The organism is Pseudomonas halotolerans (assembly GCF_039581215.1).
Classification (GTDB): domain Bacteria; phylum Pseudomonadota; class Gammaproteobacteria; order Pseudomonadales; family Pseudomonadaceae; genus Aquipseudomonas; species Aquipseudomonas tehranensis.
This window is the reverse complement of record NZ_JBCNTJ010000011.1, coordinates 114454-172124: the sequence shown is the minus strand read 5'-3', so window position 1 is coordinate 172124 and position 57671 is coordinate 114454. Positions and strand designations below refer to the sequence as shown.

The 57671-nt window shown below is 61.4% G+C and carries 46 protein-coding genes (2 of these 46 only partly in view); 22 read left to right on the top strand and 24 right to left on the bottom strand.

Annotation, left to right across the window (positions count from 1 at the left end):
• The 11 genes from AAIS01_RS16560 to AAIS01_RS16510 form a co-directional block, all read right to left on the bottom strand.
• Positions 1-102: the beginning of a BaiN/RdsA family NAD(P)/FAD-dependent oxidoreductase gene (locus AAIS01_RS16560; RefSeq protein ID WP_343469803.1), read on the bottom strand. Its footprint begins 1077 nt before the window's first position; the window shows 102 of its 1179 coding nt (coding positions 1-102); it begins with the start codon at positions 100-102; the stop codon falls past the left edge of the window.
• Positions 103-260: 158 nt separating this feature from the next.
• Entirely contained in the window at positions 261-1598 is a 1338-nt protein-coding gene (gene dbpA, locus AAIS01_RS16555) for an ATP-dependent RNA helicase DbpA (protein ID WP_256244261.1), read from the bottom strand.
• A gap of 300 nt (positions 1599-1898) precedes the next feature.
• Positions 1899-3326, bottom strand: coding sequence for a multidrug transporter subunit MdtD (mdtD, locus tag AAIS01_RS16550; RefSeq protein WP_343469802.1), 1428 nt, complete (start codon positions 3324-3326; stop codon positions 1899-1901).
• Between the two features lie 211 nt (positions 3327-3537).
• On the bottom strand, positions 3538-4875 hold the full coding sequence (locus AAIS01_RS16545; RefSeq protein WP_343469801.1) for a TldD/PmbA family protein: 1338 nt from the start codon (positions 4873-4875) through the stop codon (positions 3538-3540).
• Positions 4875-6317, bottom strand: coding sequence for a TldD/PmbA family protein (locus AAIS01_RS16540; RefSeq protein ID WP_343469800.1), 1443 nt, complete (start codon positions 6315-6317; stop codon positions 4875-4877). The genes AAIS01_RS16545 and AAIS01_RS16540 overlap by 1 nt, the downstream gene beginning before the upstream one ends.
• Before the next feature lie 369 nt (positions 6318-6686).
• Entirely contained in the window at positions 6687-8390 is a 1704-nt protein-coding gene (betA, locus tag AAIS01_RS16535; RefSeq protein ID WP_343469799.1) for a choline dehydrogenase, read from the bottom strand.
• A 218-nt stretch (positions 8391-8608) separates the two neighbouring features.
• Positions 8609-10081 (bottom strand): betaine-aldehyde dehydrogenase, encoded by a 1473-nt coding sequence (gene betB / locus AAIS01_RS16530; RefSeq protein WP_343469798.1) that lies wholly within the window; start codon positions 10079-10081, stop codon positions 8609-8611.
• An 81-nt stretch (positions 10082-10162) separates the two neighbouring features.
• A complete protein-coding gene (gene betI, locus AAIS01_RS16525; RefSeq protein ID WP_343469797.1) occupies positions 10163-10783 on the bottom strand; it encodes a transcriptional regulator BetI in 621 nt (206 codons plus the stop codon).
• Positions 10784-11251: 468 nt separating this feature from the next.
• Positions 11252-12430 carry a choline ABC transporter ATP-binding protein gene (gene choV, locus AAIS01_RS16520; RefSeq protein ID WP_214912543.1) on the bottom strand — a complete coding sequence of 393 codons (1179 nt, stop codon included), beginning with the start codon at positions 12428-12430 and terminating at the stop codon, positions 11252-11254.
• Positions 12427-13272, bottom strand: a complete 846-nt coding sequence (choW, locus tag AAIS01_RS16515; RefSeq protein ID WP_343469796.1) for a choline ABC transporter permease subunit — start codon at positions 13270-13272, stop codon at positions 12427-12429. Before choW ends, choV begins: the two co-directional genes overlap by 4 nt.
• A 66-nt stretch (positions 13273-13338) precedes the next feature.
• Positions 13339-14286 (bottom strand): choline ABC transporter substrate-binding protein, encoded by a 948-nt coding sequence (locus AAIS01_RS16510; protein WP_343469795.1) that lies wholly within the window; start codon positions 14284-14286, stop codon positions 13339-13341.
• 426 nt (positions 14287-14712) lie between these two features.
• Between AAIS01_RS16510 and AAIS01_RS16505 the strand changes: the two genes are divergently transcribed.
• On the top strand, positions 14713-16089 hold the full coding sequence (locus AAIS01_RS16505) for an L-serine ammonia-lyase (RefSeq protein WP_343469794.1): 1377 nt from the start codon (positions 14713-14715) through the stop codon (positions 16087-16089).
• A 447-nt stretch (positions 16090-16536) separates the two neighbouring features.
• The gene (gbdR, locus tag AAIS01_RS16500; RefSeq protein WP_256230985.1) at positions 16537-17640 is read left to right on the top strand and encodes a choline metabolism transcriptional regulator GbdR; all 1104 of its coding nucleotides are present in this window, start codon (positions 16537-16539) and stop codon (positions 17638-17640) included.
• A gap of 175 nt (positions 17641-17815) precedes the next feature.
• On the opposite strand, the gene AAIS01_RS16495 is transcribed toward gbdR, so the two are convergent.
• The 6 genes from AAIS01_RS16495 to AAIS01_RS16470 all read right to left on the bottom strand — a co-directional run bounded on the left by AAIS01_RS16495 (position 17816) and on the right by AAIS01_RS16470 (position 23288).
• Entirely contained in the window at positions 17816-18079 is a 264-nt protein-coding gene (locus AAIS01_RS16495; RefSeq protein WP_186658138.1) for a hypothetical protein, read from the bottom strand.
• A 371-nt stretch (positions 18080-18450) separates the two neighbouring features.
• Positions 18451-19614 (bottom strand): gamma-butyrobetaine dioxygenase, encoded by a 1164-nt coding sequence (locus AAIS01_RS16490; protein WP_343469793.1) that lies wholly within the window; start codon positions 19612-19614, stop codon positions 18451-18453.
• 20 nt (positions 19615-19634) lie between these two features.
• Positions 19635-20111 (bottom strand): thioesterase family protein, encoded by a 477-nt coding sequence (locus tag AAIS01_RS16485; RefSeq protein ID WP_343469792.1) that lies wholly within the window; start codon positions 20109-20111, stop codon positions 19635-19637.
• A 127-nt stretch (positions 20112-20238) separates the two neighbouring features.
• On the bottom strand, positions 20239-21204 hold the full coding sequence (locus AAIS01_RS16480) for an L-carnitine dehydrogenase (protein WP_343469791.1): 966 nt from the start codon (positions 21202-21204) through the stop codon (positions 20239-20241).
• Between the two features lie 179 nt (positions 21205-21383).
• The gene (cdhC, locus tag AAIS01_RS16475; protein WP_047230374.1) at positions 21384-22271 is read right to left on the bottom strand and encodes a 3-dehydrocarnitine:acetyl-CoA trimethylamine transferase CdhC; all 888 of its coding nucleotides are present in this window, start codon (positions 22269-22271) and stop codon (positions 21384-21386) included.
• A 72-nt stretch (positions 22272-22343) separates the two neighbouring features.
• A complete protein-coding gene (locus AAIS01_RS16470) occupies positions 22344-23288 on the bottom strand; it encodes a choline ABC transporter substrate-binding protein (protein ID WP_343469790.1) in 945 nt (314 codons plus the stop codon).
• Positions 23289-23456: 168 nt separating this feature from the next.
• Here AAIS01_RS16470 and AAIS01_RS16465 point away from each other — a divergent pair, with 168 nt between their 5' ends.
• Positions 23457-24416 carry a GlxA family transcriptional regulator gene (locus AAIS01_RS16465; RefSeq protein ID WP_092400716.1) on the top strand — a complete coding sequence of 320 codons (960 nt, stop codon included), beginning with the start codon at positions 23457-23459 and terminating at the stop codon, positions 24414-24416.
• Between the two features lie 68 nt (positions 24417-24484).
• Positions 24485-25660 (top strand): AAA family ATPase, encoded by a 1176-nt coding sequence (locus tag AAIS01_RS16460; protein WP_343469789.1) that lies wholly within the window; start codon positions 24485-24487, stop codon positions 25658-25660.
• A 153-nt stretch (positions 25661-25813) separates the two neighbouring features.
• On the opposite strand, the gene AAIS01_RS16455 is transcribed toward AAIS01_RS16460, so the two are convergent.
• Both AAIS01_RS16455 and AAIS01_RS16450 read right to left on the bottom strand, forming a co-directional pair.
• Positions 25814-26230: a DUF3010 family protein gene (locus AAIS01_RS16455; RefSeq protein WP_343469788.1), complete on the bottom strand. Its 417-nt coding sequence runs from the start codon at positions 26228-26230 to the stop codon at positions 25814-25816.
• 45 nt (positions 26231-26275) lie between these two features.
• Positions 26276-26677 (bottom strand): lysozyme inhibitor LprI family protein, encoded by a 402-nt coding sequence (locus AAIS01_RS16450; protein ID WP_343469787.1) that lies wholly within the window; start codon positions 26675-26677, stop codon positions 26276-26278.
• Positions 26678-26912: 235 nt separating this feature from the next.
• Between AAIS01_RS16450 and AAIS01_RS16445 the strand changes: the two genes are divergently transcribed.
• The 6 genes from AAIS01_RS16445 to etfB all read left to right on the top strand — a co-directional run bounded on the left by AAIS01_RS16445 (position 26913) and on the right by etfB (position 34701).
• Positions 26913-27890, top strand: a complete 978-nt coding sequence (locus tag AAIS01_RS16445) for a dipeptidase (protein WP_047230381.1) — start codon at positions 26913-26915, stop codon at positions 27888-27890.
• A gap of 78 nt (positions 27891-27968) precedes the next feature.
• Positions 27969-28499, top strand: a complete 531-nt coding sequence (locus AAIS01_RS16440) for a DUF5943 domain-containing protein (RefSeq protein ID WP_110972473.1) — start codon at positions 27969-27971, stop codon at positions 28497-28499.
• Between the two features lie 15 nt (positions 28500-28514).
• Positions 28515-30575 (top strand): dimethylglycine demethylation protein DgcA, encoded by a 2061-nt coding sequence (gene dgcA, locus AAIS01_RS16435; protein ID WP_092400727.1) that lies wholly within the window; start codon positions 28515-28517, stop codon positions 30573-30575.
• Positions 30576-30745: 170 nt separating this feature from the next.
• On the top strand, positions 30746-32695 hold the full coding sequence (dgcB, locus tag AAIS01_RS16430; protein WP_343469786.1) for a dimethylglycine demethylation protein DgcB: 1950 nt from the start codon (positions 30746-30748) through the stop codon (positions 32693-32695).
• Entirely contained in the window at positions 32695-33915 is a 1221-nt protein-coding gene (etfA, locus tag AAIS01_RS16425) for an electron transfer flavoprotein subunit alpha (protein ID WP_343469785.1), read from the top strand. The genes dgcB and etfA overlap by 1 nt, the downstream gene beginning before the upstream one ends.
• Positions 33916-33930: 15 nt before the next feature.
• Positions 33931-34701 carry an electron transfer flavoprotein subunit beta gene (gene etfB, locus AAIS01_RS16420; protein ID WP_343469784.1) on the top strand — a complete coding sequence of 257 codons (771 nt, stop codon included), beginning with the start codon at positions 33931-33933 and terminating at the stop codon, positions 34699-34701.
• Between the two features lie 339 nt (positions 34702-35040).
• Here the strand turns inward: etfB and AAIS01_RS16415 are convergent, their stop codons facing one another.
• Positions 35041-35220, bottom strand: coding sequence for a hypothetical protein (locus AAIS01_RS16415; RefSeq protein ID WP_343469783.1), 180 nt, complete (start codon positions 35218-35220; stop codon positions 35041-35043).
• 508 nt (positions 35221-35728) lie between these two features.
• On the opposite strand from AAIS01_RS16415, the gene AAIS01_RS16410 reads away from it, so the two are divergent.
• The 3 genes from AAIS01_RS16410 (at position 35729) to AAIS01_RS16400 (ending at position 42476) form a co-directional block, all read left to right on the top strand.
• On the top strand, positions 35729-39181 hold the full coding sequence (locus AAIS01_RS16410) for a GMC oxidoreductase (RefSeq protein WP_343469782.1): 3453 nt from the start codon (positions 35729-35731) through the stop codon (positions 39179-39181).
• Between the two features lie 154 nt (positions 39182-39335).
• Positions 39336-41204, top strand: coding sequence for a c-type cytochrome (locus AAIS01_RS16405; RefSeq protein WP_343469781.1), 1869 nt, complete (start codon positions 39336-39338; stop codon positions 41202-41204).
• A 27-nt stretch (positions 41205-41231) separates the two neighbouring features.
• Positions 41232-42476, top strand: a complete 1245-nt coding sequence (locus AAIS01_RS16400; RefSeq protein WP_343469780.1) for a metallophosphoesterase — start codon at positions 41232-41234, stop codon at positions 42474-42476.
• A 102-nt stretch (positions 42477-42578) separates the two neighbouring features.
• Here AAIS01_RS16400 and gbcA read toward each other — a convergent pair whose 3' ends face one another.
• Complete coding sequence (gene gbcA / locus AAIS01_RS16395) at positions 42579-43874, bottom strand: glycine-betaine demethylase subunit GbcA (RefSeq protein WP_092400748.1); 1296 nt, start codon at positions 43872-43874, stop codon at positions 42579-42581.
• A 285-nt stretch (positions 43875-44159) separates the two neighbouring features.
• Between gbcA and gbcB the strand changes: the two genes are divergently transcribed.
• Positions 44160-45260 (top strand): glycine-betaine demethylase subunit GbcB, encoded by a 1101-nt coding sequence (gene gbcB, locus AAIS01_RS16390; protein ID WP_047228148.1) that lies wholly within the window; start codon positions 44160-44162, stop codon positions 45258-45260.
• A gap of 199 nt (positions 45261-45459) precedes the next feature.
• Here the strand turns inward: gbcB and AAIS01_RS16385 are convergent, their stop codons facing one another.
• Positions 45460-46500, bottom strand: a complete 1041-nt coding sequence (locus AAIS01_RS16385) for a threonine aldolase family protein (RefSeq protein WP_343469779.1) — start codon at positions 46498-46500, stop codon at positions 45460-45462.
• A gap of 195 nt (positions 46501-46695) precedes the next feature.
• Between AAIS01_RS16385 and AAIS01_RS16380 the strand changes: the two genes are divergently transcribed.
• The 8 genes from AAIS01_RS16380 (at position 46696) to fdhA (ending at position 56917) form a co-directional block, all read left to right on the top strand.
• Positions 46696-47400, top strand: a complete 705-nt coding sequence (locus AAIS01_RS16380; protein WP_343469778.1) for a TraX family protein — start codon at positions 46696-46698, stop codon at positions 47398-47400.
• A gap of 347 nt (positions 47401-47747) precedes the next feature.
• Positions 47748-49001 carry a serine hydroxymethyltransferase gene (gene glyA / locus AAIS01_RS16375; RefSeq protein ID WP_092455706.1) on the top strand — a complete coding sequence of 418 codons (1254 nt, stop codon included), beginning with the start codon at positions 47748-47750 and terminating at the stop codon, positions 48999-49001.
• Between the two features lie 21 nt (positions 49002-49022).
• Complete coding sequence (locus tag AAIS01_RS16370; RefSeq protein ID WP_003177603.1) at positions 49023-50273, top strand: sarcosine oxidase subunit beta; 1251 nt, start codon at positions 49023-49025, stop codon at positions 50271-50273.
• Between the two features lie 14 nt (positions 50274-50287).
• A complete protein-coding gene (locus AAIS01_RS16365) occupies positions 50288-50617 on the top strand; it encodes a sarcosine oxidase subunit delta (RefSeq protein WP_092400761.1) in 330 nt (109 codons plus the stop codon).
• On the top strand, positions 50614-53631 hold the full coding sequence (locus tag AAIS01_RS16360) for a sarcosine oxidase subunit alpha (RefSeq protein WP_343469777.1): 3018 nt from the start codon (positions 50614-50616) through the stop codon (positions 53629-53631). The genes AAIS01_RS16365 and AAIS01_RS16360 overlap by 4 nt, the downstream gene beginning before the upstream one ends.
• Positions 53632-53795: 164 nt before the next feature.
• On the top strand, positions 53796-54428 hold the full coding sequence (locus AAIS01_RS16355) for a sarcosine oxidase subunit gamma (protein WP_186656863.1): 633 nt from the start codon (positions 53796-53798) through the stop codon (positions 54426-54428).
• A gap of 207 nt (positions 54429-54635) precedes the next feature.
• The gene (gene purU / locus AAIS01_RS16350; RefSeq protein WP_014340578.1) at positions 54636-55493 is read left to right on the top strand and encodes a formyltetrahydrofolate deformylase; all 858 of its coding nucleotides are present in this window, start codon (positions 54636-54638) and stop codon (positions 55491-55493) included.
• A gap of 224 nt (positions 55494-55717) precedes the next feature.
• Entirely contained in the window at positions 55718-56917 is a 1200-nt protein-coding gene (gene fdhA / locus AAIS01_RS16345; RefSeq protein WP_343469776.1) for a formaldehyde dehydrogenase, glutathione-independent, read from the top strand.
• Positions 56918-57020: 103 nt separating this feature from the next.
• Here fdhA and AAIS01_RS16340 read toward each other — a convergent pair whose 3' ends face one another.
• Both AAIS01_RS16340 and AAIS01_RS16335 read right to left on the bottom strand, forming a co-directional pair.
• Entirely contained in the window at positions 57021-57233 is a 213-nt protein-coding gene (locus AAIS01_RS16340; RefSeq protein WP_343469775.1) for a cold-shock protein, read from the bottom strand.
• 188 nt (positions 57234-57421) lie between these two features.
• On the bottom strand, positions 57422-57671 hold the 3' portion of the coding sequence (locus AAIS01_RS16335) for a DUF3757 domain-containing protein (protein ID WP_343469774.1). The gene runs 173 nt beyond the window's last position; only the last 250 of its 423 coding nucleotides appear in the window; the start codon falls outside the window, past its right edge; the stop codon is at positions 57422-57424.

Genomic DNA, 57671 nt, shown 5'->3' with positions numbered 1-57671 from the left:
GTGGTCCAGCAACATCACCTGCCGTCCGCGCCCGGCGGCGGTCAGCGCGCACATCAACCCCGCGGCGCCAGCGCCAATGATCACGACTTCGGTAGAGCGCAAAACGGTGTCCTCTCACAAATTCTAATTTCACCGAAAACCACTGTGGGAGCGGGCTTGCTCGCGAAGGTGGTGTGCCAGTCGAATCAATGTTGACTGACACACCGCCTTCGCGAGCAAGCCCGCTCCCACAAGGGATCTTCTTTGGATTGAAGATCGTTTTACAGGATCCGCACCCGCAACGAGCGGCCCTTGATCTTGCCATCGTTCAGGCGTTGCAGCGCCTGTTTGGCGATTCCGCGCTCCACGGCGACATAGGCCTGGAAGTCGAAAATCGCGATCTTGCCGACCTGGGCGCCGGGGATACCGGCGTCGCCAGTGAGGGCGCCGAGGATGTCGCCGGGGCGGACTTTGTCTTTGCGCCCGGCACCAATGCACAGGGTACTCATGGCCGGCAGCAGCGGCCCGCCGCCCTGGGGCTTGAGGTTGTCCAGCTGGTCCCAGCTCAGTGGCGACTTCTGCAACTGCTCGATCGCTTGGGCGCGGTGGGCTTCGGACGGCGCCACCAGGCTGATGGCGATGCCTTTTTCACCCGCACGCCCGGTGCGGCCGACACGGTGAATGTGAATTTCCGAGTCACGGGCCAGTTCGACGTTGATCACCATGTCCAGTGCGTCGATGTCCAGGCCACGGGCCGCCACATCGGTGGCCACCAGCACCGAGGTGCTGCGGTTGGCGAACATCGCCAGCACCTGATCGCGGTCACGCTGTTCCAGATCGCCATGCAGGCCGACCGCGGAGATACCTTTGGAAGTCAGATGATCGACGGTTTCCTGGACCTGCTGCTTGGTGAAGCAGAACGCCACGCAGGAAGCCGGACGAAAATGCGCCAGCACCTTGACCACGGCGTCCATGCGCTCCTCGGGGGAGATTTCGTAGAAACGTTGCTCGATCTGCGCGTCGGAGTGAAACGCTTCGGCTTTGACCTGTTGCGGGTTGCGCATGAACTTGGACGACAGTTGCTTGATGCCCACCGGGTAGGTGGCGGAGAACAGCAAGGTCTGACGGCGCTCCGGGGTCTGCTGGATGATGTCTTCAATGGCGTCGTAAAAGCCCATGTCGAGCATGCGGTCGGCTTCGTCGAGGATCAGCGTGTTGAGGCCGTCCAGCACCAGCGAGCCCTTGCGCAGGTGCTGCTGGATGCGCCCCGGCGTGCCGACGATGATGTGGGCGCCGTGCTCCAGGGAAGCGATCTGCGGGCCAAACGACACGCCGCCACACAGGGTCAGGACCTTGATGTTGTCTTCGGCGCGGGCCAGGCGCCGAATTTCCTTGGCGACCTGATCGGCCAGCTCGCGAGTCGGGCAGATCACCAGTGCCTGGCAGCCGAAGAAGCGCGGGTTGATCGGGTTCAGCAGGCCGATGCCGAAGGCCGCGGTCTTGCCGCTGCCGGTCTTGGCCTGGGCGATCAGATCCATGCCCTTGAGGATCACCGGCAAGCTCTGCGCCTGGATCGGCGTCATCTGGGCATAACCGAGGGATTCGAGGTTAGCCAGCATGGCGGCGGACAGCGGCAGAGTATTAAAAGCGGTGGCAATGGTGGTCACGGGACTGGCCTGCAAAACAAAATGTCGCGCAGTGTAGCAGCCTCGTGCCACTTTTCTCGAAAGTTCTGGACGAGCTGTGGCGCAGTTCTGAAGCGGACGAATTCCCTGTGGCGAGGGAGCTTGCTCCCGCTGGGGTGCGAAGCGCCCCCAAACCGGCCAACACGGTGTACCTGAAAGTTCGTGTCGTCTGGATTGCGACTGCTGCGCAGCCGAGCGGGAGCAAGCTCCCTCGCCACGGGGATCCAAGGGGCTCTAGTGCTCGATATGCTCATCCGGCCGCTTGGTCCGCCGCCCATCCTCTTTCGACAACTGCGAAAAAATCGTCGCCGCCAGCATCGCCATGATGCCCACCGTCAGGAACGTCAACTGGAACGCGCCGAGCACGGTGTCCACCCCGTCGTTACCGACCTGGGCAGTAAAACCGCCGAGCAAGGCGCCAGCGCAGGCCACGCCCAGGCTCAGGGACAGTTGCGCCACCACCGACAGCAGGCTGTTGCCGCTGCTGGCGCTGGCGTCGTCCAGGTCAATCAGGGTTACGGTGTTCATCGCGGTGAACTGCAACGAGTTGATCGCCCCCAGCACCGCCAGTTGCGCCAGCAGCAACCAGTACGGCGTCTGTTCGCTGACCAGGCCCATACTCGCCAGCATCAGCCCCAAGGCCAGGGTGTTGCCGGTCAACACGCTGCGGTAGCCGAAGCGCTCGATCAAAGGCCGGGCCACGGATTTGGCGACCATCGCGGCGGCCGCCAGGGGCAACATGCTCATCCCGGCCTGGGACGGTGAATAGCCCAGGGCCACTTGCAGCAGTAACGGCACCAGGAACGGCAGGGCGCCGCTGCCCAGGCGGGCGAACAGGTTGCCGAGAATCCCCACGGCGAACGTCCGGGTCTTGAACAGCGACGGTGCGAACAGCGGGTTTTCGATGTGCCCGGCCCGTAGCCAATAAGCGGCCAGGCAGGCCATGCCGCCGAACAGCAGCAACATCACGCGCAAGTGCGGCAGGTGCAGTTCACCCAGGCCTTCCATGGCGATGGTGATCAGTACCATCGCCGCGCCGAACAGCAAAAAGCCCAGGCCATCGAACGGCGTACGCTCACTGCCGCGCAGGTCCGGGATGAACTTCCACACCGCATAGCAACCCAGCATGCCCACCGGCAGGTTGATGATGAAGATCCAGTGCCAGGTCAGGTACTCCACCATCCAGCCGCCCATGGTCGGGCCGATCAGTGGGCCGAGCAGGCCGGGAATCGTGATGAAACCCATGATCCGCACGAGTTCCGAGCGTGGGTAGGCCCGCAGCACGACCAACCTGCCCACCGGCAGCATCAGTGCGCCGCCCAGGCCCTGGATCACTCGGGCACCGATCAGCATGGACAACGAGTTGGACAAGGCGCAGAGCAACGAGCCGAAGCTGAACAACAGGATCGCGCCGAAGAAAATCTTCTTGGTACCGAAGCGGTCGGCGATCCAGCCCGAGGCCGGGATCAGCAGCGCCACGGTGAGCATGTAGGCAATGATCACGCCCTGCATGCGCAGCGGGTTCTCCGCCAGGTCGCTGGCCATGGCGGGCAGGGCGGTGTTGAGGATGGTCCCGTCCAGGGACTGCATGAAGAAGGCAATCGCCACGACCCAAGGAAGCCAGCGGGCGGTGACAGCGTCGAGCGGTGCGCGGTTGGGCATGGGGCCTCTTGTATGGCGTGTTGATCAGGAACGGGTGCCGCTGTTGTGGCGAGGGGATTTATCCCCGCTGGGGCGCGGAGCGCCCCCAAAGCAATTGAATGCAGTTAACCAGATACACCAGATGATAGTTTTTAGGGCTGCTTCGCAACCCAGCGGGGATAAATCCCCTCGCCACAAGTAATTGCCTTCGCAGGTTTACTTAGGGTTGGCTTTACAACGTCAAAGTCAAACGCTTGACCAGCGCCCCCGGCAACAGCATCGAAGCCGTAGCCCGCTGGCTGTAGGTGCTGGCCGAGAGCAGAAGTTCCCGCTCCCGGCTCAGGCCTTCGAGTTGTGAGCCGAGCAGACTGTAGACACTGTCGTCGAAACGCATGGTGCTGACCGGCGCGACGATCTGGCCGTTCTCGACCCAGAACGTGGCGAAGCGGGTCATGCCGGTCAGGCGCGCGGCCGGTTGGTCCGAGTAATTCAAGTACCAGAGGTTGCTGATGTACAGCCCGGTGCCGAGGTGTTCGAGGATGTCTTGCTGCTCGAGCTGGCCTTGGTTCATCACCAGCGCCGTGGGGTATTCGTAACTGCTGGCGCCGTTGGCGTTCAGGCCGTGCTCGGCAGCGCTGCGGGAATTGACCAACTGTGCGCTGGCCAGGCCTTTGACGATCAGGCCCAAGTCATCGCGCGGATAACCTTCGTCGGAAAACGCTGGGCTCAAAGAACCGCTGACCTGCTCACTCAGCCACACATCGGGGCTCAAGCTTGCTTCGTTCGCGTAGAACTTCTGCAACGGACTTTGCTTGCTGGCAATCGCCCGGGCCGAAAACCCGCCCCAGCTGAGCATGCCCATGATCTCTTCCAACGCGGCCGGCGCCAGGTAGGCGCGGTATTCGCCGGGCGGCAGTGTGCGCAAGGGGCGGCCCAAAAACGCCAACTGCTCGCGGGCCTGTTCAAAGCGCCTGGCAAAGCCTTCGCTGCTCCATTCGTGCCCGGCGTAGCTGGCTTTTACCGCCTGGCCGTTTTCATGGAACAGGCTGAAATCGAAGTTGAAGCTGTTGGCCTGATGCCAGCCGAACGCCCCCGAAGAACTGGCGAAACCACGGCTGATGGGGCCGGCGGCGTAGAACCCCACCAGGTCCAGGCCTTCGGCGGCGCGGGTGATTTCGGTAACGGCCTGTTCCATCTCGGGCAATGGATGATCCTGCACATTGTTGCTCTGCCAGTGGTCGGCGTTGAGCAGCAGGTAGGGATCGGCGGGCAGCAGCGGCAAGGTTTCGCGCAGTTGTTGCAGGCCTTCGGCCAAGCGTTGCAGGTCGGTCTCGGGGTCGCCGGACAAGGTGATCTGCAGATCCGCATGGCGGCCGTCGGCGATCAGTTTGAAACTGACATTGGCCTGTTGCACCTGCCCGGCCTGGCGGACCTTGCCGTGGTTGAAGCGCACGAAGGCCGAGGATTCGGCGGCGTAGCCGAGGGTGAACTGTTCCGGCTCATGCAGGGCTTCGCGCAGCCAGTCGACCAATGCCTTGAAGGCCTCGGCCTGATTATTGATGGTGCTCATCAGGCATCTCCCCCAAACACATCAATGTTGCTGAACACGCAGGCCGGTGAGGCATGGCCGACGCGGATGACCTGGTTCGGTTCGCCCTTGCCACAGTTTGGCGTGCCCAGGACCTGGGCGGTACTGGCGTCGCCCACCGCCCGCATGCTTTTCCAGAATTGCGCGGAAATGCCCCGGTAGTTGGGGTTTTTCACCACGCCCTTAAGCTCGCCGTTTTCGATCAATTGGCCCCACTCGCAACCGAACTGGAATTTGTTGCGGGCATCGTCGATGGACCAGGAGCGGTTGGTGCGCATCAGCACGCCGTGTTCGATGCCCTGGATCAGTTGCTCCAACGATTGGTCGCCGGGCTCGATGTTCAGGTTCGCCATGCGGTCGATGGGCGGGCGATTCCAGCCACAGGCGCGGCTGTTGGCGACGCCGCTCAGGCCTGCGCGAAATTGCGACAGCGCACCACCCAGCGGGCGCAGCAACAGCCCTTCACGAATCAGATACTCTTTGCTGGCGGCGGTGCCGTCGTCGTCATGGCTGTAGCTGGCCAGTTCTTCGGGAACGTTCGGGTCGAAGGTCACGTTCAATAACTTGGAGCCGTATTGCAGGTGCCCGAAGTCGCCGGTCGTGACGAAACTGGTGCCGGCGTAATTACGCTCGTCCCCCAGAATGCGGTCCAGTTCCAGCGGGTGACCGATGGACTCGTGGATCTGCAGCATCATCTGGTCGGGCATCAACAGCAGGTCACGCGGGCCTTGCGGGGTGTTCGGCGCCAGGAGCAATTGCAGGGCCTGGTCAGCGATCTTCGGTGCAGCACCGATCAGGCCGCAGCGGTGGATGACATCGAAACCGCCTTGCTGGCCGAAGTTCTCACGGCCCAGGGTGCGGGTCTGGCTGTCGTTGCCGTCGAAGGCGGTGACGTCCAGGGCCGGATAAACAAAACGTTGGGCCTGGCGCAGTTCGGCGCCAGCGCTGTTGAGGTAGATCTGCTCGACCTGGGTCAGGCCGATGCTGACCTGCCAGTTCACCAGACGCTCATCCTTGGGCACCGCGGCGGATTCGTCACCCAGTAACTGATAGCAATCGTTGAGGGACGGGAACACCTGGTCGAAGTGAGGCGAGAAGTAGTCGGCGCGGTCGCTGGAGACCGCCTGCTCGCGCAAGTCGAGCAGGGCGTGTGGCTTGAGCCGGCGGGCTTGTTGTTCGGCCCGCTCAAGGGCTATTTGCAGGCCGGCCTGGGACAGGTCGTTGGTGGCGGCATAGGCCTCGACACCGTCGACCCGCACGGTGAGCATCGCCCCTTCGTCACGGCCCAGACTGGGCGGCTCGGCAATGTTCTTGCGCACCGACAAATGCTGGCCGGATTCGCGCACGTAACGCAGGGAAAAGAATTCAGCACCCGTGCGCAAGGCAGCAAAACGCTGCTTGAGGCGGGGGTGGAAGTCGAACATGAAACCTCCTTGTCTGGAGTGGCGATGCAGCGAGGTGTGGCGCATTGGCGCGGCGGCTCTAGATTAGGCCTGGGGTGGGGGTGGGATCAAGGTGGAAGGGAATACTGGAGTGTCAGGGGGGACGCTATCGCGAGCAAGCTCGCTCCCACATTGGATCTTCGGTAAGCACGGAATCCGTGCCGGCCGCCGTACCCATTGCGGGGGCGGGCTTGCTCGCGAAGACGGCGGTACATCCAACATTGTTGCAAGCTGACCCACCGCTTTCGCGAGCAAGCCCGCTCCCACAGTTGACGGATGTCGGGCACAAGATCTGTGTCCGCCGCAGATCCACTGTGGGAGCGAGCTTGCTCGCGATGGCGGTGCGATGTCTTACTGCGCCAGCGGCCCCACTTCCCGCATCGGCTTGCCGCGCACCGGCGCGTCGCCGGCTACGTAGTACGGCGCGGTGCTGCGTGGCAGTGGCTGGCGGCCACGGATCTTGTCGGCGATTTTCTCGGCGATCATGATCGTCGGCGCATTCAGGTTGCCGGTGGTGATGATCGGCATGATCGAGGCATCGACCACGCGCAGCCCTTGCATGCCATGCACGCGACCTTCGCCGTCCACCACCGCCATGTCGTCGGTGCCCATCTTGCACGAGCAGGACGGATGGAAAGCGGTTTCAGCGTGGTCACGGATGAACTGGTCCAATTGCTCGTCCGTCTGTACGTCGATGCCTGGACTGATTTCGCGGCCACGGAACGGGTCAAGCGCCGGCTGCTGCATGATCTCGCGGGTCAGGCGGATGCCGTCGCGAAACTCCTGCCAGTCCTGCTCGGTGGCCATGTAGTTGAACAGGATGCTCGGGTGCTGGCGCGGGTCCTTGGACTTGGCCTGGATCCGGCCACGGCTGGGCGAGCGCATGGAGCCCATGTGTGCCTGGAAACCGTGTTCCTTCACGCCGTTGCTGCCGTTGTAGTTAATCGCCACCGGCAGGAAGTGATACTGGATGTTCGGCCAATCGAAGTCCGGGCGGGTGCGGATGAAACCGCCGGCTTCGAACTGGTTGCTGGCGCCGATGCCGGTGCCGTTGAACAGCCATTCGGCACCGATGGCCGGCTGGTTGTACCAGAGCAGCGATGGGTACAGCGAGACCGGCTGGGTGCAGGCGTATTGCAGGTACAGCTCCAGATGGTCCTGGAGGTTTTCACCAACGCCCGGCAAGTCATGGACCACCGGGATGTCGAGGCTTTCCAGCAGTTTGGCCGGGCCGACGCCGGAGCGTTGCAGGATCTGCGGCGAAGCGATGGCGCCGGAACACAGCAGCACTTCCTTGCGCGCCCGGGCCTCGACGTGCTCTTCGGCAGCCCCCACGAGGTAACGCACGCCGACCGCACGCTTGCCTTCGAACACGATCTTGTCGGTCAGGGCATGGGTGACGATGGTCAGGGTTGAGCGCTTCTTGGCCACATCCAGGTAACCGCGCGCGGTGCTGGCGCGGCGACCGTTGGGCGTGACGGTACGGTCCATTGGACCAAAACCTTCCTGCTGGTAGCCGTTGAGGTCGTCGGTACGCGGGTAACCGGCCTGCACGCCGGCTTCGACCATGGCGTGGAACAGCGGGTTGTTACCGGCCTTGGGCGTGGTCACGCTGACCGGACCGTCGCCGCCGTGGTAATCGTTCGGACCGATGTCGCGGGTTTCGGCTTTGCGGAAATACGGCAGACAATCCAGATAGGTCCAGTCTTCCAGGCCGGGCAGCTTGGCCCAGTTGTCGTAGTCCAGGGCGTTGCCGCGGATGTAGCACATGCCATTGATCAGCGAAGAACCGCCCAGGCCCTTGCCGCGACCGCACTCCATGCGGCGGCCGTTCATGTGCGGCTCCGGGTCGGTCTCGTAGGCCCAGTTGTAGCGACGACCCTGCAGCGGGAACGCCAGGGCGGCCGGCATTTGCGTGCGGAAATCCAGGCGGTAGTCCGGCCCACCGGCTTCGAGCAGCAGGACGGTGACGCCTTCGTCTTCGGTCAGGCGGGTGGCCAGGGTGTTACCGGCCGAGCCGGCGCCGATGATGATGTAATCGAATACGTGGGACATGAAATGCACCCTCCTTTGAATTGGGTTCAGGTCGCGGTTTGCCTTGACGCCGAGCAACCTGTGGCGAGGGGATTTATCCCCGTGCGGCTGCGCAGCAGTCGTAAATCAGCGACTGGGTTTGTCTGAAGAATGGGGGGGCTTGGGGAGGGGCTGCTACGCAGCCCCACGGGGATAAATCCCCTCGCCACAACGGCGTTCACTCAAGGCCTCATGTCAGATCAGAACACCGACGCGTATTCGCCCAGTTCGACCTGTACCGATTTGATGCGCGTGAAGTTGTTCAGCGAACTGATGCCGTTCTCGCGGCCCACGCCCGATTGCTTGTAACCGCCGACCGGCATTTCGGCGGCCGATTCGCCCCAAGCGTTGATCCAGCAGATGCCGGCTTCGAGCTGATGAATCACGCGGTGGGCGCGGTTCAGGTCGCGGGTCACGACGCCCGCGGCGAGGCCGAAGTCGGTGTCGTTGGCGCGGCGGATCACTTCTTCTTCGGTTTCGTAGGTGAGGATGCTCATCACCGGACCAAAGATTTCTTCGCGCACGATGGTCATATCGTCGGTGCAATCGGTGAATACGGTCGGGGCCACAAATGCTCCCTTGGCCAGTTCACCGTCGGTCAAACGACCGCCGCCGCACAGCAGGCGCGCGCCTTCGGCTTTGCCTTTTTCGATATAGCCCAACACGCTTTCCATGTGGGCGAAGCTCACCAGCGGCCCGAAGTTGGTGTTTTCATCTTCTGGATTGCCGATGCGGATGCGCGCCACACGCTCGGCGATCTTGGCTTCGAAAGCCGCCTTGAGGTGGCTCGGCACGAACACGCGGGTGCCGTTGGTGCAGACCTGGCCGGAGCTGTAGAAGTTGGCCATCATCGCGGTGTCGGCGGCGCGATCCAGGTCGGCGTCGTCGAAGATGATCAGCGGCGACTTGCCGCCCAGTTCCATGGTCACATCCTTGAGCGACGAACTCGAGGCGCTGGCCATGACTTTCTTGCCGGTGTCGGTGCCGCCGGTGAAAGAGATTTTCTCGATGCGCGGGTGCTCGGTCAGCCAGGTGCCGACTTCACGGCCGCTGCCAGTCAGCACGTTGAACACACCCGCTGGAACGCCGGCTTCGGTGTAGATCTCGGCCAGTTTCAGGGTGGTCAGCGAGGTGACTTCGCTGGGCTTGAAGATCATCGCGTTGCCGGCTGCCAGGGCCGGTGCCGATTTCCACAATGCGATCTGGATCGGGTAGTTCCACGCGCCGATGCCGGCTACCACGCCCAAGGGCTCGCGACGGGTGTAGACGAACGAAGTAGTGCGCAGTGGCACCTGTTCGCCTTCGATGGCGGGCACCAGGCCTGCGTAGTATTCCAGCACGTCAGCGCCGGTGACGATGTCCACGTAGCGGGTTTCGGAGTAGGCCTTGCCGGTGTCGAGGGTTTCCAGGGCGGCCAGTTCATCGTTGCGCTCACGCAGGATGTCCACGGCGCGACGCAGAATGCGCGAACGCTGCATGGCGGTCATCGCGGCCCAGACTTTCTGGCCCTTTTCGGCGCTGACCACGGCGCGCTCGACGTCTTCTTTCGTGGCCCGCTGCACCTGGGCGAGCACTTCACCGTTGGCAGGGTTGATGGCTTCGAAAGTGGCGTCGCCGCTGGCATCGCTGTACGCGCCATCGATGTAGAGTTTTTGCAGTTCGAAACGGGCCATAAAGTCCTCGCAAGTGCATGAGTGGTTGGCTGGCCACCGGGGCGTGTCGTTCTACAGCTGACTACGCGGGTCGGCGGCGGTTCAGGCACCGAGCGGTTCTGTGTGCTCTGGCGCGCCTGTTTTGGCCAGTTGGAAATCCATGTATTCGTAAGCGATCCGGTGTGCCTGGGCGGTATCGAACGCGTCTCCCGACAGCGCCCCGCGCAGCCACAAACCGTCAATCAACGCGGCCAGGCCCCGTGCCGCGCTGCGTGCCTCATCGAGGGGCAACACGCGGCGGAACTGGCAACACAGGTTGGAATACAGACGGTGATCGTTGATCCGCTGCAACCTGTGCAAAGACGGGTGGTGCATGCTGGTGGCCCAGAAGGCCAACCAGGTTTTCATTGCCGGGCCATTGACCTGGCTGGCGTCGAAGTTGCCTTCGATGATCACCTGCAGGTGAGCCCGTGGGCTTGGGTCCTCCAACGCCTGACGGCGTGCGGTGACGTTCTCGCTCAGGACACTCATCAGGTACTGGGCCGTGGCCGCGATCAGGCCATTCTTGTCCTTGAAGTAATGGCTGATGATGCCGTTGGAGACACCGGCCAAACGAGCGATCAGCGCAATGCTGGCGTCCCCCATCCCGACCTGATCGACCGCTTGCATAGTGGCTTCGATCAATTGCTGGCGGCGGATGGGTTGCATACCGACCTTGGGCATCTGGTACATCTCCTTAGGCCATCCGATGGACGAGTGGGGTCTATCGGAATGAAGGCCAGTCTATTTTGTTTTAATTGAACGTTCAATCAACAAAAACAAAGTTCTATGACAAGTCATCGCTGTTTGTCGGGATTTCAGGTATGAAAACCCGCAGAACAGGGGGCGAGGACTTTTTCGGGATGTCTTTATAACACTCGTTGGTTTGTGTAGAGGCCAAACTCGCATTGATAGCTGGAATACTGTTGTGGCGAGGGGATTTATCCCCGTTGGGCTGCGCAGCAGCCCCAAAAAGCGGCAACCTCATGTTGTCTGACACACCGGCGCACCTGGCTCTGGGGCTGCTTCGCAGCCCAGCGGGGATAAATCCCCTCGCCACAGGTATCTGCGCCCCAGGTCAAGCTTGTCAGCATTCAGTACCCTGCAAACAAAAACGCCGCAATCATCTCGCGGCGTTTTTGTCGGTTTCGCTTAGCCCAGGTTTTTGCCAAGCAGTGCGTGGTACAGCTCGCTGTCGCCAAGAATCCCGACGACCTGCTGGTTATCGTGCAGCACCAGTTTGTTGCCGGTCTGGTAGCGAATCTGCAGCGCATCGCGCATGCCGATGTTGGAATCCACCAAGGTCGGACGACGGCCCAGGCCTTCGACGGCTTGGCCTGGGGCCCAGTTTTGCAGGTCCAGCGCGGCGCCATTTTGCCGGGCGCCCTTGATGGTGTTGCCTTCGGCCAGATCGAGCCAGGAGTCGCCGCCCGGATCCAGGCACACCGAACCGTTGATGCGCTTGCAGTTGTCCAGGGTGCGCATCAGGCTACGGCCACAGAGCACGTTGAGCGGGTTGGTGTGGGCGACGAAGGTGCGCACGTAATCGTCGGCTGGGTTCAGTACGATTTCTTCCGGCTTGCTGTACTGGATGATCCGGCCGTCTTTCATGATTGCGATCCGGCTGCCCAGCTTCAGGGCTTCGTCCAGGTCATGGCTGACGAACACGATGGTCTTGCTCAGCTTGCGTTGCAATTCCAGCAATTCGTCCTGCAGGCCCTGGCGGATCAGGGGATCGAGGGCCGAGAAGGGTTCGTCCATCAGCAGGATATCGGCGTCCATCGCCAGGGCGCGGGCCAGGCCGACCCGTTGCTGCATGCCGCCGGACAGCTCGTCAGGTTTCTTGTTGCGCCACTGGGTCAGGCCCACCAGCTCAAGTTTTTCATCCACCAGCTTCTTGCGTTCCTTTTCCGGCCGGCCCTGCATTTCCAGACCGAAGCTGATGTTCTCGCGCACCGTCAGCCAGGGCATCAGGGCGAACTTCTGGAACACCATGGCGATGCGTTTGGTGCGCATCATCTTCAGTTCGGCCGGGGTGCAGGAGGCGATGTCGATCTGCCGGCCTTCATGCTCGACGAACAATTTTCCGCGACTGACGGTGTTCAAGCCGTTGATGCAACGCAGCAGGCTGGATTTGCCGGAGCCGGAAAGCCCCATCAGTACGCAGATTTCGCCTTTTTCGATGTCCAGGCTGGCTTTTTCCACGCCGACGATCTGCCCGGTCTTCTTCAGGATTTCGTTGCGGGTCATGCCTTGGTCGAGCAGCTTGAGGGCTTCACGTGGATCTTTGGAGAAGATCACGTCGACCTCTTCGAAGCGGATTATGCTCATGCGTCACCCCCTACTTTGGCGTCGGGTTGCTTGCAGATTCGGTCGAGCATGATTGCCAGCAATACGATCGCCAGGCCTGCTTCAAAGCCCAGGGCGATATCAGCGGTGTTCAGTGCGTTGACCACGGGTTTGCCCAGGCCGTCGGCACCCACCAGTGCAGCGATCACCACCATCGACAACGACAGCATGATGCATTGGGTGATACCGGCCGCGATGCTGGGCATCGCATGGGGCAGTTCGATACGTGACAGTAACTGGCGACGGGAGCAGCCGAAGGCTTTACCAGCGTCCATCAGTTCGTCCGGAACGTCGCGGATACCCAGGTAGGTCAAGCGGATGGGCGCGGCAATTGCGAACACCACCGTCGAGATCAGACCGGGGACCACACCCAGCCCGAAAAGGGTCAGGGTAGGAATGAGGTAAACGAAGGTCGGTACGGTCTGCATCAGATCGAGTACCGGACGCATCAGTGTGTAGAACAACGGCTTGTGCGCGGCAACAATGCCCAGCGGCACGCCGATCAAAACACAGACCAGGGTCGCGAACAGCACCTGAGCCAGGGTTTCCATGGTTTCCTGCCAGTAACCCAGGTTCAGGATAAGCAGAAACGCGGCGATAACGAAGACGGTCAGGCCCCATTTGCGCTGGATAAAATGCGCCAGCAAGGCGATGAGGCCAATCAGGGCAAACGGGTTGAACCAGGTCAGCGCAAACGTCACGCCGTGAATCATCGTTTCCAGTGACATGGCGATGGCATCGAATGTGTTGGCGCCGTGTTGCGTCAACCAATCGACAAAGCCCGCGATGTACTGGCCCAAAGGTATTTTCTGATCAATCAGCATGGTAGTGAACATCCGCATGCAAGGAATAAACAGCCCGGGCGAGCGAACCCGCCCGGCATAAAAGCATCACTGCGCGAGCTTGGCTTTCACGGCTTCCAGGCCAGGTTTACCGTCAATGGTGGTCACGCCGGCGAGCCAGGTATCGAGTACCTGAGGGTTTTTCTTCAGCCAGGCCTTGGCGGCCGCGTCAGGCTTCATCTTGTCGTCAAGCACGTTGCCCATCAGCGTGCTTTCCATGTCCAGGGTGAAGGCCAGGTTCTTCAACAGCTGACCCACGTTACTGCACTCCTGCACGTAACCCTTGCGGGTATTGGTGTAGATGGTTGCCTGGCCGAAATTCGGCCCGAAGTACTCATCTCCACCGGTGAGGTATTTCATTTTGAAGCGGGTGTTCATCGGGTGCGGTTCCCAGCCCAGGAACACCACGGCGGTGCTACGGCGCTCAGCGCGATCGACCTGTGACAGCATGCCCGCTTCGCTGGACTCGACGATCTTGAAGCCGGCGTCCTTGAGGCCGAAGGCGTTCTTGTCGATCATGCTCTGGATCAGACGGTTGCCGTCGTTACCCGGTTCGATGCCGTAGATCTTGCCGTCCAGCTCCTTCTTGAACTTGGCGATGTCGGCGAAATCCTTCAGCCCTTTGTTATAGAGCTCTTCGGGCACCGCCAGGGTGTACTTGGCGTTCTCCAGGTTAGCCCGCACCGTATCTACGGTGCCTGCTTCGCGGTAGGCCTTGATGTCGTTTTCCATCGTCGGCATCCAGTTGCCGAGGAACACATCCATGTTCTTGCCGTCGGCCAGGGACTTGTAGGTCACCGGTACGGAAATCATGGTGGTCTTGGTTTTGTAGCCCAGGGCCTCGAGTACCACGCTGGTGGTGGCGGTGGTCACGGTGATGTCGGTCCAGCCGACATCGGAGAAGTTGACGGTGCTGCACTGCGCGGGTTCTGCAGCGTTGGCCAGCATCGGAAGACTCAGCATGGCGGCCAACAACAACGGCGTGGAACCTTTCATGGGTGGACTCCTGGTGTTTTATCGGCGGTGTACGTTCAAGGACATCCGCGCTTTGTTTGGATGTTGCGGTTGGGGGCGCGTGAGCACTCTCTGACACGCGGCCTTGCAAACGAGCCGTAACCGATCATGTACCAGTGCAAATCTGTCGCCTACAGGGTGCGTCGTATCCAGTACAGGGAGGGTCGCATCCAGTGTCAGTGACGTCGTTTACAGATTTTTTTCGCCCTTGGCTGGCCTCTGATACGCAAAAAACGTCGTAAAACCGGGGCCGGGCGCAGGCGACGTCGATGGGCATGATTGCGTCGGTGTCAGACGTCGAACGCCTAGGCAAAAGCCGGATGATGCGGGCATCCCGGCGTTGAGCGTAGCAGCTCCGCCACCGGGCGCTTTTGCGCCCGGATGTGCCTGTTCTGGAGGTTCTCGGCAATGGCAATCAGCGTGTTCGACCTGTTCAAAATCGGTATCGGCCCGTCCAGTTCCCACACCGTGGGACCCATGCGCGCTGCGGCGCTGTTTGTGCAGCGTTTAGGTGAACTGGGAGTTTTGGAACAAGTAACGCGCCTGGAAGTTCAGCTTTACGGTTCCCTGTCAGCCACTGGCATCGGCCACGGCAGTGACAACGCCGTGATCATGGGCCTGATGGGGGAGTGGCCGGACGCAATCGATCCGTCACTGATTGGTACGCGCATCGAGCTGTTGCGCGAGACCCGGACCCTGCTGCTGGACGGTCGTCTGCCTGTGCCTTTCATCTGGTCCCGGGACATGCGTCTGATAGACGAAAACCTGCCGTTCCATCCCAATGCCATGACACTGGTGGCCGAAGGTGGCAACGGCGAATTGCACCGTGACACCTACTATTCAGTGGGCGGCGGCTTCGTCGTCGATCAGGCGCAGGCGTCCAGCGGCGTGGTGGATCTGGATGCCACCGAGTTGCCTTACGATTTTTCCAGCGCCGAAGAACTGCTCCACTTATGTCGCACCCACAACCTTCGGGTGGCCGAGCTCATGATGGCCAACGAAAAGATCTGGCGCTCGGAGGAGGAAATCCGCAGCGGCCTGATGAAACTCTGGCGGGCGATGCAGGACTGCGTCGAGCAAGGTCTCAAGCACGAGGGCATTCTGCCCGGCGGTTTGAATGTGCGCCGGCGAGCAGCCAAGTTGCACCGCAGTTTGCAAGAGCTGAACAAACCCAATGTCATCGGCTCGACCCTGAGTGCCATGGAATGGGTCAACCTCTTCGCCCTGGCGGTCAACGAGGAAAACGCCGCCGGTGGACGCATGGTGACGGCGCCGACCAATGGCGCGGCGGGCATCATTCCGGCGGTGCTGCATTACTTCATGAAATTCAGCGAAGCGGTCACCGACGCCAACGTGGTGGATTATTTTCTCGGCGCGGCGGCAGTGGGAATCCTGTGCAAAAAGAACGCCTCTATTTCCGGCGCCGAAGTCGGTTGCCAGGGGGAAGTGGGCTCGGCATGCGCCATGGCCGCCGCTGGTCTGGCGGAGATCCTTGGCGCGACCCCCGAGCAATTGTGTAACGCGGCGGAAATCGGTCTGGAACACAACCTCGGCCTGACCTGCGATCCGGTGGGTGGTCTGGTGCAGGTGCCGTGCATCGAGCGCAATGCGATAGCGGCGGTGAAAGCGATCAACGCCGCGCAGATGGCGCTGCGCGGAGACGGCCAGCACTTCATCTCCCTGGACCGGGTGATCCGCACCATGCGCGACACCGGCGCCGACATGCATGACAAATATAAAGAGACATCGCGTGGTGGACTGGCGGTCAGTGCGGTGGAGTGCTGATCTGCTCGCCAGAGCAGATCGCATATCGCTCACAAAATGCACACCGATCCCCCCACGCGCCACCTTTTAGCGCGTCGCAAACAGACATGACACCGTTTGTCGGACTCACCCCTGGTTGTTCCTCAACCGTTCGTCATTCGCACCTGCGGTGATACTTGTTGCGCAAGTGGCGCAGCCCAGTTCCCACAAGTGCTACCGTTCTGCTCACGGCCTGCTGTGGCGGGTGTCTGCCGCCACTGATGGCACCTATAACCCACACTCATCGCGTGCCTTATTTAGACTGGGCGCGATGTCGTTTTCAGGATTTATTGAACAGGCATTCAATTTAGGCATGGCAATTGCTCTATCGATGTAAAGCCCGTCTGCTGTGTAGAGACCGAGGGCAACAACCAATAAAAAGAGCCTCCGCCTGAGGCCATCACTTGCTTTGTGTGAGGAGATACCGCGATGACGACGTCCAACTCAGGGGCTCAATCCCAGAACCGTGCGCCTCAATCCATCGGCTTTTTGCTGCTGGACAATTTTACGCTCATTTCCCTGGCGTCCGCGGTAGAACCGCTACGCATGGCCAACCAGCTGTCCGGTCGTGAGCTGTATCGCTGGACCACCCTCACCGTTGATGGCGGCCAGGTCTGGGCCAGTGATGGCTTGCAAATCACGCCGGACGCTTCCATGCACAAAGCGCCGCCCATTGACACCGTCATTGTGTGTGGCGGTGTTGGCATCCAGCGCACCGTCACCCGTGAACACGTGTCATGGCTGCAAAGCCAGGCCCGTCAGTCCCGGCGCCTCGGCGCGGTCTGCACCGGCAGTTGGGCCTTGGCCTGCGCGGGCCTGCTCGATGGTTTCGATTGCAGTGTGCACTGGGAGTGTCTGGCAGCAATGCAGGAAGCCTTTCCGCGGGTATCGATGAGCACCCGCCTGTTCACCCTCGACCGCAACCGCTTCACCAGTTCCGGCGGCACCGCGCCACTGGACATGATGTTGCACCTGATCAGCCGCGATCACGGCCGCGAGCTGTCGGCAGCGATCTCCGAAATGTTTGTCTATGAGCGCATTCGCAACGAGCAGGATCACCAGCGCGTGCCACTCAAGCACATGCTTGGCACCAATCAGCCGAAGTTGCAGGAAATCGTCGCGCTGATGGAAGCCAATCTCGAAGAGCCGATCGACCTGGACGAACTGGCGGTGTACGTCGCCGTCTCCCGGCGTCAGCTGGAGCGCTTGTTCCAGAAATACCTGCATTGCTCGCCGTCGCGCTATTACTTAAAGCTGCGGCTGATCCGGGCGCGGCAACTGCTCAAGCAGACGCCGATGTCGATCATCGAAGTGGCGTCGGTGTGCGGCTTCGTCTCCACGCCGCACTTCTCCAAGTGCTACCGCGAATACTTCGGCATTCCGCCGCGCGACGAGCGCGTCGGCTCCAACACCGCGCAACAGGTGGCGATGATGCCGCTGCCCCAGGCGTTGGTGCTGTCGCCACTGTCCGGGCCACTGTCGGCGTTGAGCCAGGCGCGTAATGAGTCGACGTTTGCCAGTGTGAGGCTCTAGCCGCTTTTGTGGCGAGGGAGCTTGCTCCCGCTGGGCTGCGGTGTAGGAGCTGTCGAGTGCAACGAGGCTGCGATCTTTTCCCAGACAATTGAGTCCTGAGCGAAAGATCAAAAGATCGCAGCCTTCGGCAGCTCCTACGCGCAGTCCAGCGGGAGCAAGCTCCCTCGCCACAGGGTCAGGCGTTCTGGTTTTTCTGATACTCGGCCAAAGCCGGCAGCAGCTGCAGATCAATCGCCCGGCGCACGGCGGGCAGGATGGTGGCGCTGCTGGTGTACATATTCCTGACCATCATGCGCAACTCATTGGCGCGGGCCGTGTCCAGCCCGCGCACCGCACACTCGCAGGCCTGTTCGGCAGTGGAACCGCTGGGTATCTGGAGGCCCAGGGCCTTGAGCTGGCCCAGCAGGTCTTCCTGGTCGATCAAATCGGCGTGCATCATGACGCTTTTCCTTGTTCAGGGATTGGGGTCGTGACTCGATTCTGGTAGCGGCCCGAAGCGGCGGCAAGGGCAAACTGTCGACATGGCCCGGATACCTATGAGCAGGTCGTTTTCGGCTAACTCGCGCTGTCCCGGACTGGGCACACTGGCCCCAAGCTGAATCACGACGGTTTGGTCACCCTCGCGCAACAGCTCCTCCAGTAACGCAACTGCCCCGATCCAGTCACGGCTTGATCGGGGATTTTTTTGCCTGGGTGAATCAGGTGGTAAAGGAGGGGCCGACAGACCATTTTTCGCGAGCAAGCCCGCTCCCACATGGGAACGCGGACTCCTGTGGGAGCGGGCTTGCTCGCGAATGGCCGTTACACGGTCTACCGCTGCAACACCAGAATCCGCGACAACAACTCATCGCGATCCACGTAGCATCCCTGGAAATGCCGGGCTCCGGTGGCCGGGTCGAAGGCATTGCGGGCGTGCAGGGTGCGGCGGTTGTCAAAGCACCATAACTGACCGGGTTCAAGCCTTTGCATCAAGCGAAATGGCGGCTCGCGGGTCAGGGCGATGAAGCGGCGGTAGGCGCGATACAACCTGGGCATCTGCTCGACCGAGGTGTCGAACGGCCCGCGCAGAAAGTTCGCCATGCGGATTTCCGAGACCTGTCCCAGGGCATCGAGCGCGATGATGGGCGCCAGGCAACGGTAATCGCTGTGGCGGTCCTTGTTGCGAAATTCCACCGGGATTTCACACAGCGCGGCAAAGGCCTCGGGGTCTTCCTGGCGCAGCGCCTCGGCGATGGCAAAACCATCGACAAAGATGCTCTCGCCGCCCTCGGCGTCATTCACCAGGCAATGCAGAAACTGCAGTCCTGGTTGCAGCTCCCGGGTGGGCAGGTCACTGTGCAGCGGCAGGTTGAAAGCGGTGTAGGCGTTACTGTCGGCATCGGCCTTGGATTGCACGTTGAACAGCACGCCGAAGTTGCTCTGGCGGATGAACGAAATCTGCTGGGCGATCAGTTTCAGTGAGCCGGGTTCGGTGGGTACGCCACGCACTTGGGTCAGGCCGATGTCGCGCACCGCCAGCAGCCATTGCAGCAACGTGTCGGTGTCGTCCATCAGCGCCTGATAATCAAACACCGGCAGTTGCAGGTCGTGCTGCCAGAGCTGGCGCTTGGGTTTGCTCGCCAGGCGTTCAGCCCTGGACTGGTCATCGTAGGCATGGGCGCGCAGCCAGCCCGGGTCGAAGCGGCTCGGGTGGCCGTCCTGCCAATCCACGCACAGGCAGCCTTCACTGTCCAGACGGGTCGCGCCGGGGGCCAGGTCTTCTGGTACATCGACGATTTCCAGTACCTGCTCGCGGGTCACGGTGTAGACGCATTGCGGGCACGGGCAGTTGTCCCGCAGCCACTGGTGATGGAAGGGGCTGATCCGACCGTCGGCCCAGGTGACCTGCACTCGATCGGTCAAGGGCGTCACTGCGGTCAATCCACAGATCAGGGGGTAACGGCGGAAGTCGGCAAAAGCGGCGGCGGTGTTCATGGCGATCTCCTGTTCGGGTTTTATCGGGCCGGTGGCAATGCGATGACCCGACCGATGTAGGCCGGCGGCGACAGGTCGGATTGTTCCGTGAGCAAGGCTTTGAGCTTGCCCAGGGTCTGTTCGGTGAAGGGCGCCGAGCGCGGGCCGGCCAGGTCGACGTGCAGCAGCATCTGCTCGTTGCCGGCCAGTTCCTTTTCGCCGCCGACCAGGTGCAGGCTGTGGTAGAGATGCAGGCGTTTGGCGTCGTGGCCGATGATCTGTGTGCGCACCTCGACCTGAGCGTCGAGCTTCACTTCGTGCAGGTAGTTCAAGTGCAGTTCGAGGGTGAACAGCGAGTGGCCGCTGGCTTCGCGGTTCTGGCTGTCCATGCCCAACTGATCCATCAGGGCGTCGGTGGCGTAGCTGAAGATCAACAGGTAAAAGGCATCGCGCAGATGACCGTTGTAATCGACCCATTCGGGGAGGATGCGGGTTTGGTAGGTGGTGAGGGTGGGCATGAGCAAGATCCAGCTTAAGGATGAGGTTCATGTGGGAGCGGGCTTGCTCGCGAAGACGGTGTATCTACCGCAGAATGTTTGGCGGATGTACTGGCCTCTTCGCGAGCAAGCCCGCTCCCACAAGGGGTTATTCGGTGAAGGTCATGCCATGCCTGGCCTTGGTGGTCTTCACCGCCTCCAGCACCGCCAACAGGCAATCATCACGATAGCGCTCCAGGGCAGAAATGCTGTGGCTGCCCAGTTGCGCGCTGGTCCCGTCCACAACGTCATCGATCAGTTTTTCGGTCAGCTCCGGCGCCGGCAGGTAGGTCCACGGCAACTGCAACGCGGGACCGAATTGAGCCATGAAGTGGCGCATTCCGGCATCGCCACCGGCCAGTGTGTAAGTCAGGAACGTGCCCATGAACGACCAGCGCAACCCGGCGCCAAACCGGATGGCATCGTCGATCTCCCCCGTGGTGGCCACGCCGTCGTTGACCAGGTGCAGCGCCTCGCGCCAGAGCGCTTCGAGCAGCCGGTCGGCGATGAAACCAGGGACTTCCTTGCGCACATGCAAGGGGCGCATACCGAGGGATTCGTACACTTGCATTGCGGCCTGTACCGCTTCGGGTGCGGTGTTTTTGCCGCCGACGACTTCCACCAGCGGCAACAGGTAGACCGGGTTGAACGGGTGTCCGACCACGCAGCGTTCCGGGTGGGTGGAGCCTGCATAGAACTCGCTCGGCAGTAGCCCCGACGTGCTGGAACCAATCAACGCATCGGGCTTGGCGGCGGCGCTGATCTGGCCGTGTAGCTCGAGCTTCAACTCCAGGCGCTCGGGGGCACTTTCCTGGATGAAATCGGCATCGCGCACGCATTCTTCGATGGTTGCGACAAAACGCAGCCGATCCTGGGAGGCGCCGGGTGCCAGGCCTTGTTTCTCCAGCGCGCCCCAAGCGTTGGCCACGCGCTTGCGCAGCGCCGCCTCGGCACCCGGCGCCGGGTCCCAGGCCACAACGTCCAGGCCATGGGCCAGGGCGCGACTGACCCAGCCGCTGCCGATTACACCGCTGCCCAGGGCGGCGAAGGTCTTGATGTCGGTGATGAAGCTCATGGTGATTTTTCCCAACAGTTAGGTAATCCCTGTGGGAGCGGGCTTGCTCGCGAAGAGGCCGGTACATCCGATGGATTTCCTTCGAAAGGAATGCCGTCTTCGCGAGCAAGCCCGCTCCCACAATGGTTCTGTGGCGTACATGAATCTGCCTTCACAACAGATCCAAGTGCAGGTTCGGTTTAGCCGCGCTGAGTCAGGCCCATTTTCTTGCGCCCCTCGGCCGGGGTAAGCACGCGGGCGCCGAGGCGGCTGAGGATTTCGCTGGCGCGTTCCACCAGTTGGCCATTGGTGGCGAGCACGCCTTTGTCCAGCCACAGGTTGTCTTCCAGGCCCACCCGCACGTTGCCACCCAGCAGCACGGCCTGGGCCGCCATCGGCATTTGCATGCGGCCGATGCCGAAGCCGGCCCACACGGCGTCCGCCGGCAAGTTGTCGACCATGGCTTTCATCGTGGTGGTATCGGCCGGCGCCCCCCACGGGATGCCCAGGCAGAGCTGGAACAGCGGGTTGTCCAGCAGGCCTTCCTTGATCATCTGTTTGGCGAACCACAGGTGGCCGGTGTCGAAGATCTCCAGCTCGGCCTTGACCCCCAGTTCGGTGATGCGCTTGGCCCCGGCCCGCAGTTGCGCCGGGGTGGAAACGTAAATGGTGTCGCCATCACCGAAGTTCAGGGTGCCGCAATCCAGGGTGCAGATTTCCGGCAGCAACTCCTCGACATGGGCCAGGCGGGTCAGCGGGCCTACCAGGTCGGTATTGGGGCCGAACTCCATGGGGTTTTCGCCGCCGCCGATCTCCAGATCGCCGCCCATGCCGGCGGTGAGGTTGACGATGATGTCCACGTCCGCCTCTCGGATGCGCTCCATCACTTCGCGGTACAGCGCCACGTCACGGCTGAACTTGCCGGTCTGCGGGTCGCGCACGTGGCAGTGGACCACCGTGGCGCCGGCCTTGGCGGCTTCGACGGCGGCCGCGGCGATCTGTTTCGGGGTGACCGGTACATGCGGGCTTTTGGCGGTCGTGTCGCCAGCACCGGTGAGTGCGCAGGTGATGATGACGTCGTGGTTCATGGTGCGGGTTCCTTACAGGCGTGATGAGTCACTGCGCAGCCGATTGGCGCTGCGCAGATGGATGATGTTTGTTCAGTTGCTGGTCAGTTTCAGGTTGTCGGCGGCAGGCTTGCCATCGAAAGTGGTGACGCCTTCGAGCCAGCGCTGCTTGTCTTGCGGATGATCCTTGAGCCATTGCTTGGCCGATTCGAGCGGGTCCTTGTGATCCAGCAGTGGCTGCATCATCCGGCTCTCGTCTTGGGCGGTGAACGTCAGGTTACTCAGCAGGCGGCTGACGTTCGGGCATCTTTGGGCGTAGTCCGGGGCGGTGACGGTCCATACGGTGGCCATGCCTTCGTTCGGGCCGAGAGCGTCTTCGCTGCCGGTGAGGTAGGTCATTTGCACGTTGACGTTCATCGGGTGCGGCGCCCAGCCAAAGAACACCACAGCTTGATTGCGCCGCACGGCGCGGTCCACCGCCGCGAGCATGCCGGCCTCGCTGGACTCCACCAACTGGAACTTGCCCAGGCCGAACTGGTTCTTGCTGATCATCGCCTTGATCTGGGTATTGGCGCCGGAGCCTGGCTCGATACCGTAGATCTTGCCGCCCAGTTCTTTCTCGAATTTGGCAATGTCGGCGAAAGTCTTCAGGCCCTTGTCGGCCAGATAAGTCGGCACGGCCAAGGTGGCGCGGGCGTCCTTGAGGTTGGGTTGTTCCAGGACCTTGACCTGTTTGGCCTCGACGAACGGGGTGATGGTCTGGGTCATCAGTGGGTTCCAATAGCCCAGGAACATATCCAGGCGCTGGTCACGGATGCCGGCGAAGATGATTTGCTGGGAGGCGCTGGTCTGTTTGGTCTGGTAGCCGAGGCCGTCGAGCAACACTTGGGTCATGGCGCTGGTGGCGATGACATCGGTCCAGTTGACCACGCCCAGGCGCACGTTCTGGCACGCGGCGGGATCGGCCGCCATCGCAGCGGAGCTCAGGAAGGTGGAAGTGCTGAGTGCAAGAACGCAGGAGCTGATCAGTCGTTTCATGTCGGGTTCCTCGGCAGTCTTTGTTATGGGTTCCGGCATCTGCGCACCGGTGATGCCAAGTTACGCAGCCGGCCCGCCGGCAAAACGCACAGCGGCGACTCGCTCTTGCACTGCGGCGACCTGTGGCGTATCAAGGACCGTACGCTACCCGTCAACCGAGTGCGATTCATGTCCCAGGATTTCTACTTCTTGTTGATGCCGGGTTTTTCGGCCATCGGTTTCATTTCGGCCATCGAACCGTTGCGAGTCGCCAATCGCTTTCGCGGTGAGTTGTACCGCTGGCATGTGTTGAGCGCCGATGGCGGGGCGGTGCTGGCAAGCAATGGCATGTCGGTCAACGCCGATGCCGCGTTGGAGCCATTGAAGAAAGGCGCGACCCTCTGGGTGGTAGCGGGGTTTGAACCGCTCAAGTTCGTGACCCCGGCGCTGGAGCGCTGGCTGCATCGGCTGGACAGCGAGGGCGTAACCCTGGGTGGCATCGACACCGGCAGCGTGGTCCTGGCCGAGGCGGGGCTGCTGGAAGGGCATCGCGTAACCCTGCACTGGGAAGCGATCGAGGCGTTCAAGGAATCTTATCCACAGCTGAGTGTGACCCAGGAATTGTTCGAAATTGACCGCCGGCGCATCACCTGCGCTGGCGGCACCGCGTCCATCGACCTGATGCTGGACCTGATCGGCCAGGCCCATGGCCCGCAACTGGCGATTGAGGTCAGCGAACAATTCGTGCTCGGCCGCATCCGTCCGCGCAAAGACCACCAGCGCATGGAAATTGCCAGCCGCTATGGCGTGCGCAACAAGAAACTGGTGCACGTCATTGGTGAGATGGAAACCCACAGTGAACCGCCTCTGAGCACCCTGGCCCTGGCCGAATCCATCAACGTCACCCGCCGCCAGCTCGAACGCCTGTTCCGCCTGCACCTGAATGACACTCCCAGCAACTTCTACCTGCGCCTGCGCCTGGAAAAGGCCCGGCAGCTGTTGCGCCAGACCGACATGAGTGTGCTGGAAGTGAGCATCGCCTGCGGTTTCGAGTCACCGTCGTATTTCACTCGCAGTTATCGAGCGAGGTTTGAACGGTGCCCACGGGAAGATCGGCGGCGCCAAGGGGATGGGCGGGAGGTGGTTTGACAGGCTTTTATACTCAATTATACTCGCGACTATAAATTATACCTGTCGCCATAATTGAGTATAAAACCATGTCCAAGCACCCCGGTTTTATCTTTCGGCGCCCAGATCTGGCTCGCAATATTGTCGATGGGCTGGTCGGCGCCGGGATCCAGGATTACACCTCAGGCCTGTTCCTGGCCGCTCCGAGACGTACTGGAAAAAGTACCTTCCTGCGCGAAGACTTAATTCCCGAATGCGAGGCGCGTGGCTGGCTCGCTGTTTACGTCGACCTGTGGGCCAACAAGGAAAAAGACCCTGCCGACCTGATAGCCTCGGCTATTGCCGCAGCGCTGGTGCCTTATGAAAAGGGCATTCGCAAGCTGGCCAAGTCCATGGGCATCGACAAACTCAGCTTCTTGCGCACGTTGTCCTGGGATTTCAGCCTGCCGCAACTGCCTGAAGGGGCAACGCTGACCCAGGCGCTGGAGTTATTGCACAGCGCTGCCGATAAAACCGTGGTGCTGGTGATCGACGAAGCCCAGCATGCGTTGACCACCGAGGCCGGGGTCAATGCGATGTTCGGCCTCAAGGCCGCCCGCGATCAGCTCAACCAGGGGCGTGAAGACGCTACCAGCGGCCTGCGCCTGGTGTTCACCGGCTCCAATCGCGACAAACTCGCTCGCCTGGTACTCAGCCGCAATCAACCCTTCTATGGTTCCAGCATCACGCCATTCCCACTGCTGGGCAAAGAGTTCACCAAAGCCTATGCCGCCCATTTGAACGCTCATCTGGCCCAAACCAACCAGTTCAATGCTGATGACCTCGACCAGGCATTTGAGCTGGTGGGGCGCCGCCCTGAAATGTTGCGCAGCGTCATCGGCGAAATTGCCCTGGAACTGGGGGAAGCGAGTCATTTGGGCGAATTGCTGCGCAGCAGCGCCGAAATGCTGCGCGCCGGCGTCTGGACCGAATTTGAAAGCGCCTGGAATGCCCTGACGGTGCCACAACGGGCAGTGTTGCAGGTCATGGCCGAGCGCTCGCAAAACAACGAGCCCTTTGCGCCCTTCACCGATTCAACGTTGGAAGCTGTGGGCAAGGTGCTTAGCAGTATGGGAAGCGAAGTCGTGCCCGGCACTCAAACCATCCAATCCTGCATCGATGCCCTGCGTGACAAGGAACTGGTGTGGAAGTCCAATCGTGGTGGTTATGCGCTGGAGGATAAAGCGTTTGCGGATTGGTTGAAGGGCTATCGAAAGCAGCATTGAACCCGGAAATACATCCCGTGGCGAGGGAGCTTGCTCCCGCAGACTGCGAAGTAGCCCAATGTCATCCATTCAATCAACCTGACACACCAGGGTGCGAGGTTCAGGTCCGTTTCGCGGCCCAGCGGGAGCAAGCTCCCTCGCCACAGGTAGGCGTTATTTTTTCACCAACGCCGAACATGCCGCTTTGTACGCTTCATGCTGATATTTGTTCAGCGTCGCTGGCAAGGCGAAGTCGTGTTTCTTGCTCTGCGCATTGATGGTCTGCGGTGACAGCAGTGTCACCTCGCAGCCCTCCAGCAACTGGAAAACCCCCTCGATCTTGAACGTGGTCGGTCCGCCGGCGAACTCGCCTTTCTTGCTGCGCTTCTTGATAGCGATGTGCTCGATACCGTTATCCACCACGAACGCCCGCACCTGAGCGGAAAACGCCTTGACGTTGGTGGCTTCGTCATCGTCGTCCAGGGCGATTTTCTTGGTGTTCAGCGCGATGTGAGTCAACGCCTGCTGATCCAGCGAGGCAACGGCGATGATCGCTTCGCTGCCTTTGATTTCGATGCCGCAGATTTTCATGTGAATCTCTTTGCTCGGTGGTGACGTGCAGCTTACAGCTCCACGTTACTCCTGCCCAATCGACTCCAAAAACTCCGACCGGTCATCACTCATCTGGGCCAGGCAGTCGTTTTCGGCGATTTTGTAGGCTTCGCTGCCGGGTTTGGCCGGGAAGGCAGCGATGGCGCAGTCGGCGTCGCGTTGTTTTTGCCAGAGTTGCTGGGCTGTCCTGATTTTGCGGGTGATGTCGTCGAGCTGGGCCTTGTCGTCGGCGTAGAGGGTTTGCAGGCGTTCGTTGAGGCTCTGCAGGTTGTCGGCAAGCAGTTGTTCGGCGGCGGCTTTGCCGTAGGCCGAGCAGGCCAGGGTCTGGACGTCGTTTTCCACAGCATCGCAGGGGTTGTGTTCGGTGTCTTCGGTCGCGTGGGCGACGGTGCTGATCAGGGCCAAAGCCAGGAGGATTGATTTCATTGCGTTGCCGCTCGAGTTCAGTGAAAGCCAGTGATGCGGCGGATTCTGGCGCAAGCGTCGGGTAAAGAACAGACGGGCAGGGTGGCCCGCTCATAGCCCTTTGTCGTGGATTGACGCTTTCGGCAATTCCCCTGTCGTTTTTGCACCCGGTCGCCAATGCACCGAGGCATATGCTGGCCCCAAAGCGCCGGCACACGATTCGGCGCATGAATCGCTGACAAAAGGGGACTGCCTGATGAGCCCAGCCGAATTGCACGCCGACAGCATCGTTATCGACGGGCTGATCATTGCCAAGTGGAACCGTGACCTGTTCGAAGACATGCGCAAGGGTGGCCTGACCGCCGCCAACTGCACGGTGTCGGTGTGGGAAGGTTTTCAGGCCACCATCAACAACATTGTCGCCAGCCAGAAACTGATTCGCGAAAACAGCGACCTGGTGATCCCGGTGAAAACCACCGCTGATATCCAGCGCGCCAAGGCTCAGGGCAAGACCGGCATCATCTTTGGCTTCCAGAACGCCCACGCCTTCGAAGACCAACTGGGCTACGTCGAGATCTTCAAGCAGCTCGGCGTTGGTGTGGTGCAGATGTGCTACAACACCCAGAACCTGGTGGGCACCGGCTGCTACGAGCGTGACGGCGGCCTGTCGGGCTTTGGCCGCGAAATTGTCGCCGAGATGAACCGGGTCGGGATCATGTGCGACCTGTCCCACGTCGGCTCCAAGACCTCCGAAGAGGTCATCCTCGAATCGAAGAAACCGGTCTGCTATTCCCACTGCCTGCCCTCGGGCCTCAAGGAACACCCGCGCAACAAGTCCGATGAAGAACTGAAGTTCATCGCCGACCACGGCGGTTTCGTCGGCGTGACCATGTTCGCGCCGTTCCTGGCCAAGGGCATCGATTCGACCATCGATGACTACGCCGAGGCCATCGAATACACCATGAACATCGTCGGTGAAGACGCCATCGGCATCGGCACCGACTTCACCCAGGGCCATGGCCAGGACTTCTTCGAAATGCTGACCCACGACAAAGGCTATGCCCGTCGTCTGACCAGCTTCGGCAAGATCATCAACCCCCTGGGCATCCGCACCGTGGGCGAGTTCCCGAACCTCACCGAGACGCTGCTCAAACGCGGCCATCCTGAGCGTGTCGTGCGCAAGATCATGGGCGAGAACTGGGTTAACGTCCTGAAAGACGTCTGGGGCGAATAACGCCGCCGCATCACTGAATCCTTTACCTGCGGCCCTTTGCGTCGCAGGCATACCACGCATTTTCGGAGTTTAGTTTCCATGGCCAAAATCGCCCCTCAATTGCCTATCGAAGTCGACAGTGAAACCGGTGTCTGGACCTCTGATGCCCTGCCGATGCTCTACGTGCCGCGTCACTTTTTCGTCAATAACCACATGGGTATCGAAGAAGTGCTGGGCGCCGAAGCCTACGCCGAGATTCTCTACAAGGCCGGCTACAAATCCGCCTGGCACTGGTGCGAAAAAGAAGCCGAATGCCATGGCCTGGAAGGCGTCGCGGTATTCGAGCACTACATGAAGCGTCTGTCCCAGCGTGGTTGGGGCCTGTTCAAGATCCAGGACATCGACCTGGAAAAAGGCACCGCCAGCGTCAAGCTGGAACACTCGGCGTTCGTCTATGTGTACGGCAAGGTCGGGCGCAAGGTCGACTACATGTTCACCGGCTGGTTCGCCGGCGCCATGGACCAGATTCTCGCCGCCCGTGGCAGTTCGATCCGCACCGTGGCCGAGCAGGTCTACGGCGGTTCCGAAGAAGGCCACGACGACGGCCTGTTCATCGTCAAGCCGTTGTAAGTCGAGGATCGCGCCATGGCTTTTGAAGCAATGTTCCAGCCGATCCAGATCGGCAAACTGACCATCCGCAACCGCGTGCTCAGCACCGCGCACGCCGAGGTCTACGCCACCGACGGCGGCATGACCACCGACCGGTACGTGAAGTACTACGAGGAAAAGGCCAAGGGCGGTATCGGCCTGGCGATTTGCGGTGGTTCCTCGGTAGTGGCCATCGACAGCCCGCAGGAATGGTGGAGCTCGGTGAATCTGTCCACCGACCGCATCATCCCGCACTTCCAGAACCTGGCCGACGCCATGCACAAGCATGGCGCCAAGATCATGATCCAGATTACCCACATGGGGCGTCGCTCGCGCTGGGACGGTTTCAACTGGCCGACCCTGATGTCGCCGTCCGGCGTGCGCGAGCCGGTGCACCGTGCCACCTGCAAGACCATCGAGCCGGAAGAAATCTGGCGGGTGATCGGCAACTACGCCCAGGCGGCACGGCGTGCCAAGGCCGGTGGCCTGGATGGCGTTGAGCTGTCCGCCGTGCACCAGCACATGATCGACCAGTTCTGGAGCCCACGGGTCAACAAGCGCACCGACGAATGGGGCGGCACCTTCGAGGGGCGGATGAAGTTCGGCCTGGAAGTGCTCAAAGCCGTGCGCGCCGAAGTGGGCGACGACTTCTGCGTGGGCATGCGCCTGTGTGGTGACGAGTTCCACCCGGACGGCCTGTCCCACGAGGACATGAAGCAGATCGCCAAGTACTACGACGACACCGGCATGCTGGATTTCATCGGCGTAGTGGGCTCGGGTTGCGACACCCACAACACCCTGGCCAACGTTATCCCGAACATGAGTTATCCACCGGAGCCGTTCCTGCACCTGGCCGCCGGTATCAAGGAAGTGGTCAAGGTCCCGGTGCTGCACGCGCAGAACATCAAGGACCCGAACCAGGCCACGCGGATCTTGGAGGGAGGCTACGTCGACATGGTCGGCATGACCCGTGCCCACATCGCCGACCCGCACCTGATCGCCAAGATCAAGATGGGCCAGATCGACCAGATCAAACAGTGCGTCGGTGCCAACTATTGCATCGACCGCCAGTATCAAGGCCTGGACGTGCTGTGCATCCAGAACGCCGCGACCTCCCGTGAATACATGGGCGTGCCGCACATCATCGAGAAATCCACCGGGCCGAAACGCAAGGTGGTGGTGGTCGGTGCCGGTCCGGCGGGTATGGAAGCGGCCCGTGTGGCGGCCGAACGTGGCCACGACGTGACCCTGTTCGAGAAGAAAGAATTCATCGGCGGACAGATCACCACGGCCTCCAAAGCCCCGCAGCGTGACCAGATCGCCGGTATCACCCGCTGGTTCCAGCTGGAACTGGCGCGGTTGAAAGTCGATCTGCGCCTGGGCGTGGCGGCGGACGCAGCGACCATCATGGACCTGCGTCCGGATGTGGTGGTGCTGGCCGTCGGTGGGCATCCGTTCATCGAGCAGAACGAGCACTGGGGCGCCGCCGAAGGGCTGGTGGTCAGCAGTTGGGACGTGCTCGATGGCAAGGTTGCACCGGGCAAGAACGTGCTGGTCTACGACACCATTTGTGAATTCACCGGCATGTCGGTGGCCGACTTCCTCGCCGACAAGGGCAGCCAGGTCGAGATCGTCACTGACGACATCAAGCCGGGCGTGGCCATTGGCGGGACTTCGTTCCCGACCTACTACCGCAGCATGTACCCCAAGGAAGTGATCATGACCGGGGACATGATGCTGGAGAAGGTCTACCGCGAAGGCGACAAGCTGGTGGCGGTGCTGGAGAACGAATACACCGGGGCCAAGGAAGAGCGCGTGGTGGATCAGGTGGTGGTGGAAAACGGCGTGCGACCGGACGAAGAAATCTACTACGCGCTCAAGGAAGGTTCGCGCAACAAGGGCCAGATCGACGTCGAAGCCCTGTTCGCGATCAAGCCCCAGCCGTGCCTGGAGCAGAGCGGCGATGGTTACCTGCTGTTCCGCATCGGCGACTGTGTGGCCCAGCGTAATACCCACGCCGCCATCTACGACGCCCTGCGGTTGTGCAAGGATTTCTAACGGCTTGTGGATAACCCTGTGGGAGCGAGCTTGCTCGCGATAGCGGTGGATCAATCGACATTTATGTTGAATTTGAGTCCGTCATCGCGAGCAAGCTCGCTCCCACAGGGATCGAGCAAGACATCCAGGTTTCTGTGCCTGCAAGACCTGAGGTCTTTGGGAGCTTCACCATGCTGAACACCCTTCTTCCTATCCTGCTGTTCGCCGCTTTGGGCCTTGCGGTCCTTGGCGCTTTGCGGCGGGTGAACATGTGGCGCCGGGGGCGACCGTCCAAGGTCGACCTGATCGGTGGTCTTTTCGCCATGCCCAAGCGCTACATGGTGGATTTGCACCATGTGGTGGCGCGGGACAAATACATCGCCAACACCCACGTCGCCACGGCGGGCGGTTTTGTGCTGGCGGCGCTGCTGGCGATCCTGGTGCATGGTTTCGGCCTGCAGAACCGCATCCTGGGCTATGCCTTGCTGTTCGCCACGCTGCTGATGTTCAGCGGCGCGATCTTCATTGCCTTGCGTCGTCGCAATCCGCCCTCACGGCTGTCCAAGGGCCCGTGGATGCGCTTGCCCAAGAGCCTGTTTGCGTTTTCCATCAGTTTTTTCCTGGTGACCTTGCCCGTCGCGGGGATCTTGCCGGCGGACTTCGGGGGCTGGGTGTTGGTCGTGCTGTTGGGCCTGGGCGTGCTTTGGGGTGTGTCGGAAATGTTCTTCGGCATGACCTGGGGCGGGCCGATGAAACATGCCTTTGCCGGGGCCCTGCACCTGGCCTGGCACCGCCGCGCCGAACGCTTTGGTGGCGGCCGCTCAACCGGTCTCAAACCTTTGGACCTGAACGATCCCGCTGCACCGCTGGGCGTTGAGAAACCCAAGGATTTCACTTGGAACCAGCTGCTCGGTTTCGACGCTTGCGTGCAGTGCGGCAAGTGCGAAGCCGCGTGCCCGGCCTTTGCCGCCGGCCAGCCGCTGAACCCGAAAAAACTCATTCAGGACATGGTCGTCGGCCTGGCCGGAGGCACCGATGCGAAATTCGCCGGCAGTCCGTATCCGGGTAAACCGGTGGGCGAACACAGCGGCAATCCACACCAGCCGATCGTCAACGGCCTGGTAGACGCCGAGACTCTGTGGTCCTGCACCACTTGCCGGGCGTGCGTAGAGGAATGCCCGATGATGATCGAGCACGTCGATGCCATCGTCGACATGCGTCGTCACCTGACCCTGGAGAAAGGCGCCACGCCGAACAAGGGCGCTGAAGTATTGGAAAATCTCATTGCCACCGACAACCCTGGCGGCTTCGCCCCAGGCGGGCGGATGAACTGGGCGGCGGACCTGAACCTGAACCTGCTCAGCGAGGTGAAAGCCACCGACGTGCTGTTCTGGGTCGGCGACGGTGCCTTTGACATGCGTAACCAGCGCACCTTGCGCGCCTTCGTCAAAGTGCTCAAGGCGGCGAACATCGACTTTGCCGTGCTCGGCCTCGAAGAGCGCGACAGCGGCGATGTGGCCCGGCGCCTGGGCGATGAAGCGACCTTTCAGCTATTGGCCAAGCGCAACATCCAGACCTTGGGCAAATACAGCTTCAACCGGATCGTCACCTGCGACCCTCACAGCTTCCACGTGCTGAAAAACGAATACGGCGCATTTGATGGCAACTACCGGGTGCAGCACCACAGCACCTACCTGGCAGAAGTCATCGAGGCCGGCGCCCTGAACCTCGGCCAGCACAAGGGCGACAGCGTGACTTATCACGATCCGTGCTACCTGGGCCGTTACAACGGCGAATACGAGGCGCCACGCCAGGTGCTGCGTGCGCTGGGCATCGAGATCAAGGAGATGCAGCGTTCCGGTTTCCGCTCCCGTTGCTGCGGCGGTGGCGGCGGCGCGCCGATCACTGACATTCCGGGCAAGCAGCGTATCCCCGACATGCGCATGGAAGACATCCGCGAAACCGGTGCCGAACTGGTGGCCGTGGGTTGTCCACAGTGCACCGCGATGCTTGAGGGCGTGGTCGAGCCGCGCCCGATGATCAAGGACATCGCTGAACTGGTGGCCGACGCTCTGCTCGAAGATGCGGCGCCAAGTAAACCAGCGGCCCCGGCCAAACGTGAACCTGCGGAGGTGCACTAATGAGCGACATCATCCGCCGCGACCCTCGCGCCGAGTGGATCGCCCGCAACCGCCTGCACCCGCTGCACGCGGCCATGCAACCGGTCCAGCACAGCTGGATGGGGCCCAACGGCATCATCCGCAAGAATGTCCACGGCGTGGGCTTCATCGGCCCTAACGGTATCAAACGCATCGACCGCAGCGGCGCCCAGCAGGGCGGCGCGAGCAAGCGCACTGCCGCCGTTGAAGTGCAATTGCCGCTGCATCAGGTGCCACAACCGGCGTTCTACATCAGCGTGGTGCCTGACATGGTCGGTGGCCGCTTAAGCAGCCACGACCGCGATCTGCTGGGCCTGGCCCATCAGCTTGCAGGTACGGACGGCGCGGTGCTGGCAGTGGTATTCGGCGAGCACAAGGAAAACGCCTTTGCGACGGCGGGCGTCGATCGCTTGCTGGTGCTCGAAGGTGAAACATTCAGCGGTTATGCACCGGAACAGCGAGTTCAGGGCCTGCGGGCTGTGGATAACCAATTCAATCCTCGCCATTGGTTGCTGCCCGACAGCCGCACCGGTGGTGGTGAACTCGGTCGGCGTTTGGCGGCGGCCCTAGGCGAGCGCCCGGCCACGCGGGTTTGGCAGGTCAAGGGTGAGGAGTGCATCGGCCGCGCTGGTGCCGGCCTGCAAGACCTGGCTCGGCCTTTGGCACGGTTGATCCTGGCCGCGGCCGAATGCGCCGAGCCGGTCAGTGAAACCCGTCACGAAGCCCTGCCGGTGGAGTTATCCACAGGCGTGGCCCGCAGCTTGTCGCGCATTGAAGACTTGGGCGCGGTGGCGGTGGACCCGGGCGCGATCCCGATGGCCGAGGCCGAATTCATTTTCTCCGGCGGCAACGGGGTCAAGGACTGGACGCTTTTCCACCAGACCGCTGCGGCCCTGGGCGCCACCGAAGGTGCTTCGCGGGTGGCGGTGGACGATGGCTTCATGGCGCGGGATCGCCAGGTTGGCGCGTCCGGCACCTGGGTTACGGCGAGGGTCTATGTCGCGGTGGGGATTTCCGGGGCGATCCAGCACCTGCAAGGTATCGGTGCCTGCGACAAGGTGGTGGCGATCAACCTTGACCCCGGTTGCGACATGATCAAACGGGCAGACCTGTCGGTGATTGGCGACAGCGCGGCGATTCTCCAGGCCTTGATCGCGGCGGTAGAGGCGTACCGCAACGAAGCCAAGCGCGATGCGGCTTAAGCTAAGGATTCAACCATGAGTACTCAAGTGATCAGCCTGGTGTCCATCGGCGCCCACCCCACCTCTGGTCGGCCCCGGCGCGCCGAGCAGGATGCGCGGGCCGTGGAACTGGGTCTGCAACTGGCCGGCAAAGACCTGCAAGTGCTGCACGCAGGCGACGTGGCTGAACCGGCTCTGCGCGCCTATCTGGGCATGGGCCTGGACGAACTCTACGTACTGGATAACCCCGCCGGCGCCGACGCACTGCCGGCCCTGACTGATTATCTGCGCGACGCGGGCGCCCATGTGGTGCTCACCGGCAGTCAGGCGGAAACCGGCGAGGGTTCCGGCATGTTGCCGTTCCTGCTGGCGGAAAATCTCGGCTGGCCGCTGGTGGTGGGGTTGGCCCAGGTCGAATCCATCGACAGTGGCGTAGCCTTGGTGCTGCAAGCCTTGCCCCGCGGCCAGCGGCGACGTCTCAAAGTGCGCCTGCCGTTTCTCGCCACGGTGGATAACGCGGCCCCCAAACCCCGGCAAAGCGCCTACGGCCCAGCCCGACGCGGAGTGTTGCACGCTGAAGATGTCGAGGTGCTCGACGACGCCCTGTTGGCGGTGGCGACCCTGCAACCGGCCAAACCACGGCCCAAACGCTTGAAAGTGATCAAGGCCAAGAGCGGCGCCGACCGCATGAAAGCCGCCACGGCCAAGGCCAGCGGCGGAGGCGGGCAGGTGCTCAAAGACGTCACCCCGCAGGCCGGCGCCGAGGCGATTCTCAAGTTGCTTGTTGAGGAGGGGGTTGTTCGCTAAACCCCGGAACACCCTAACCCTTGTGGGAGCGGGCATGTGTTTACCCACAATCCCTGTGCGCGCCTCTGTGGATAACCTGTTCGCCCCTCGCCACACCCTACGCGGATCAAGCTCCTCAAGCGTGCGCTTAAAAAACAACCAGCCTAACCCCCGGTTTTTTCTCGGTTTTGTTTGTGAATAAGCTTGCGTGCAGGGCGCTACTTGCCCCCAATCTCTGTTGGCGCTTCTGTGGATAAGATGTTCGCTACCGTCTACAAGCCATACGGAACGGGGCTTTCATGAGGTTGGTTATAAAATGATCAATCCGTCATTTTTATTCGGAAAATTCCGCTAAAACCTCTATTTACCGGCCGCATACGCGGTTTTCCACAGAACCGTCAGAATTACCCCCAAACGCTGTTGGCGCTTCTGTGGATAAGGTGTTCGCTCTCCTCCAGAAGCCAGGACAGACAAGGCTTTCACGCCGTTGATCAGTTTTTGATCGATATGGAAAAGAAATGCTCTTTGTTCATAAGTCACGGTTTTTCTTTAGCTTTTACTTAAAAAAACAGGTCGCAATGACGCACTTGTCCCCATTAGCTGTGGGTGGACATGTGGATAACTTGTTTGCGAAAGCGTAAAGGCCACGGCGGGCATAGGCCCAGACGCGATAGATCAAATTTCATACAGTTCTAAGGATCCACCTTGACGTGGCCCTGGCCGCTGTCTTCACTCATGGCACAAGGACACCGCCACTTTATCCATATCTGGTTCAGGGAGAACGCATGATGGATAGCAAGTCCCCCTGCTGGTACCCGATCTCGGCTGCGACCTGTACTCCGACCCCTCCCACCCGGTTACCCAAACGCAGACGTCGTCGTGCCACCAATCAGCGTGCGCGTCTATAGCGCCTCGTTGAGCCCTGAGTTTCCCCTGTAGCACCGTTGACTGCCGCTCCAACCCGTACGGGGTAGTGGCCAGGCGTTCGTGCGCCTGTCGATTTGCAGGCAACCGCAGAGTTGCCCCATCTGCCTGAGAGGACTTGAACATGACACGGATCTCGACCCCCATCAGCGACATCAAGGAGCATTACGACGTGATTGTCATTGGTTCCGGCTACGGCGGAGGCATTGCTGCTTCACGTTTGTCCCGGGCCGGGCGCAAGGTTTGTCTGCTGGAGCGGGGCCGGGAGATCCAGCCCGGCGAATACCCCAACACCCTGCTTGCGGCCACCGAGGAGTTGCAGGTGCATGACCCGGACGGTCACATCGGATCGCGCACCGGGCTGTTTGATCTGCACGTCAACGCCCAGCAGAACGTGGTGGTCGGTTGCGGCCTGGGCGGTACGTCGCTGATCAATGCCAACGTTGCGCTGGAGCCGGAGCCCGGCGTATTCGAGGACCCGCGTTGGCCACTGGCGGTGCGCGAACATCGCGACACGCTGCTCAAGGACGGCTACGAACGGGCCCGGGAAATGCTCAAGCCCAACCCGTATCCCGACTCGTCGCCGAAGCTGCCCAAGCTCGACGCCAACCGCAAATCGGCCAGTTACCTCAAGCAGGACGCGCATTTCTACAAGCCGCCCATCAATGTGACCTTCGACAAGCTGCCCAACAACCTCAACCACGTCGGCGTCGAGCAATTGCCGTGCAACGGCTGTGGGGATTGCGTCTCGGGCTGTAACAACAAGGCCAAGAACACCACGCTGATGAATTACCTGCCGGATGCCTGGAACCACGGCGCGGAGATTTTCTGCCAGGCCGAAGTCAGGCACCTAGAGCGCGACGGCGATGGCTGGATCGTGCACTTCCAGTACCTGGACAGCGGCCGTGAAATGTTCTCGGCACCGACCTTGTTCGTGCGCGCCGACATCGTGGTGGTGTCCGCCGGCACCCTGGGCTCTACCGAGATCATGCTGCGCTCACGGGACAAGGGCCTGTCGATGTCCAGTCAACTGGGCGAGCACATGAGCGGCAACGGCGACATCCTCGGCTTTGGCCACAACTGCGACCAGACCATCAATGGCATCGGCTTCGGCGCCCATTCGGCCAAGGAGCTGGAGCCGGTGGGACCGTGTATCACCTCAATCATCGATATGCGTACCGAGGGCGACTGGCGCAGCCGGATGGTCATCGAGGAGGGCTCGATCCCCGGCGCCCTCGGCCGGGCCATGGTGCCGAGCATGGCGGCGTTCGCCGAGATGATCGGCGTGCCCACCGACACGGGCCTGGGTGCCAGCCTCAAGTACAAGGCCCGGGAAGCCGAGAGCTTTCTGCGCGGCCCGTACTACGGCGCGCTGCATAACATGCAGACGTACCTGATCATGAGTCACGACAACGGCAAGGGGCGCATGGTGCTCGACAACAAGAATCAGTTGCGCATCGACTGGCCCGGCGTCGGCGAGCAGGAAAACGTGACGCTGGGCAATGAGCGTTTGCACCAGAGCACCAAGGCGTTGGGCGGGATCTGGGTCGAGAATCCGATCTGGACCAAGCTGCTCAAGCACAGCATCGTTTCGGTCCATCCGTTGGGCGGCTGCGTGATGGGGGAAGACGCGACGCAAGGCGTGGTCAACCACAAGGGCCAGGTGTTCAGTGGCGCCAGCGGTACGGATGTCTACCCTGGCCTGTACGTGACCGACGGTGCGGTGATCCCGACTTCCCTGGCGGTTAACCCGTTGTTGACCATTTCGGCGGTGAGCGAACGCAACATGGGCCTGCTGGCGGCCGATCGCGGTTGGATCATCGATTACACGCTACCCTCGGCCCCGCGCAAACCGGTGGCGGCGCCGACCCTGGGCGTGCAGTTCACTGAAACCATGAAGGGTTACTTCTCCACGGCATTTACCCAGCCCCAGGGCACTGATCTTTCGCTTTACGAAGCGGCGGCCAAGCGCGGCAAAGCCGATAACTCGTCCATCGAGTTCACCCTGACCATCACCGCCGCCGACCTCAATCGCCTGATCAAGGAACCGGAACACGCTGCAACCCTGGTGGGTACGCTGGATGCGCCGCTGCTCTCGCCCAAGCCGCTGGTCGCCAGCAACGGGGTGTTCAACCTGTTCGAGCAATATCAGGAACAGGTGGATGTGCGGCACATGAACTACGACATGAAACTGACCGCCGAGGACGGCAGCGATTATTACTTCAGTGCCTTCAAGACCGTGCCCGAGGACAACGGGGTGCTGAACATCTGGCACGACACCAGCACGCTCTATGTCACGCTGTATCGCGGGCCGGACAAGCACGGCGAGGTCATCGGCTCGGGGGTGATGCACATTCTGCCGGCCGACTTCGCCAAGCAGATGACCACCATGAAAGTGCTCAACGCCCGCAACGAGCGTGAGCGAGTGGAAGCGTTGGCCCGCTTCGGCAAGTTCTTCGCCGGCATTTTGTGGGAGAGCTACGGTGGGGTATTTGCAGGCGATGTGTACTTCAACCCGGACGCGCCGCCCCGCAGCAAGCGGCCGCTGGACGCCCCGGCGCCGACCGTGCACTTCTTCCAGACCGAGGACAACGTCGAGCTACGCCTGACTCGCTATCAGGCGGGCAGCAAAGGCCCGGTGATGCTGGTGCATGGTTTGGGGGTGGGGTCGAATATTTTCTCCACCGACACCATCCAGACCAACCTGCTGGAGTACCTGTGCAAGCACGAGTACGACGTCTGGCTGTTGGACTTGCGGGTGAGCATCCTGCTGCCGGCCAGCAAGCATGAATGGAACGGCGACCAGGTGGCCCAGTACGACTTCAAGGCGGCTATCGAGCAGATCCAGCAGGCCACGCTCGCCCGTGACGTGCAATGTGTAGTGCATTGCTACGGGGCGACAACGTTTTTCATGTCGATGCTGGCGGGGCTGCAAGGGGTGCGCTCGGTGGTCTGCTCGCAGATCGCTGCCGACACGGTGGTTGCCACCGCCACCGGGCTGAAGGCCGGTTTGCATTTGCCGGGGATGCTCGATGCCATCGGCATCAAGTCCCTCACGGCCTACGCCGACACCAAGGAAAGCTGGTTCAACAAACTCTACGACAAGGCCCTCAACGGTTATGCCCGGATCGAGGCCCAGGGTTATTGCACCAACCCGGTCTGCCACCGCATCACGTTCATGTATGCGTCGCTGTACCGCCACGACACCCTCAACGAAACCCTGCACGACAACCTGCATGAATTGTTCGGTGAGTCGAACATCCAGACCTTCGAGCACCTGGCGCTGATCGTGCGCAAGGGGCATCTGGTGGACTTCAAGGGCAACGACGTCTACATGCCGCATTTCGATCGGTTGAAATTGCCGATCTGCTTCATCAGCGGTGCCGAGAACCAGTGCTACCTCCCTCAAAGCACCCTCAAGACCTACGAGCGACTGTGCGACATGCACGGCCCGCAATTGTTCAGCCGCCACGAAGTGCCGGGTTACGGCCACATCGATTGCATGTTCGGCAAGGATGCGGTGGTGGATGTGTATCCGATCATTCTTGAGCACCTGGAGAAGACCGCCCTCGGTTAGGAGGATAACTGACCCGTGGCGAGGGAGCTTGCTCCCGCTCGGCTGCGAAGCAGTCGTCGTTCCTGAAATCTGGGGGCCGCTGCGCGACCCAGCGGGAGCAAGCTCCCTCGCCACAAAAGCTTTGCTCCGGTTCAAGAATAAGGAAATGGATGCCATGAACACTTACATCCGTTGGTTCCAACGCCTCATCTGGGTGGGCATTGTGATGAACATGGTCTTCGCGATTCCGGCGCTGTTCGCGCCGGCGTTGCTGACGTCCATGCTCGGCCTGCCGCCCGTGTTGTCCGATCCCTGGCTGGAAAACACCGGCATGTTGCTGGTGGGGATCAGCCTGTTCTACATGCCTTCGGGGTTCAACGCGCCGCGTTTCGTGGTGCATTCGTGGTTGTGCGTGCTGTCGCGACTGGTGGCGGTGGTGTTCTGGATCTACCTGATCAACACCAATAACCAGGGCCAGTTGTTCGTGCCGATGCTGATGGGCGACCTAAGCATGTTCCTGATTCTGGGCGTGCTGCTGTACCTGGGCAGCCCGGTGGCCCAGCGTCCTCTGGCCCTGCTCTGTGCCGGTTGGCGGGAGTTGCGCGCGGGCTGGGCGCGGCGCTGGCACCGTCACGGTTTCAAGGTCGGTACGCTGGTGGTGGTATTGCTGCTGGGTTTCATCGGCTACCAAACCTGGTACCAGATGATACGAGAGGTGCCCCAGCCAGACTTCGCTTCCGACGAAGACCATTACAAATACGCCGCCATCGGCCTGGGCATCGAAGCGCGGATCCCTTATTACCTGTTCGCCGTGCTGCCGCAGATGTGCCCGGAAAAACTGCCCAAGCCCGGCGGTTACGAGGTGTTCGGGTTTCTCTATGAGAACGGTAACGACTTGCCCATCGGCATGGCCAAGCGGCAACTGGGTTATCCCACCGTGGAGCCGAACTGCGCGCTGTGCCACACCGGCTCGTACCGGGCCAATGCCAGTGACGTAGCGGTTCCGGTCGCCACCGCACCGGCCAACACCCTGCAATTGCAAGCCTTCCAGTGGTTTGCCTACGAGTGTGCCAGCGACCCGAAATTCACTCCTGATGCGGTCATGGCGGCGATCAACAACAAGTTCCAACTGGGCTTTTTCGAAAAGCTGTACAACCGCTACCTGATCATCCCCATGGCCAAGAGCGCACTGCTCAAGCAGAAGCAGGCCTACGCCTGGCAGAAGCTGCGCCCGGCCCAAGGTCCAGGGCGGACCGATACCTTCAACCCGACCAAAATGGTGGTGTTCGGCTTCCCGGATGACTCCACCATCGGCACCGTGGACTTGCCGCAGGTCTGGAACCAGAAACCCCGTGAGTCGATGTATCTGCATTGGGACGGCAATAACAACAAGATTCACGAACGCAACTACGCGGCGGCCATGGCCGTGGGGGCGACGCCGCAATCGGTGCTGCCGCCGAGTTTCAACCGGGTGACCAATTGGTTGCTGGGCCACAAGGCGCCCGCGTGGCCGTTCGCCCTGGACCAGGCGAAAGTCGCCCAGGGCAAACCGATCTGGGAGCAGAACTGCGCCGCTTGCCACGCCTTCGGCCGTGCCGACACGGGACAGGTCACCACCAACATCGACCAGTTGGGCACCGATCCCCATCGGCTGAACTCCTTCACCGTCGGGCTGGTGACGGCGTTCCACGGCTTCAAGCAACCGCCGTTCGACTTCGGTGCGTACCGCAAGACCCAGAGCTACAGCAACACCCCCACCGACGGCATCTGGCTAAGGGCGCCGTACCTGCATAACGGCTCGGTACCGACCCTGTGGGACTTGTTGCAACCGCCCGAGTTGCGCCCGCAAGTGTTCTACACCGGTTCCGACATCTACGACCAGGAGAAGGTCGGCTTCATCACCAGCGGCGCGCAAATGAAGGCGTCGGCGGATTTCAAATACGACACCCGCCTGGAAGGCAACCACAACGGCGGCCACCTGTATGGCACGCAGTTGTCGGATGCCGACAAACGGGCCCTGATCGAATTCATGAAAACCCTGTAGCCCAGGGCACTGCGAAGGAGCGTTCACATGTCATTACTGCACCATTGGGAACATGAGTTCGACAAGGTCAAGGTCCGCCTGCATGGGTTGGTCACGCGGCTGGAAATGTCCTGGAAAAAACTCGTCAACGACCTCGAGCCTGAAGAGTTCGAGGCCATCGTCAAGCTGCTCCAGCGCGGCCACGATCAGGCCCGGCACGTCATCGATCACGGCGACCTGCCGGCTGACGAACCGGCCGTGCCGTGGGAGCTGGCCCATGGTCTTTCGATCCTGAAGATCGGCAATGCCAGCGCCTTGCCACAAACCGAGGACGAGCTGCCGACCCGCGTGCTCAAGGACGGCACCTTGCTCGGTTGCCGCAAATGGGAATTGCTCGACCTGTTGTGGAGTGAGGCGTTGCTCAAGTGGATCGAGAACCTGCGCCACCACGCGCCGTTCGCCACTCACCCGGCGCTGGTGAAAATGGACAGCGATGTGGTGCTGGCGATCGCTGGCGACTGGGGCACCGGACCGTTTGACAGCCACGCGCCGGCGGTGGCTGTCGCCAATCAGATGCAACTGGCCGAGGCCGACTTCACCATTCATCTGGGCGATGTGTACTACGCCGGCACCCATTCCCAGGAAGACGTCGACATGGTCGGCTGGCCCCAGGGCAAGCACGGCTCGTTCACGCTCAATTCCAACCACGAGATGTACAGCGGCGCCCATGGCTATTTCAAGGAGCTGGCCAAGCGTTTCCCGGTGCAACAGGGCACCAGTTACTTTGCTCTGTACAACGACGATTGGCTGGTGGTTGGCCTCGACAGTGCCTACGCCTCGGACGCCATGAACCTGTACATGGACGGTACCCTCAACGCGCAACAGATTGACTGGATGAAAAGCCTGCCCAAGCGCAAAAAGCTCATGGTGCTCAGTCATCATCAGGGTTTCGATATTTCCGGGCACCACAAGACCGCGCTTTACCAACCCGTCTGCGATGCCCTCGGGCGTGAGCCGGACTATTGGTATTGGGGGCATTTGCACAACGGCATCTGCTACGCCACCCAGGGCGGGTTGCACGCACGCTGCGCCGGGCACGGGGCGATTCCCTACGGTACTACCAGCGAGTTGAACGGACATGCCGGGGTGTTGTGGTCGGAGACGCAGCTGGCGGGGGATGAAGCGTACCCGGAACGGGTGTTGAACGGGTATGTGAAGGTGCGGTTGGTGGGGGAGAACATCGAAGAGACGTTTTATGGGGAGGATGGGTCGGTGCGGTGGTCTTCCAAATAATTGGGTGAATGCCAGACCGCTTTCGCGAGCAAGCCCGCTCCCACAGGTTTTGTGAACGACACAGAACCCTGTGGGAGCGAGCTTGCTCGCGATGCTTCTGACTTAACCCTGGACCGGAACGCCCTTGAGGTAAGGTGCAGGTTCCGCCCCCAGGTTGTTGAGCATGCGCTCGCTGTACCAGTCCACGAAGTTCACCACACCGAACTCATAGGTTTTGGAGTACGGGCCTGGCTGGTACGCGGTGGAGTTGATGCCGCGCTGGTTTTCTTCGGCCAGGCGACGGTCCTGGTCGTTGGTGGCGTCCCAGACCTGGCGCATGCGCGCCACGTCGTAATCCACGCCTTCGACCGCGTCCTTGTGCACGATCCACTTGGTGGTGACCATGGTTTCCTGGGCGCTGATCGGCCACACGGTGAACACGATGATGTGGTCGCCCATGCAGTGGTTCCACGAGTGCGGCAGGTGCAGGATGCGCATCGAGCCCAGGTCCGGGTTCTTGATGCGACCCATCAGTTTGGCGCAGCCCTGCTTGCCGTCCATGGTCATCGACACGGTGCCCTTGAGCAGCGGCATGCGCACGATACGGTTGCGCAGGCCGAAACTGGCGTGGGCATAAGGGATTTTCTCGGCGTCCCAAGCGGCGGCGGAAGCGGCCACATGGTCCTTGAACGCCTGGTCGGCCCGCGGATCGGTGACGTCGTCCCATTCCAGCAGGGTCTTGAGCAGTTCCGGGTGCGCCCCGCCGCAGTGGTAGCACTCGCGGTTGTTTTCCAGCACCAGTTTCCAGTTGGCCTTTTCCATCAAGGTGGTTTGCACCGCCACCTTGGTGTTTTCCATGTCATAGGGTTCCATGTAATGGGTCAAGGTCGCCAGGAAGTCGTCAATGGCCGGGGGGTTCTCCGCCAGGCTGATGAAGATGTAGCCACCGGCGGTCTTCACGTTAACTGGCTTCAAGCCGTACTGCTTCATGTCGAAGTCGGCGCCCATTTCGGTGCCGGCGAACAACAGGCGACCGTCCAGCTCGTAGGTCCACTGGTGGTAATGGCAGACCAGCTTGGCGACCTTGCCCTTCTCGCTGGTGCACAGCCGCGAGCCACGGTGACGGCAGACGTTATGGAAGGCATGGACTACACCGTCGGCGCCGCGAATCACGATGATCGGGTTCTTGCCGACCTGCAGGGTCAGGTAGTTGCCTTTGGTCGGGATTTCGCAGGTCATGCCGGCGATCAGCCACTCCTTCTGAAAGATTTCCTGCATGTCGATATCAAACAGGCGCTCATCGGAGTAGAACGGCTGCGGCAGCGAGAAAGTGCGCTCGCGTTCCTGCAGCATTTGCGCGGTGGCCTTGCGTGCGGGTTCCAGCGGATCGCCCAGGCTCAGGGTTGCGGTGACGTCCATCGTTTTATCCTCATGGGCCCTCTACGTGGCCGGCGAAAAGTGGCTAATCAAATGTGCTACGCAAGGCAGAAAATATTATTTGTCTGTTGGGGGCGAGTGTGGGGCCGCGCAGGGGGCGAACCTTATCCATGGGCGACATGGCCCAATCTGTTCCCGACGCGCAAGGTCCTGTCGTTGGGGGCTGGTCGCGGTAAGCATGTGAATGTCGCAGATAGGTAAATGGGCGGTTCGCGCTATACGCAGAATCGCCTCATAAGAGGCCGACAGTCGGCCGTGGAGATCAGCATGTCCAACAGCTTCCTGAACCCGGTAACCACCCAGACCTGGGCCAATGGTCGACACATTGTCCGTTGCGTCAAAGTCATCCAGGAAACCTGGGATGTGCGCACCTTTTGCTTCATGGCCGATCAGCCGATTCTGTTCTTTTTCAAGCCGGGGCAATTCGTCACCCTGGAGCTTGAAATCGAAGGTCAGCCGATCATGCGCTCCTACACCATCTCCAGCTCGCCGTCGGTGCCCTACAGCTTTTCGGTGACCATCAAGCGCGTACCGGGGGGCAAGGTTTCCAACTGGTTGCACGACACCCTGCACGAAGGTCAGGAACTGGCGGTACACGGGCCGGTCGGCCTGTTCAATGCCATCGACTTCTCGAACCCGAAGGTGCTTTACCTCAGCGGCGGCGTCGGCATCACGCCGGTGATGTCCATGGCGCGCTGGTATTACGACACCAATGCCAACGTCGATATGGTGTTTATCCACAGCGCCCGCTCGCCCAAGGACATCATCTATCACCGCGAGCTGGAGCACATGGCCTCGCGGATCGACAACTTCAATCTGCACCTGATCTGCGAAAAGCACGGCCTGGGCGAGCCTTGGGCCGGTTACCGAGGCTACCTGAACCACAAAATGCTCGAGCTGATGGCGCCGGACTTCCTTGAGCGCGAAGTGTTCTGCTGTGGCCCAACGCCCTACATGAACGCGGTCAAGCGTCTGCTGGAAGCGGCTGGCTTCGACATGACGCGTTACCACGAGGAGTCCTTCGGCGCCACGCCACCGGAAGCCCGTGCCGATGCCGTGGAGCAAGCCGAACAGGCTGCCGACGCCCCGGAAGTCGATGTGGCGGACCTGCACCTGGTGGAGTTCACCGCCTCCGGCAAGAGTATTCGCGTGGGCCCGGGAGAAACCGTCCACGCCGCCGCTGCCAAGCTCGGCATGATGATCCCCAAGGCCTGCGGCATGGGCATCTGCGGCACCTGCAAGGTCTTGAAACTGGGCGGGGAAGTGGAGATGGATCACAACGGCGGGATCACCGAGGACGACGAGGCCGAAGGTTACATCCTGTCGTGCTGCAGCGTACCGAAGGGGGATGTGCGGATCGAGTTTTGATCCGTTCTCTGGCAGGCGATGAGCTCTTGTGGCGAGGGGATTTATCCCCGCTGGGGCTGCGTAGCAGCCCCCAAAGCAACTAACGCTATTGACCTGGCACACCGGGGTGCCAGGTTTTGGGGCTGCTTCGCAGCCCAGCGGGGATAAATCCCCTCGCCACAAAAGCCTCCCAAAGCCATCCAGGCTTTGGGTCGCCGCCTTAAAGGCTCATCACTTCCCGAATATCCGCCGCCAATTCCCGCACGCGTGCTTCTTCGGTGTCCCACGAGCACATGAACCGCGCGCCGCCCTTGCCGATGAAGGTGTAGAAGCGCCAGCCCTTGGCCGTCAGCGCAGCGATGGCGGGTTCGGAGAGTTGCAGGAATACGCCGTTGGCCTGGACCGGGAACATCAATTCCACGCCCGGGATGTCGCTCACCAGTTGCGCCAGCAGTTGGGCGCAGTGGTTGGCGTGGCGTGCGTGTTTGAGCCAGGCGTCGTTTTGCAGCAGGCCGACCCAGGGCGCCGAGAGAAAGCGCATCTTCGAGGCCAACTGCCCGGCCTGTTTGCAGCGATAGTCGAAGTCTTCTGCCAGGTCGTGGTTGAAGAACAGGATCGCTTCTCCCACCGCCATGCCGTTTTTTGTTCCGCCAAAGCACAGCACGTCCACGCCGGCTTTCCAGGTCAGGTCTGCCGGCGAGCAGCCGAGGAAGGCGCAGGCATTGGAGAAGCGAGCGCCGTCCATATGCAGGTTAAGCCCCAGCTCCTTGCAGGTGACGCTGATGGCACGGATTTCATCCGGGGTGTAGACGCTGCCGACTTCCGTGGCCTGGGTCAGGGTCACGACCCGTGGCTTGGGATAATGGATGTCCTGGCGCTTGAGGGCGATCTCGCGGATCGACTCGGGGGTCAGCTTGCCGTTTTCAGTGCGTGCGACCAACAGCTTGGAACCATTGGAGAAGAACTCTGGCGCGCCGCATTCGTCGGTTTCGACGTGAGCGGTTTCCGAGCAGATCACGCTGTGGTAACTCTGGCACAGTGAGGACAACGCCAGGGAGTTGGCCGCCGTGCCATTGAACGCGAAGAACACTTCGCAGTCGGTTTCGAACAAGGCACGGAAATCATCCGCCGCGCGGTGGGTCCACTCATCATCGCCGTAGGCGCGCTGATGACCCTGGTTAGCTTCTTCCATGGCGGCCCAGGCTTCGGGGCAAATGCCGGAATAGTTGTCGCTGGCGAATTGTTGACTCTTGTCGGTCATGGCCTTGCTCCTGAAATAGAGAGTCCTGGGTAAGAGATCCCTGACAGAATTCCTGGATGGAGAATTCCGTGGTCCGGCGTGCTTTGAGTCCGGCACGCGGTGGTCGATAGTGGTGCGCACTTTACCCAAGAATCGCGGGGGAACACACTGGATGTTTCTGTCAGAAACTCACAAAACCCTAGGGCGGCTGTACACGTGAGCCGGCGCGACGGAGCCTTGGACCTGCTCAAGTGGCTGGCATTATTGACGATGGTGCTCGATCACCTGCGATATGTCGGCTACTCCGTCGATTGGTTGTACGTGCCCGGGCGGCTGGCGTTCCCCTGGTTCTGTCTGGCGATGGCGGCGAACCTGGCACGCGACGGGGCCAGCGCGGATTCGTGGCGTTACCTGGGGTGGCTGTTGCTGTTCAGCTCGGTGAGCGAAATTCCTTACCGGCTGTTCATTCCTGTGCCCGCCACCTTGAACGTGCTGCCGACCCTGACCCTGGGCTTGCTGGTGGCGCGCAGCTGGCAAACCCATACGCTGCAGGCGCGTTTGCTGGCGGCGGGGGCGTTGCTGCTGGCGGCGCTGTTTTCGTCGCGGCTGATGTTCGGTTTTTTCGGCGTCCTGCTGCCGTTGGCGATGTTGCTGGTGTTTCGTCGACCCTGGTATTTCGCGTTGCTGCCAGGCTTGGTATGCCTGGCGGCCAATCAATGGCGGGTGCTGTATGGCGCGGCGTGGCTGGGGGATTGGGTGGCGATCAGCGGCTTGCTGGCTTGTCTGTTTGCGCCATGGCTTGGGCTGATGCTTTTGCGACACGCTGGTCGTTTTCATCCTCCGCCAATGCGGCGCTGGGCGTATGGCCTGTATCCGGCGCATTTCCTGGTTTTGCTCGCGGTTCGCCACCTATCGGCCTGAACAGAACCCTGTGGCGAGAGGATTTATCTGTGGTGAGGGGATTTATCCCCGTTGGGCTGCGAAGCAGCCCCCAAGCTGGCTAACTCGATCAATCCGACACACCCAGGTGTCTGGTTTTAGGGCCGCTTCGCGCCCCAGCGGGGATAAATCCCCTCGCCACAAGGACCCTGTCTCCAGTCCAAACAGGACCGTGTCTGTTCCTATGTCGTAAACGCACCTTTGCGTGGCGTCCATAGGCATTTGACCTGCCTGCGCCGGCCATACCATCGCTTCCAAAGGGCACGACCGAACGGTGGTCAGTGCCTCACCGAGACGAAAGGCGCACCGCCGCCGCTGGGAGAGACGCGATGTTCAGCAAGCAAGACCAGATCCAGGGTTACGACGATGCACTGCTGGCGGCGATGAATGCCGAGGAGCAACGCCAGGAAGATCACATCGAGCTGATCGCGTCAGAGAACTACACCAGCAAGCGTGTGATGCAAGCCCAGGGCAGCGGCTTGACCAACAAGTACGCCGAAGGCTATCCGGGTAAGCGCTACTACGGTGGCTGCGAGCACGTCGACAAAGTCGAGGCCCTGGCTATCGAGCGCGCCAAGCAGTTGTTCGGCGCCGACTACGCCAACGTGCAGCCGCACTCCGGGTCTTCGGCCAACAGCGCCGTGTACCTGGCCTTGTTGCAGGCCGGCGATACCATCCTGGGCATGAGCCTGGCCCACGGCGGTCACCTGACCCACGGTGCCAAGGTGTCGTCCTCGGGCAAACTCTACAACGCGGTGCAGTACGGCATCGACACCACCACCGGCCTGATCGACTACGACGAAGTCGAGCGCCTGGCGGTCGAGCACAAGCCGAAGATGATCGTCGCCGGTTTCTCGGCCTACTCCAAGACCCTGGATTTCCCACGTTTCCGCCAGATCGCCGACAAGGTCGGAGCCCTGCTGTTCGTTGACATGGCCCACGTTGCCGGTCTGGTCGCTGCCGGTCTGTATCCCAACCCGCTGCCATACGCCGACGTGGTCACCACCACCACTCACAAGACCCTGCGCGGTCCGCGCGGCGGCCTGATCCTGGCCAAGGCCAACGAAGAGATCGAGAAAAAACTCAACGCTGCCGTCTTCCCCGGTGCCCAGGGCGGCCCGCTGATGCACGTCATCGCCGGCAAGGCGGTGTGCTTCAAGGAAGCGGCGGAGCCAGGCTTCAAGGCCTACCAGCAGCAAGTGATCGATAACGCCCAGGCCATGGCTGGCGTGTTCATCAAGCGCGGCTACGATGTAGTGTCCGGCGGCACCGATAACCACCTGTTCCTGGTCAGCCTGATCCGTCAGGGCTTGACCGGCAAGGACGCCGACGCCGCCCTGGGCCGCGCCCACATCACCGTCAACAAGAATGCCGTGCCGAACGACCCGCAATCGCCGTTCGTGACCTCGGGCCTGCGCATCGGCACCCCGGCGGTGACCACGCGTGGCTTCAAGGTCAGCCAGTGCGTGACGCTGGCCGGCTGGATCTGCGACATCCTCGACAACCTCGGCGACGCCGATGTCGAGGCCAATGTTGCCCAGCAAGTGGCGGCCCTGTGCGCGGACTTCCCGGTTTATCGCTGAGTCGGTTTTGGAGTAATGACTATGCAACGCTATTCGGGCTTCGGCCTCTTCAAACACTCTCTCAGCCATCATGAAAACTGGCAGCGGATGTGGCGCACGCCGACCCCGAAAAAGGTCTACGACGTGGTCATTGTCGGCGGTGGCGGGCATGGTCTGGCGACCGCCTATTACCTGGCTAAAGAACACGGCATCACCAACGTGGCCGTGGTCGAGAAGGGCTGGCTGGGCGGCGGTAACACCGCGCGCAACACCACCATCGTGCGCTCCAACTACCTGTGGGACGAATCGGCCCATCTGTACGAACATGCGATGAAACTCTGGGAAGGCCTGTCTCAGGACCTGAACTACAACGTGATGTTCTCCCAGCGTGGCGTCTACAACCTGTGCCACACCCTGCAGGACATTCGTGATTCCGAGCGTCGCGTCAGCGCCAACCGCCTCAACGGCGTGGACGGCGAGCTGCTCAACGCCAAGCAAGTGGCCGACGAAATTCCGTACCTCGATTGCTCGAAAAACACTCGCTACCCGGTGATGGGCGCCACCGTCCAGCGTCGCGGCGGCGTGGCCCGTCACGATGCCGTGGCCTGGGGCTTTGCCCGGGCGGCGGACGCGTTGGGCGTGGACCTGATCCAGCAGACCGAAGTGATCGGTTTCCGTAAGGAAAACGGCGTGTGCATCGGCGTGGAAACCAACAAAGGTTTCATCGGCGCCAAGCGCGTCGGCGTGGTGACCGCCGGTAACTCCGGACACATGGCCAAACTCGCGGGCTTCCGCCTGCCGATCGAATCCCACCCGCTGCAAGCGCTGGTGTCGGAGCCGATCAAGCCGATTATCGACAGCGTGATCATGTCCAACGCAGTGCACGGCTACATCAGCCAGTCCGACAAGGGCGACCTGGTGATCGGTGCCGGTATCGACGGTTACAACGGCTATGGCCAGCGTGGCTCGTACCCGGTGATCGAGCACACGGTTCAGGCCATCGTCGAGATGTTCCCGGTGCTTTCGCGGGTGCGCATGAACCGCCAATGGGGCGGCATCGTCGACACCACGCCGGACGCCTGCCCGATCATCTCCAAGACGCCAGTGCCGAACATGTTCTTCAACTGCGGTTGGGGCACGGGCGGCTTCAAGGCAACCCCGGGCTCAGGCAATGTCTTCGCTGCAAGCCTGGCCAAAGGTGAAATGCACCCGCTGGCCGCGCCGTTTTCCATCGACCGTTTCCACAACGGTGCACTGATCGACGAACACGGCGCTGCTGCCGTCGCCCACTAACAGGAGAAATCCCTATGTTGCACATCTTCTGTCCTCACTGCGGCGAACTGCGCTCCGAAGAGGAATTCCATGCATCCGGCCAGGCGCACATCCCGCGGCCGCTGGATCCGAATGCCTGCACCGACGAGGAGTGGGGCGACTACATGTTCTTCCGTGACAACCCGCGCGGGTTGCACCATGAGCTGTGGGACCACGTCGCCGGTTGCCGCCAGTATTTCAACGTGACCCGTGACACCGTGACCTACGAGATTCTGGAAACCTACAAGATCGGCCAAAAGCCGCAATTCACCGACAAGGCTGAGAGTCCGAAAGCGGCCGCGCAGGCTCTGGGAGAGAAGGTATGAGCCAGATCAATCGCCTGTCCAACGGTGGACGGATCGACCGCAACAAAGTGCTGAGCTTCACCTTCAACGGCCAGACCTACAAAGGCTTCGAGGGCGATTCCCTGGCCGCTGCACTGCTGGCCAACGGCGTCGACATCATCGGCCGCAGCTTCAAGTATTCCCGTCCGCGCGGCATCTTTGCCGCCGGCGCCGAAGAGCCGAACGCGGTGCTGCAGATCGGTGCTACCGAAGCCACGCAGATTCCTAACGTGCGCGCCACGCAACAGGCGCTGTACCAAGGTTTGGTCGCCACCAGCACCAACGGCTGGCCGAACGTGAACAACGACATGATGGGCATTCTCGGCAAGGTCGGCGGCAAGCTGATGCCGCCGGGCTTCTACTACAAAACCTTCATGTACCCGCAATCGTTCTGGATGACTTACGAGAAGTACATCCGCAAGGCCGCCGGTCTGGGTCGCTCGCCGACCGAGAACGATCCGGACACCTACGACTACATGAACCGTCACTGCGACGTGCTGGTTGTCGGCGCGGGCCCTGCTGGCCTGGCTGCGGCATTGGCAGCGGCCCGCAGCGGTGCGCGGGTGATCCTGGCCGACGAGCAGGAAGAGTTCGGCGGCAGCCTGCTCGATTCCCGTGAGAGCCTGGATGGCAAGCCGGCGACCGAATGGGTCGCCTCTGTTGTCGCTGAACTCAAGTCGATGCCAGACGTGGTGCTATTGCCTCGCGCCACGGTGAACGGTTATCACGACCATAACTTCCTGACCATCCACGAGCGCCTTACCGACCACCTCGGTGACCGTGCGCCGATCGGTCAGGTTCGCCAGCGCATCAACCGGGTCCGCGCCAAGCGCGTAGTCCTGGCAACCGGCGCCTGCGAACGGCCACTGGTCTACGGCAACAACGACGTACCGGGCAACATGCTGGCCGGCGCGGTCTCCACCTACGTGCGCCGCTACGGCGTGGCGCCGGGCAAAAAACTGGTGCTGAGCACCAACAACGATCACGCCTATCGCGTGGCGCTGGACTGGCTCGACGCCAGTCTGCAAGTGGTGGCCATCGCCGACGCTCGCAGCAACCCGCGTGGCGCCCTGGTGGAAGAGGCGCGCGCCAAAGGCATTCGCATCCTCACCGGCAGCGCCGTGATCGAGGCCCGTGGCAGCAAGCGCGTCACCGGGGCCCGCATCGCCGCCATCGACGTCAAAGCGCACAAAGTCACCAGCCCCGGCGAATGGCTGGACTGCGATCTGGTAGCCAGCTCCGGCGGCTACAGCCCGGTGGTTCACCTGGCTTCGCACCTGGGTGGCAAGCCGATCTGGCGCGAAGACATCCTCGGTTTCGTACCGGGCGAAGCCCCGCAGAAGCGTGTCTGCGTCGGCGGCGTGAATGGCGTCTACAGCCTCGGCGATACCTTGGCCGATGGTTTCGAGGGCGGCGTGCGCGCGGCCACTGAAGCCGGTTTCAAGGCGGTGGAGGGCGTGTTGCCCAAAGCCCTGAGCCGTCAGGAAGAACCGACCCTGGCACTGTTCCAGGTGCCGCATGAAAAATCCACCGCACGGGCGCCGAAGCAATTCGTCGACCTGCAGAACGACGTCACCGCCGCCGCCATCGAACTCGCCACCCGCGAAGGCTTCGAGTCGGTGGAACACGTCAAGCGCTACACCGCCCTGGGCTTCGGTACTGACCAAGGCAAGCTGGGCAACGTCAACGGCCTGGCCATCGCGGCCCGCTCGCTGAACGTGAGCATCCCGCAGATGGGCACCACGATGTTCCGGCCGAACTACACGCCGGTGACCTTCGGCGCGATAGCCGGGCGGCACTGCGGGCACATCTTCGAACCGGTACGCTTCACCGCGCTGCATGCCTGGCATGTGAAAAATGGCGCTGAATTCGAAGACGTCGGCCAGTGGAAGCGCCCTTGGTACTTCCCGAAGAACGGTGAAGACATGCACGCTGCGGTCAAGCGCGAATGCAAAGCCGTGCGCGACAGCGTCGGCCTGCTGGATGCCTCGACCCTGGGCAAGATCGATATCCAGGGCCCGGACGCCCGCGAGTTCCTTAACCGCGTCTACACCAACGCCTGGACCAAGCTTGACGTGGGCAAGGCCCGCTACGGCCTGATGTGCAAGGAAGACGGCATGGTCTTCGACGATGGTGTGACGGCCTGTCTGGCGGACAACCATTTCGTGATGACCACCACCACGGGCGGCGCGGCGCGCGTGCTGCAATGGCTGGAGATCTATCACCAGACCGAATGGCCGGACCTGAAGGTGTACTTCACTTCGGTCACCGACCACTGGGCGACCATGACCCTGTCGGGCCCCAACAGTCGCAAGCTGCTGAGCGAAGTCACCGACATCGACCTGGACAAGGACGCTTTCCCGTTCATGACCTGGAAAGAAGGCCTGGTGGGTGGTGTACCGGCGCGGGTGTTCCGTATCTCGTTCACCGGTGAGCTGTCTTACGAAGTCAACGTGCAGGCCGACTACGCCATGGGCGTGCTCGAGCAGATCGTCGAGGCCGGCAAGAAATACAACCTGACCCCGTACGGCACCGAAACCATGCACGTATTGCGGGCCGAGAAGGGCTTCATCATCGTCGGTCAGGACACCGACAGCTCGATGACCCCGGACGACCTGAACATGGGCTGGTGCGTAGGCCGGACCAAACCGTTCTCGTGGATCGGCTGGCGTGGCATGAATCGCGAAGACTGTGTGCGTGAGGACCGCAAGCAACTGGTGGGCCTCAAGCCGATCGACCCGAATGTCTGGCTGCCGGAAGGTGCGCAACTGGTGTTCAACACCAAGCAGGCGATCCCGATGACCATGGTTGGGCATGTGACGTCCAGCTACGCTCACAACTCCCTGGGTTATTCATTTGCCATGGGCGTGGTCAAGGGCGGCCTCAAGCGGATGGGCGAGCGCGTCTTCGCGCCTCTGGCCGACGGCAGCGTGATCGAGGCAGAGATTGTTTCTTCGGTGTTCTTCGATCCGAAGGGGGATCGGCAGAATATCTAATGACCTTCAGGTCTGTGGTGAGAAGTTGCTCCGCGCTGCCTGCATCGCGAGCAGGCTCGCTCCCACAGGAGATCGCATGACCCTTGTGGGAGCGAGCCTGCTCGCGATGGCGGCAGAATAGCCACCACAAGGGCCTGAATCAGAATTCAAGACAGGTGCTCCACATGACCGCAGTCAACGTGTACCAACAACGCCCAACCACCGGGGCCAAGGCCGAGTCGTCGCTGCACCATGCCGACCTCGCCAGTCTGGTGGGCAAGGGTCGCAAGAACGCCGGCGTGACCGTGCGCGAGAAAAAACTCCTGGGCCACCTGACCCTCCGTGGCGATGGTCATGATCCTGCGTTCGCCGCTGGCGTGCACAAGGCTCTGGGCCTGGAGCTGCCGGGCGCGCTGACCGTCATCGTCAAGGGTGAAACCAGCCTGCAATGGCTCGGCCCGGACGAGTGGCTGTTGGTGGTGCCCAGTGGCGAAGAATTTGCCGCCGAGAAAAACCTGCGCGAAGCCCTGGGCGACCTGCACATCCAGATCGTCAACGTCAGCGGCGGGCAGCAGATCCTCGAGCTGTCCGGCCCGAACGTGCGTGACGTGCTGATGAAATCCACCAGCTACGATGTACACCCCAATAACTTCCCGGTGGGCAAGGCGGTGGGCACGGTGTTCGCCAAGTCGCAATTGGTGATCCGCCATACCGGTGAAGACACCTGGGAACTGCTGATCCGCCGCAGCTTCTCCGATTACTGGTGGCTGTGGTTGCAGGATGCGGCGGCTGAGTATGGATTGAGCGTGCAGGCCTGAATATCGCAGTCCAAAGCCGGACACTTTTGTGGCGAGGGGATTTATCCCCGCTGGGCTGCGCAGCAGCCCTCAACCAGCCACCTTGGTGTATCAGGCCGATCGCATCAAGCTTTTTGGGGCTGCTTCGCAGCCCAGCGGGGATAAATCCCCTCGCCACAGAGTTCTGTGTTCGGCGGGGCTTATCCATAACAAACAGGAGTCACCGCAATGAGCCGCGCCCCAGACACATGGATCTTGACTGCCGACTGCCCCAGCGTGCTCGGCACGGTGGACGCGGTGACCCGCTTTCTGTTCGAGCAGGGCTGCTACGTCACCGAGCACCACTCCTTCGATGACCGGCTCTCGGGACGTTTTTTCATTCGCGTGGAATTTCGCCAGCCGGATGGCTTCGACGAGCAAAACTTCCGCAGTGGCCTGGCCGAGCGTGCCGAGGCCTTTGGCATGGTCTTCGAACTGACGCCACCCAACTACCGGCCCAAAGTGGTGATCATGGTCTCCAAGGCCGATCACTGCCTCAACGACTTGCTCTACCGTCAGCGCATCGGCCAGTTGTCCATGGACGTGGTGGCCGTGGTGTCCAACCACCCGGACCTCAAGCCGCTGGCCGACTGGCACCAGATTCCCTACTACCATTTCCCCCTGGACCCGAACGACAAGCCCTCCCAGGAGCGGCAGGTGTGGCAGGTGATCGAAGACACCGGCGCCGAGCTGGTGATTCTCGCCCGCTACATGCAAGTGCTCTCGCCGGAGCTGTGCCGCAAACTCGACGGCAAGGCGATCAACATCCATCACTCCCTGCTGCCGGGTTTCAAGGGCGCCAAGCCGTATCACCAGGCCTACAACAAAGGCGTGAAACTGGTCGGCGCCACGGCGCATTACATCAACAACGACCTGGACGAAGGCCCGATCATCGCCCAGGGTGTGGAAGTGGTGGACCACAGCCACTACCCCGAAGACCTGATCGCCAAGGGTCGGGATATCGAAGGGCTGACCCTGGCTCGGGCGGTGGGGTATCACATCGAGAGAAGGGTATTTTTGAACGCCAATCGCACTGTCGTTCTTTAGATTTCGGGGCCGCTTCGCAGCCCATTCGCGAGCAAGCCCGCTCCCACAGGATGTGTGCCGGCATACAGGTCCTGGTTACACCAGAAAACCCATGTGGGAGCGGGCTTGCTCGCGAAGAGGCCCTTACAGACAACAAAGAAACAAGACACAAGCACTACCCGAGCAATCAACGCGCTGCCTGCCTGGGCAACGCAGTTCCACAAAAACAACAGCGAGGTGAAAGCATGTCTGGCAATCGTGGTGTCGTGTATCTCGGCAACGGCAAGGTCGAAGTACAGAAAATCGACTATCCAAAAATGCAGGACCCGCGCGGCAGGAAGATCGAGCACGGCGTCATCCTGCGCGTGGTATCCACCAACATCTGCGGCTCCGACCAGCACATGGTGCGCGGCCGCACCACCGCTCAGACCGGTCTGGTCCTGGGCCACGAAATCACCGGTGAAGTGATCGAAAAGGGCAACGACGTCGAAAACCTGAAGATCGGCGACCTGGTGTCTGTTCCGTTCAACGTGGCTTGCGGGCGCTGCCGTTCCTGCAAAGAGCAACACACCGGCGTCTGCCTGACCGTCAACCCGGCCCGTGCCGGCGGTGCCTACGGTTACGTTGACATGGGCGACTGGACCGGTGGCCAGGCCGAATACGTGCTGGTGCCGTACGCCGACTTCAACCTGCTGAAGCTGCCGGACCGCGACAAGGCCATGGAGAAAATCCGCGACCTGACTTGCCTGTCCGACATCCTGCCCACCGGCTACCACGGCGCCGTTACCGCCGGCGTTGGTCCTGGCAGCTCCGTGTACATCGCCGGTGCCGGTCCGGTTGGCCTGGCGGCTGCCGCTTCCGCCCGCCTGCTGGGTGCCGCTGTGGTCATTATCGGTGACGTCAACCCGATCCGCCTGGCCCACGCCAAGGCCCAGGGTTTTGAAATCGCCGACCTGTCCAAGGACACTCCGCTGCACGAACAGATCGCCGCGCTGCTGGGCGAGCCGGAAGTCGACTGCGCCGTTGACGCTGTGGGCTTCGAAGCCCGTGGTCACGGCCATGAAGGCGTCAAGCACGAAGCTCCGGCCACCGTGCTCAACTCGCTGATGGGTGTGGTTCGCGTGGCCGGCAAGATCGGCATCCCCGGCCTCTACGTTACCGAAGACCCGGGCGCAGTTGATGCCGCGGCAAAAATGGGCAGCCTGAGCATCCGCTTCGGCCTCGGCTGGGCCAAATCCCACAGCTTCCACACCGGCCAGACCCCGGTGATGAAGTACAACCGCCAATTGATGCAAGCGATCATGTGGGATCGCATCAACATCGCAGAAATCGTCGGCGTACAGGTGATCAGCCTGGATGATGCACCGAAGGGTTATGGCGAGTTCGACGCGGGCGTACCGAAGAAGTTTGTGATTGATCCGCATAAGTTGTTCAGTGCGGCGTAAAGCGCCTCGCAAAAGTGAAGAGGGCGACGTGATGTCGCCCTTTTTTTACGTTTCGCTTTTCAATTCAGATGAGGTCATTGCCTGGAGAGGAGTCGGTGCCTTGCTATTGCGTCATCACTCTCGTGGCCTGCATGCCGTTGGGGCCTCTCTCTACTTCAAAGGAAACAAGTTGCCTTTCTTTCAGGGTTTTATAACCCTCGCCCGCGATCGCCGAATAATGAACGAACAGTTCATCACCTCCTGTGCGACAAGTAATAAATCCATAGCCTTTTGCATCGTCGAACCACTTGACGGTTCCTGTGATCCTGTCGTTCATTTTTATTATCCTGCCTGCCCGGGTGAACAAAGACCAGGGACTGCCGTGTGCCCTTTGCCTCGTTTTCGTTGACACGGGTGCAGCGTAGAGGCGGCACGCAGCGATGCCTACTGTCAGAGTTGACAGTGACCAATGCCGATAGGAAATAACGGCTCCTTCGACATATTCAGATGAATCAGGTTTAACCGTCAAAAGTTCAGGTTGAAGTAATCGGCGGTTATCAACTTGCAGTCCTCGGTGTCCGGGCTCTCGCAACGATTGTCTTCCCATGGCGAAAATCCTGGCTCCACGACCTGGAGATACTCCAGCGTCAGATTGATTTCGCCGTATCTGCAGGTGATGGTCGCCCGCGTGGGCGTCTGCTCATCGTCGTCGGGTTCATCTATAGCGTATTCGGCACCGTTAAATTGCAGCAGCGCCGGATCGACCACGTCCACC

Coding starts and splice junctions, on each gene's coding strand:
- AAIS01_RS16355 (WP_186656863.1), top strand. CDS start 53,796: ATGACCGCAGTCAACGTGTACCAACAACGCCCAACCACCGGGGCCAAG.
- AAIS01_RS16370 (WP_003177603.1), top strand. CDS start 49,023: ATGCAACGCTATTCGGGCTTCGGCCTCTTCAAACACTCTCTCAGCCAT.
- mdtD (WP_343469802.1), bottom strand. CDS start 3,326: ATGCCCAACCGCGCACCGCTCGACGCTGTCACCGCCCGCTGGCTTCCT.
- AAIS01_RS16410 (WP_343469782.1), top strand. CDS start 35,729: ATGACACGGATCTCGACCCCCATCAGCGACATCAAGGAGCATTACGAC.
- dgcA (WP_092400727.1), top strand. CDS start 28,515: ATGGCTTTTGAAGCAATGTTCCAGCCGATCCAGATCGGCAAACTGACC.
- AAIS01_RS16340 (WP_343469775.1), bottom strand. CDS start 57,233: ATGAACGACAGGATCACAGGAACCGTCAAGTGGTTCGACGATGCAAAA.
- AAIS01_RS16360 (WP_343469777.1), top strand. CDS start 50,614: ATGAGCCAGATCAATCGCCTGTCCAACGGTGGACGGATCGACCGCAAC.
- AAIS01_RS16450 (WP_343469787.1), bottom strand. CDS start 26,677: ATGAAATCAATCCTCCTGGCTTTGGCCCTGATCAGCACCGTCGCCCAC.
- cdhC (WP_047230374.1), bottom strand. CDS start 22,271: ATGAACCACGACGTCATCATCACCTGCGCACTCACCGGTGCTGGCGAC.
- choW (WP_343469796.1), bottom strand. CDS start 13,272: ATGCTGATTGATCAGAAAATACCTTTGGGCCAGTACATCGCGGGCTTT.
- AAIS01_RS16405 (WP_343469781.1), top strand. CDS start 39,336: ATGAACACTTACATCCGTTGGTTCCAACGCCTCATCTGGGTGGGCATT.
- dgcB (WP_343469786.1), top strand. CDS start 30,746: ATGCTGAACACCCTTCTTCCTATCCTGCTGTTCGCCGCTTTGGGCCTT.
- purU (WP_014340578.1), top strand. CDS start 54,636: ATGAGCCGCGCCCCAGACACATGGATCTTGACTGCCGACTGCCCCAGC.
- glyA (WP_092455706.1), top strand. CDS start 47,748: ATGTTCAGCAAGCAAGACCAGATCCAGGGTTACGACGATGCACTGCTG.
- choV (WP_214912543.1), bottom strand. CDS start 12,430: ATGAGCATAATCCGCTTCGAAGAGGTCGACGTGATCTTCTCCAAAGAT.
- AAIS01_RS16365 (WP_092400761.1), top strand. CDS start 50,288: ATGTTGCACATCTTCTGTCCTCACTGCGGCGAACTGCGCTCCGAAGAG.
- dbpA (WP_256244261.1), bottom strand. CDS start 1,598: ATGCTGGCTAACCTCGAATCCCTCGGTTATGCCCAGATGACGCCGATC.
- AAIS01_RS16470 (WP_343469790.1), bottom strand. CDS start 23,288: ATGAAACGACTGATCAGCTCCTGCGTTCTTGCACTCAGCACTTCCACC.
- AAIS01_RS16400 (WP_343469780.1), top strand. CDS start 41,232: ATGTCATTACTGCACCATTGGGAACATGAGTTCGACAAGGTCAAGGTC.
- AAIS01_RS16455 (WP_343469788.1), bottom strand. CDS start 26,230: ATGAAAATCTGCGGCATCGAAATCAAAGGCAGCGAAGCGATCATCGCC.
- AAIS01_RS16440 (WP_110972473.1), top strand. CDS start 27,969: ATGGCCAAAATCGCCCCTCAATTGCCTATCGAAGTCGACAGTGAAACC.
- fdhA (WP_343469776.1), top strand. CDS start 55,718: ATGTCTGGCAATCGTGGTGTCGTGTATCTCGGCAACGGCAAGGTCGAA.
- AAIS01_RS16485 (WP_343469792.1), bottom strand. CDS start 20,111: ATGCCCACCCTCACCACCTACCAAACCCGCATCCTCCCCGAATGGGTC.
- AAIS01_RS16445 (WP_047230381.1), top strand. CDS start 26,913: ATGAGCCCAGCCGAATTGCACGCCGACAGCATCGTTATCGACGGGCTG.
- AAIS01_RS16480 (WP_343469791.1), bottom strand. CDS start 21,204: ATGAGCTTCATCACCGACATCAAGACCTTCGCCGCCCTGGGCAGCGGT.
- betA (WP_343469799.1), bottom strand. CDS start 8,390: ATGTCCCACGTATTCGATTACATCATCATCGGCGCCGGCTCGGCCGGT.
- betI (WP_343469797.1), bottom strand. CDS start 10,783: ATGCCCAAGGTCGGTATGCAACCCATCCGCCGCCAGCAATTGATCGAA.
- AAIS01_RS16385 (WP_343469779.1), bottom strand. CDS start 46,500: ATGACCGACAAGAGTCAACAATTCGCCAGCGACAACTATTCCGGCATT.
- AAIS01_RS16510 (WP_343469795.1), bottom strand. CDS start 14,286: ATGAAAGGTTCCACGCCGTTGTTGTTGGCCGCCATGCTGAGTCTTCCG.
- AAIS01_RS16490 (WP_343469793.1), bottom strand. CDS start 19,614: ATGAACACCGCCGCCGCTTTTGCCGACTTCCGCCGTTACCCCCTGATC.
- gbcB (WP_047228148.1), top strand. CDS start 44,160: ATGTCCAACAGCTTCCTGAACCCGGTAACCACCCAGACCTGGGCCAAT.
- AAIS01_RS16540 (WP_343469800.1), bottom strand. CDS start 6,317: ATGTTCGACTTCCACCCCCGCCTCAAGCAGCGTTTTGCTGCCTTGCGC.
- AAIS01_RS16460 (WP_343469789.1), top strand. CDS start 24,485: ATGTCCAAGCACCCCGGTTTTATCTTTCGGCGCCCAGATCTGGCTCGC.
- betB (WP_343469798.1), bottom strand. CDS start 10,081: ATGGCCCGTTTCGAACTGCAAAAACTCTACATCGATGGCGCGTACAGC.
- etfB (WP_343469784.1), top strand. CDS start 33,931: ATGAGTACTCAAGTGATCAGCCTGGTGTCCATCGGCGCCCACCCCACC.
- gbcA (WP_092400748.1), bottom strand. CDS start 43,874: ATGGACGTCACCGCAACCCTGAGCCTGGGCGATCCGCTGGAACCCGCA.
- AAIS01_RS16495 (WP_186658138.1), bottom strand. CDS start 18,079: ATGATGCACGCCGATTTGATCGACCAGGAAGACCTGCTGGGCCAGCTC.
- gbdR (WP_256230985.1), top strand. CDS start 16,537: ATGACGACGTCCAACTCAGGGGCTCAATCCCAGAACCGTGCGCCTCAA.
- AAIS01_RS16545 (WP_343469801.1), bottom strand. CDS start 4,875: ATGAGCACCATCAATAATCAGGCCGAGGCCTTCAAGGCATTGGTCGAC.
- AAIS01_RS16505 (WP_343469794.1), top strand. CDS start 14,713: ATGGCAATCAGCGTGTTCGACCTGTTCAAAATCGGTATCGGCCCGTCC.
- AAIS01_RS16465 (WP_092400716.1), top strand. CDS start 23,457: ATGTCCCAGGATTTCTACTTCTTGTTGATGCCGGGTTTTTCGGCCATC.
- etfA (WP_343469785.1), top strand. CDS start 32,695: ATGAGCGACATCATCCGCCGCGACCCTCGCGCCGAGTGGATCGCCCGC.